Origin of the sequence: Burkholderia sp. MSMB1078WGS (genome assembly GCF_001528895.1) — a bacterium.
In the GTDB taxonomy this organism is placed as follows: Bacteria; Pseudomonadota; Gammaproteobacteria; order Burkholderiales; family Burkholderiaceae; genus Burkholderia.
In genome coordinates this window covers 1-56,912 of sequence record NZ_LPDI01000041.1, presented here as the reverse complement: position 1 = coordinate 56,912, position 56,912 = coordinate 1, and the positions used below count along the sequence as shown (strand labels likewise).

The window sequence follows — 56,912 nt, the reverse complement described above, 5'->3', positions numbered from 1 at the left end:
GCCGGCGCATGATCTGCCCGGTCAGCCAGGGCACCTTGTACGAGATCACCATCGGCTTCTTCAGCAGCGCGGCTTCCAGCGTGACGGTGCCGCTCTTCACGAGGATCGCGTCGGCGGCCGTCATCGCGACCTGCGAGCGGCCGTCGGTGATCGTCAGCGCGAGCTGCGGGTGCGCGTCGACGAGCGGCTGCAGCAGCTCGCGCAGCGCGGGCGTCGCCGCCGGCATCACGAACCGCACGCCGGGCTCGCGCTGCTGCATCAGCGCCATCGCCGCGAAGAACGTCGGGCCGATCAGCGCGATCTCCGAGCGCCGGCTACCCGGCAGCACCGCGATCACCGGGCCGTCGGCCGGCAGACCCAGCGCGATGCGCGCGCCGTGCGTATCGGGTTCGAGCGGAATTTCGTCGGCGAGCGGATGGCCGACGTAGGTCGATGCGACGCCGGCCTTGTCGAGAATCGCCGGTTCGAACGGGAACAGGCACAGCATGTGGTCGACGGACTTCGCGATCTTCTTGATCCGGCCGCCGCGCCACGCCCAGATCGACGGGCACACGAAGTGGATCGACGGGATGCCCGCGTCGCGCGCGGCCTGCTCGACGTTGAAGTTGAAATCGGGCGCGTCGACGCCGATGAACGCATCCGGCCGCTCGGCGAGCAACTGGCGCTTCAGTTCGCCGCGAATCCGCAGGATCTCGGGAATCTGGCCCAGCGCCTCGACATAGCCGCGCACGGTCAGCTTGTCCATCTGCCAGTGCGAGTCGAAGCCATGCGCGATCATGCGCTGCCCGCCGATCCCGTAATACTGGGCCGATTCGGGCAGCCGCTCGCGCAGCCCGCCGAGCAGCGATGCCGCGAGCAGGTCGCCCGACGGCTCGCCGGCCACCATCGCGAGCCGCAGCTGATTGGTCGGGAGCGGCATCGCTTAGCGGATGATGCCGCGTTGCGACGCGTCGATGAACTCGACGAGCGCCTTCACCGGTGCATCGCCGTCGCCGCCGGCTTGCGCGAGCTCGCGCAGTTGCACTTTCGCTTCCTCCAGCGACAGGCTGTTCTTGTACAGCACGCGGTACGCGCTGCGCAGCGCCGAGATCGCGTCGGCCGAGAAACCGCGCCGGCGCAGCCCTTCGACATTGATCCCGTGCGGCTCGGCCTTGTTGCCCGCCGCGATCACGAACGGCGGAATGTCCTGCACGAGCGCCGACGCGCCGCCCAGCATCGAATGCGCGCCGATACGCACGAACTGGTGCACGCCCGACATGCCGCCGACGATCGCGAAGTCGCCGATCTCGACGTGGCCGGCCATCTGCGCGTTGCTCGACAGGATCACGTTGTTGCCGACGCGGCAGTCGTGGCCGATGTGCACATAGGCCATGATCCAGTTGTCGTCGCCGAGCGTCGTCACGCCGACGTCCTGCACGGTGCCCGTGTGGATCGTCGTGAATTCGCGGATCGTGTTGCGGTTGCCGATCACGAGCTTCGTCGGCTCGTCCTTGTATTTCATGTCCTGCGGACGGCCACCGACCGACGCGTAATGGCCGATGCGGTTGTCCTCGCCGAGCGTCGTATGGCCTTCGATCACGCTGTGCGAGCCGATCGTCGTGCGCGCGCCGATCGTGACGTGCGGGCCGACGATCGCGTACGGGCCGATCTCGACCGACTCGTCGATCTGCGCGCCCGGCTCGACGATCGCGGTAGGATGAATCCTGGTCATGCGCCGTTGCCTCTCGATATGATGTGTCGCGTTGCTCGCGTTACGTTATCCATGCGTGCCGCGTCGCTCAGGGCGCCGCGTCGGCCGTCTTGACCGTGCACATCAGTTCGGCTTCCGCCGCCACCTTGCCGTCCACTTCCGCCACCGCCTTGAATTTCCAGATGCCGCGGATGTAGCGCTCGAACGTCACGTTCAGGATCAGTTGGTCGCCCGGTTCGACCACGCGCTTGAAGCGGGCACCGTCGATCCCGACGAAGTAGTACAGCGTGTTCTCCGGATCCTTCGGCTGCTCTTCCGCGAACGTCAGCAGCGCCGCGGCCTGGGCGAGCGCCTCGAGGATCAGCACGCCCGGCATCACCGGCCGCTTCGGGAAGTGCCCCTGGAAGAACGGCTCGTTGATCGACACGTTCTTCAGCGCTTTGATCCCTTTGTGCGGTTCGAGTTCGAGCACGCGGTCGACGAGCAGAATCGGGTAGCGATGCGGCAGCAGCGTGAGGATCTTGTGGATGTCGAGATTGATTTTTTCAGTGCTCATGATGGTTCGTCTCACGCAGAGGCTGCGCGGTGGTGATGCAAAGGCTGAAGCGGGCCGCCGTGCGACCCAGTCTGACGAACCGGGCCGGTTGCGCTGGCCGTGCCCGGTTCGTGGTCTCGCATGATGGGCTCAGGCGTGGGCGCCGCCCTGGGCGGCGAGCGCGGCTTCGAGCGCCTTGACGCGCTCGCGCAGCTTGTCGAGGTTGCGCACGAGCGCGGCGCTCTTGTTCCATTCGCCGTGGTCGACGGCCGGGAACGCGCTGGTATAGATGCCGGCCTTCGGCAGCGATTTCGATACGCCCGACTTCGCGGTGATGATGACATAGTCGCCGAGCGTCACGTGGCCGGCGATCCCCGCCGCGCCGCCGATCATGCAGTGGCGGCCGATCGTCGTGCTGCCCGCGATGCCGGCGCTGCCGGCGATCACCGTGTACGCGCCGATCCGGCAGTTGTGGCCGATCTGCACCTGGTTGTCGATCTTCACGCATTCCTCGATGACGGTATCCGCCATCGCACCGCGGTCGATCGTCGTGTTCGCGCCGATTTCGACGTCCGGGCCGATCGTCACGCCGCCAACCTGCGGGATCTTGACCCAGCTGCCGGTGCGCGCATCGCCGTCGCCGACGAAATCCGGCGCGAAGCCGAAGCCGTCCGAGCCGATCACGGCGCCCGCATGGATGATCGCGCGCGGGCCGATCTTGCAGCCGTGGTACACCGATGCGTTCGGATAGACATGCGAGCCGGCGCCGATCGTCGTGCCGCGGCCGATGAACACGTTCGCGTCGAGTTGCACGCCGTCTTCGATCACCGCGCCGGCCTCGACCGTCACGTGCGGGCCGATCACCGCGGTCGCGGCGACCTGCGCGGCCGGATCGATCGTCGCGCTCGGATGCACGCCGGCCGCACGCGGCGGCGTGGCGAGATCGATGAACATCTGCGCGACGCGCGCGAAGTACGCGTACGGATTCGGCGTCACGATGAAGTTGCGGGGGCCGGTGGCGGCCGCGCCCAGCTTCTCCAGATCCTTCGGCGCGATCAGCACCGCGCCGGCGCGGGTCGTCTCGACCTGCGACAGGTACTTCGGGTTCGCGAGAAACGCGAGTTGCTGAGGGCCTGCCTGATCGAGCGGCGCGAGGCCGCCGACCGTGCACTGTGCGTCGCCGGCGATCTCGCCGCCGAACCGCTTTACGAGTTCCTCGAGCGTCAATGCCATTCGTCGTCTGCTCCGTTCAGTTCGCCGAGCCGGACGCGAGCGCCTTGAGCACCTTGTCGGTGATGTCGATGCGCGGGCTGACGTACACGGCTTCCTGCACGATCAGGTCGTAATTCTGCTGCTCGGCGATCTGCTTGATGACCTTGTTCGCCTTTTCCAGCACGGCAGCCAGCTCTTCGTTGCGACGCTGGTTCAGGTCTTCGCGGAACTCGCGCTGCTTGCGCTGGAAGTCGGTGTCGAGTTGCGCGAGATCGCGCTGCTTCTGCGCGCGATCGGCCGCCGACAGCGACGTGCCGTTCTTGTCGAGCGAATCGGACATCGACTTCAGACGTGCCGCCAGATCCTGCAGATCCTTGTCACGCTTCGCGAACTCGGCTTCGAGCTTCGTCTGCGCCGCCTTTGCGGGCGCCGACTCGCGCAGGATCCGATCCGAATTGACCGCCGCGATGCGGGCGACGTCCTGTGCGTGCACCGTTGCCGCGCCCAGGGCCAGCGCAACGGTCAGCGCGCACATCACTCGTTTCGAAAACTTACCGGTTAGCAAAATTACCCTCTCGTTGCTGTTGTCATGCGTTCGATCAGAACGCCGTCCCGATCTGGAACTGGAATTTCTGGTACTGGTCGCCTTCATGCTTCTGCAGCGGGAAGCCGAGGCTCAGCTTCAGCGGGCCGATCGGCGAGATCCACGCGAGACCCACACCGTAGCCGTAGCGCAGGCCGTTCGCGCCCGTACTCGTGCCGCCCGGCGCATTGCCCCACACGTTACCGCCGTCGAGGAACGTGAACACGCGCAGCGTGCGGTCGTAACCCGTACCCGGCAGCGGGAACGTCAGCTCGATGTTGCCGACCAGCATCTTCGAACCGCCGATCGGGTCGTTCGTCTTCGTGTCGCGCGGGCCCAGCGAGCTCGGCTCGTAGCCGCGCACGGAGCCGATACCGCCCGCGTAGTAGTTCTTGAAGATCGGGTACGGGTTGCCGATACCGTTACCGTAACCGCCCTGCAGGTTCAGGCCCAGGATGAAGCCGCGCGAGAACGAATAGTAGTATTGCGCCTGCAGGTCGGCCTTGTAGTACTGGATCTTGCCGACCGGCACGCCGTACTCCATGTTCGCCTGCGTGAAGTAGCCGCGGCTCGGAATCAGCGCGCTGTCGCGCGCATCGCGCGACCATGCCACCGTCAGCGGCACCGTGTTCGACACGCGGCCGAACTCGTTCACGTAATCCTGGTAGCTCTGCGGCGTGTTCGAATCGACGTCGAGGCGGTTCTGCTCGAAGCCCGCGCCGAAGTACACGGTGTCGACTTCCGAGAACGGAATGCCGAACTTCAGGTTGCCGCCCGCGCTGATGATCCGGAAGCTCGAGCTCGTCGAATAGTAGAGCGGCTGGTACGTGCGGTAGAAGACGTCCGTGATCCGCTTGATGCCGTCGACCGTGAAGTACGGGTCGACCTGCGTGACGGTCAGCGTACGGTAGCTCTTCGCGGTGTTGACGTTTACCGACAGGCTCGTGCCCGAACCGAACACGTTGTCCTGCGACACGCCGGCCGACAGCACGACCTTGTCCGTCGACGAGAAGCCGGCGCCCAGCGTGATCGCGCCGGTCGGCTTTTCGTCGACCTTCACGTTCACGTCGACCTGGTCGTTCGTGCCTTCCACCGGCACCGTCGTCACGTCGACGTTGGTGAAGTAGCCGAGACGGTTCACGCGGTCCTTCGACAGCGCGAGGCGGTTCGAGTCGAACCACGAGCTTTCGAGCTGGCGCATTTCGCGGCGCACCACTTCGTCACGCGTGCGCGTGTTGCCGACCACGTTGATGCGGCGCACGTACACGCGGCGGCTCGGGTCGACGACGAGGTTCAGGTTCACCTTGTGGTTCGCCTGGTCGATGTCCGGCTGCGCATTGACGGTCGCGAACGCGTAGCCGTATTCGCCGAGCTTGTCGACGATCGACTTGGTGGTCTGCTGCAGCTTTTCGGCGGAGAAGCGGTCGCCCGGCTTGATCTTGATCAGCTTGTTGAGTTCGGCTTCGCGATCGAGCAGGTTGCCCGACAGCTTGATGCCCGACACCGTGTACGGCTCGCCTTCGTGCAGCGTGACCGTCAGGTACATGTCCTTCTTGTCCGGCGAGATCGACACCTGGGTCGACTCGATGTTGAACTCGAGGTAGCCGCGGTTCAGGTAGTACGAGCGCACGGCCTCGAGGTCGCCCGTGAGCTTTTCCTTCGAGTACAGGTCGTTCTTCGTGTACCAGGAGAACCAGTTCGGCGTGGACAGCTGCATCTCGTCGCGCAGCGTGCTGGTGCTGAACGCCTTGTTGCCGATGAAGTTGATCTGGCGGATCTTGGCGCTCGGGCCTTCGGCGACCGCGAACAGGATCGACACGCGGTTCGCGTCGACCGGCGTGATCGTCGTCTTGACCTCGGCCGCATAGAAGCCGCGCGTCAGGTACTGGCGCTTGAGCTCCTGCTCCGCCTTGTCGACGAGCGCCTTGTCGTAGTAGCGGCCATCGGCGAGGCCGACCGCGCGCAGCGCCTTCGTCAGGTTGTCCTTGTCGAATTCCTTCGTGCCGGTGAAGTCGATCGACGCGATGGCCGGACGCTCCTGCACCTGCACGATCACGACGTTGCCCTGCGTGGCGATGCGAACGTCGTTGAAAAAGCCCGTCGCGTACAACGCGCGGATTGCTTCGGATGCCTTGTCGTCCGTGAAGGTATCGCCCTGCTTGATCGGCAGATAGGCGAACACCGAACCCGCTTCGACGCGCTGCAGCCCCTCGATCTTGATGTCTTGCACCACGAACGGTGCCGCTGCATGCGCCGCGAGGCCGTGCGCGGCGAGCGCGGCCGCTGCAACTGTCTTAGGTACAAAGCGATGAGGTTTGAACAACATGCATCCCCAATATTTAGCTGCATCAAATCGGGCGGCTGACCAGCGGCCACCGCCTGACGCTTCAGAAATGGATTAACCGAGCCAAATCGTTGAACAGCGCGATCGCCGACAATGCGACGATGCAGATCAACCCGGCTCTTTGCAGAATCAGCTGCCAACGCTCCGAGACGGCTTTCCCGGTCGCGGCTTCAACCGCATAATATAACAGATGCCCCCCGTCCAAAACGGGAATCGGCAACAAGTTCAGGACGCCAAGGCTAATGCTGACAAGGGCGAGGAACGACAGGAACGCCGACGGGCCGAGCCGCGCACTCTTGCCTGCGTAGTCGGCGATCGTCACCGGGCCGGACAGGTTCTTCAGCGACGCGTTGCCCGTGATCATCCGCCCGAACATCTTCAGCGAATACACGGAAATGTCCCACGTGCGATGCGCGCCGAGCCGCAGGCTCTCGATCGGCCCGTAGCGCACGTCCACCGACGGCGCGTGCATCGACAGCGCCGCGCCGATCCGGCCGACCTGCTGCCCGGATTCGTCGTCGCGCTGCATCTGCGGCACGATCGACACCGTCTGCGCGGCGCCGTTGCGTTCGATCTGCAGGTCGAGCGGCTGGCCCGCGTGGTGCTTCACCGTATCGATGAAGCGCGCCGCGCCCCCGAGCGGCTTGCCGTCGAGCGCGACCAGCTTGTCGCCGACCTTCAGGCCGGCCTGCTCCGCCGCGCTGCCCGGCTGCACCGACGCGACCGACAACGTGCCGCCGCCGGCCTCGAAGCCCAGATGAGCCATGAAGTCGTCGTCGAGCTGGCTGTCGGGCACGTTGCGCAGGTCGACGCGGAAATCGAACGTCGCATTGCCGTCGCGCGCGCCGAGCACGACCTCGCGATGGTCGAACGCGGCCGACAGCAGCTTCCAGCGCAGGTCCGACCACGATCGCACCGGTTCGGACTCGCCGCCCTGCGCGTTGCGGATCGACACGACCGTCTCGCTGCCGTCGAAGCCCGCGCGGGCCGCCGCCGTACCGGCGGCCGGCGGCGCGACGATCGCGGCCGGCTCGGTCACGCCGGTGGCGAATACGGCGGAGAACAGCACGATTGCCAGCAGGAAGTTCGCAATCGGCCCGGCCGCGACGATCGCGATGCGCTTGTAGACCGACTGGCGATTGAATGCCTGCCCGAGCTCCTCGGGCGGAATGCCGGGGCCCGGATCGCGCTCGTCGAGCATCTTCACGTAGCCGCCGAGCGGCAGCGCGGACAGCGTCCACTCGGTGCCCGTCCTGCGGCTGACCCAGCGCGCGACGGGCTGGCCGAAGCCGATCGAGAAACGCAGCACCTTCACGCCGCACCAGCGCGCGACGCGATAATGTCCGTACTCATGCACGACGACCAGCACCCCGATCGCCACCGCAAACGCGACCAGTTCAACCAGCACGTTCATGAGCACCCCATTCAGACCGTACGCTCCACGCGTGGCGCAGGCGCTTTTGCAATGATCGCGGCCGCGAGGCGGCGAGCCTCGGCATCCGCCGCGAGGACGTCGTCGAGCCCGTCGGGCGCGCGGTTCGGCAGCGTGTTGAGCACCGCGTCGACCGTCGCCGCGATCGCCATGAAGCCGATCCGGCGCTCGAGAAATGCTTCGACCGCCACTTCGTTCGCCGCGTTCAATGCGGCGCTCGCGATACCGCCTTCCTCGAGTGCCTTCAGCGCGAGCGCGAGACACGGGAAGCGCGCGTAATCGGGCTTCTCGAACGACAGCTGGGCGATCTGCGCGAGGTCGAGCTGGTCGACGCCCGCGTCGACGCGCTCGGGGAATGCGAGTGCGTGTGCGATCGGCGTGCGCATGTCGGGGTTGCCGAGCTGCGCGAGCACCGAGCCGTCGCGGTACGACACGAGCGAATGGATCACGCTCTGCGGATGGATCAGCACGTCGATCCGGTCGCCCGGCAGCCCGAAGATCCAGTGCGCCTCGATCACCTCGAGGCCCTTGTTCATCATCGTCGCGGAATCGACCGAGATCTTGCGGCCCATCACCCAGTTCGGGTGCTTGCACGCCTCGTCCGGCGTCACGTCGACGAGCGTGGCCGGCTCGCGCGTGCGGAACGGGCCGCCCGACGCGGTCAGGATGATCTTCGAGATCCCGCCGTGTTCGGCCGCGTCGCGCGGCATGCACTGGAAGATCGCGTTGTGTTCGCTGTCGACCGGCAGCAGGATCGCGCCATGGTCGCGCACGGCGTCCATGAAGATCGCGCCCGACATCACGAGCGCTTCCTTGTTCGCGAGCAGGATCCGCTTGCCGGCGCGTGCGGCCGCCAGGCTCGGCGCGAGGCCGGCCGCGCCGACGATCGCCGCGACCACCGTGTCGCAGCCGTCGCTCTTCGACACGTCGACGAGCGCCTGCGGCCCGTGCAGCACGATCGTCTTGCTGCCCGCCGCGCGCAGTTTCGCGTCGACGTGCGCGGCCGTCGCGGCATCGCCGACCACCGCCACTTCAGGCGCGAAGCGCAGACACTGCTCGACGAGCTTGTCGCCGTTGCGGTGCGCGGTCAGCGCGTAGACCGAGAAGCGCTCGGGATGGCGCGCGACCACATCGAGCGTGCTGTCTCCGATCGAGCCCGTGGAACCGAGCAATGTCAGACGTTTTTGCATAACAGAAATAATGGTTTAACCAAGCAGCAGCATCGCGAGCGGCAGCACCGGCAGCAGCGCGTCGACACGATCGAGCACGCCGCCGTGGCCCGGCAGCAGTCCGCTCGAATCCTTCACGCCCGCCTGCCGCTTCAGCAGCGACTCGAACAGGTCGCCGATCACGCTGTACGCGACCAGCAGCGTCAGCGCGGCCCACGCGCCGGGCATTCCGTAGCGCGCGGCGAATGCAGAAAACAGGGTCGGCTCGAATGCGTGCACGGCCATCGCGACACCGGCGATGGCCATGACCGCGAACCAGCCGCCGATCGCACCTTCCCAGCTCTTGCCGGGGCTGATCGTGACGGCCAGTTTACGCTTTCCGAAGGCCTTGCCTGCGAAGTATGCGCCGATATCGGCCAGCCAGACGACCAGAAGCAGCGACAGCACGAACGGCACGCCCTGCGCGCGAGCTGCAACGAGCGCGTGCCAGCAGGCGGCGAATACGACGAGGCCGGCGGCGAGCAGGAACGGCCGCCAGACGCCGCCCGCGAGTTCGGGCTTGCGTCGCAGCGCGAACGGGCCGACCAGCAGCCAGAACACGCCGGCCGCCATGAAAAGGGGACGGGACGAAGCCGCATCGACGCCGAGCGGCGCGGTGGCCGCGAGCGCGAGCGCCGCGACGACGGCGTAGACGACGGGGCCGGCGCCGCCGAGTTTCAGCAGGCGCGCCCACTCCCACGCGGCGAACACGAGCACGACGCCGATCAGCGCGCCGAACCCGTCGAGCGGCGCGAACAGCGTCACCGGCAGCAGCACCGCCAGCATCACGATCGCCGTGATCACACGGGTTTTCAGCATGAAAGGGAGTCGGCGTTCTGCGATTGCGGTTCGAGCTGCGCACTCGTGCGCCCGAAACGGCGCTCGCGCTCGGTATACGACGCCATCGCGTCGGCCAGTGCCGCGCCGTCGAAATCCGGCCAGTACTTGTCGGTGAAATAGAATTCGGCGTACGCGAGCTGCCACAGCAGGAAGTTGCTGACGCGCTGCTCGCCGCCGGTGCGGATGAAGAGATCGGGCTCCGGCGCGTAAGCCATTGCCAGGTGCGGCGCGAATGCGTCCTCGGTCACTTCGACCTCGCGACCTTCGCGCACGGCCTGCTCGACGAGTTTCTTCGTCGCCTGCAGGATGTCCCACCGGCCGCCGTAGTTGGCCGCGATGGTGAGCGTCAGACGGGTATTGCGCGCCGTCTTGGTTTCGGCGCGGCGAATCAGTTCGCGGATGCGCGGCTCGAAACGCTCGAGATCGCCGACGACCCGCAGGCGGATCCCGTTCGCATGCAGCTTGCCCACTTCGCGCTCGAGCGCGGTGATGAACAGCCGCATCAGGAACGACACTTCGTCGTTCGGCCGGCGCCAGTTTTCCGAACTGAACGCGAACAGCGTCAGGTATTCGACGCCGGCGCGCGCGCAGCCTTCGACCACCGCCCGCACGGCATCGACGCCGCGGGTATGCCCCGCGACGCGCGGCAAGCGGCGTTCGGTCGCCCAACGGCCGTTGCCGTCCATGATGATCGCGATGTGACGCGGCACGACACCGACGTCAGGCACGCGAACGGTAGAGCTGGTATAGGTCATGGCCGTTGAGACAGTAAGGCGGGAAGAAGGCGGCGCGCGAGGACGGTCGTCAGACCGTCATGATCTCGGCTTCCTTGGTCTGCACGAGCTTGTCGACTTCGGCAACGTGCTTGTCGGTCAGCTTCTGCACGTCGTCGCTCGCGCGGCGCTCGTCGTCTTCCGAGATTTCCTTGTCCTTCACGAGCTTCTTCAGCGCTTCGTTCGCGTCGCGGCGCAGGTTGCGGATCGCGACCTTGGCCGTTTCGCCTTCGCTCTTCACGACCTTGGTCAGCTCGCGGCGGCGCTCTTCCGTCAGCGCGGGCATCGGCACGCGGATCAGGTCGCCGGCCGTCGCCGGATTCAGGCCCAGATCGGCTTCGCGGATGGCCTTCTCGACCTTCGCGACCATGTTCTTTTCCCACGGCTGCACGCCGATCGTGCGTGCATCGACGAGCGTCAGGTTCGCGACCTGCGAGATCGGCACCATCGAGCCGTAGTAGTCGACCTGCACGTGATCGAGCAGGCCGGTGTGTGCACGACCCGTACGGATCTTGGCCAGATCGTTCTTGAACGCTTCGATCGAGCGCTGCATCTTTTGCTCGACGCCCTTCTTGACATCAGCGACACTCATTTCAACCTCCGAACCTTCAAACCTTCAAAAGAACGCGAGCCCCGCCCGGCGCGTGTCGCGCCGCGGCCGGCAACCCGCGCCGATCGCCCGCATCCGCGGGAGTTTACACGTGGACGAGCGTACCTTCGTCCTCGCCCAGCACGATGCGCTTGAGTGCACCCGGCTTGTTGATCGAAAACACGCGAATCGGCAGCTTCTGGTCGCGGCACAGCGCAAACGCCGTCGCGTCCATCACCTGCAGGTTGCGGCTGATCGCCTCGTCGAAGCTGATCGTCGTATAGCGCGTGGCCGACGGGTCCTTCTTCGGATCGGCAGAATATACGCCATCGACCTTGGTCGCCTTCAGCACGACTTCGGCACCCACTTCCGAGCCGCGCAGCGCGGCGGCGGTATCGGTCGTGAAGAACGGGTTGCCGGTGCCGGCCGCGAAGATCACGACGCGGCCTTCCTCGAGCTGACGGATCGCGCGGGGCCGGATGTACGGCTCGACGACCTGGTCCATGCGCAGCGCGGACTGTACGCGCGCCTCGATGCCGGCGTGGCGCATCGCGTCCTGCAGCGCCAGCGCATTCATCATCGTCGCGAGCATCCCCATGTAGTCGGCCGTCGCGCGGTCCATGCCGGCCGCGCCGCCCGCGACGCCGCGGAAAATATTACCGCCACCGATCACGACCGCGAGCTGCGTACCGAGACGCACGACTTCCGCGATATCGGCCACCATCCGTTCGATCGTCGCGCGATTGATGCCGAAGGCATCGTCGCCCATCAGCGCTTCGCCGGAGAGTTTGAGGAGGACGCGTTTATAGGCATTGGACATAGGGGCTTCCGAGCGACGAGAGGATGACAACCACGAACTGTAGGGGCGAAATACTGATTCGGGCAAGCGCCGACGACCGGACCGGGGTTCCCGGCCGGCCGGCGGCGCCGCCGGCCGCGGCGGAGCGGACGCCCGCCGCGGATACTGCCTGACTGCTTACTGCTGCTTTGCTGCTGCGACTTGCGCGGCCACTTCGGCGGCGAAGTCGTCCTGGCGCTTCTCGATGCCTTCGCCGACGACGAACAGCGCGAACTTCTGCACTGCGGCATTCGCGGCCTTCAGCATCTGCTCGATCGTCTGCTTGTCGTTCTTCACGAACGTCTGGTTCAGCAGCGACACTTCCTTCAGGTACTTCTGGACGCTGCCATCGACCATCTTCGCGACGATTTCGGCCGGCTTGCCCGATTCGGCAGCCTTCTGCTCGGCCACGCGGCGCTCCGTCTCGATCAGTTCCGCCGGCACGTCGGCCGACGACAGCGCGACCGGCTTCATCGCGGCGATGTGCATCGCGACGTCCTTGCCGACCTGCTCTTCCGCGCCCGTGTACTCGACGATCACGCCGATACGCGCGCCGTGCAGGTACGTGGCGATCTTGTTCGCGGTTTCGAAACGGACGAAACGGCGGATCGAGATGTTCTCGCCGATCTTGCCGACCAGCGCCAGACGCACTTCGTCGACCGTCTTGCCGTCGAGCGGCAGCGCCGACAGTGCTGCCACGTCGGCCGGGTTCTTCGTCGCGACGAGTTCCGCGACCGTCTTCGAGAATGCGAGGAAGTCGTCGTTCTTCGCGACGAAGTCGGTTTCGCAGTTCAGTTCGACCAGCGCGCCCGCGTTGCCGCCGACGAACGATGCGACGACGCCTTCGGCCGTCACGCGCGATGCGGCCTTGCTCGCCTTGTTGCCGAGCTTGACGCGCAGCAGCTCTTCAGCCTTGGCCAGATCGCCGTCGGCTTCCGTCAGCGCCTTCTTGCACTCCATCATCGGTGCGTCGGTCTTTGCGCGCAGTTCTGCCACCATGCTTGCGGTAATTGCCGCCATCATTCGCTCCTTGAGTCTGTATTCACAACGCCGCCCGCTTGGATGCGAACGGCCGGGATTCGTTTCCGGACCCGCGCCGATTCGGCGCGATCAGGTCCGGCGCACAAGCTTAAAAAAAGGGGGCCTGTTGAGAGCCCCCTTTTTGCGCCGGCTCGGGGCCAGTTACGCGTTTTCCTCGACGTACTCGTCGTCGCCGCGCGCTGCCTGGACCACTTCGTTGACCGCATTCGCACGGCCTTCCAGGATCGCATCGGCCACGCCTTGAGCGTACAGCGCGACTGCCTTGCTCGAGTCGTCGTTACCCGGGATCACGTAGTCCACACCTTCCGGCGAGTGGTTCGTGTCGACCACGGCGATGACCGGCACGCCCAGCTTGTTCGCTTCCGTGACGGCGATCTTGTGGTAGCCGACGTCGATGACGAAGATCGCGTCCGGAATGCCGCCCATGTCCTTCACGCCGCCAATCGACTTCTGCAGCTTGGCGATTTCACGCTCGAACAGCAGCGCTTCCTTCTTGCTCATCTTCTCGGTTTCGCCCGCTTCGACGGCCGCTTCCATGTCCTTCAGGCGCTTGATCGACACCTTCAGCGTCTTGAAGTTGGTCATCATGCCGCCGAGCCAGCGTGCGTTGACGTACGGCATGCCCGCACGTTGCGCTTCCTGGGCGATCGTGTCACGCGACTGGCGCTTCGTGCCGACGAACAGGATCGTGCCGCGGTTCGCTGCCAGTTGGCGCACGTACTTCTGTGCGTCCGTGAACATCGGCAGCGTCTTTTCGAGGTTGATGATGTGAATCTTGTTGCGGTGACCGAAAATGAACGGAGCCATCTTCGGGTTCCAGAAGCGCGTCTGGTGACCGAAGTGGACACCCGCTTCCAGCATTTGGCGCATCGTAACTGCCATGTAAATTCTCCACGAGGGTTGGGTCTTAAGCCGGCTGCCGTACCGCCGCGCGAACCCGCCCGAAGGGCGCGGACTTCGCGCGGCCGGCACCCTGGTTGCGCCGGCTTGCGATTCGGCACGTGCAAAATGCCCGTGCCGCAAGTCTTTCACCGCGATACCGCCCCAAAATGGGGAAAGCTCGGCATTTGGATATCGACTTAGCCAAAGAGTATAGCACGCGGATTTGTCGGCTCTCAAGTCGCGCGGCACTTTCGCTTGCCGCGCGGCAGTGGGCCGGACAATCCGCGAAAACCCGCATCCGCGCGGCCGGCAGGGGCTGCGAGGCCCGCCATAAGGTGCGATAATCCGTCAATTCACCGCATTCCAGGCATACCTCGATGGCTATTACGCTCAAAAACGAACACGATATCGCGGAGATGCGCGTTGCCTGCCGTCTCGCGAGCGAAGTGCTCGACTTCATCACGCCGCACGTCGTCGCGGGCATCACGACCGCCGAGCTCGACCGGCTCTGTCACGAATTCATGCTCAATGAACAGGGCACGATCCCCGCACCGCTGAATTACCAGCCGCCCGGCTACCCGCCGTACCCGAAAGCTACCTGCATCTCGGTCAACGACGTGATCTGCCACGGCATTCCGGGCGAGAAGGTACTGAAGAACGGCGACGCGCTGAACATCGACATCACCGTGATCAAGAACGGCTATTTCGGCGACACCAGCCGGATGTTCATCGTCGGCGAGGGTTCGATCCTCGCGAAGCGCCTCGTGCAGACCACCTACGAATGCATGTGGCTGGGCATCGACCAGGTCAAGCCCGGCGCGCACCTCGGCGACATCGGCTACGCGATCCAGAAGCACGCGGAAGCGCAGGGCTACAGCGTCGTGCGCGAATACTGCGGCCACGGCATCGGCACGGTGTTCCACGAGGATCCGCAGGTCGTCCACTACGGCCGCCCGGGCACCGGCATCGAGCTGAAGGCCGGGATGATCTTCACGATCGAGCCGATGATCAACGCCGGCAAGCGCGACATCCGCACGATGCCCGACCAGTGGACGGTCAAGACGCGCGACCGCAGCCTGTCCGCGCAGTGGGAGCACACGGTGCTCGTCACCGACACCGGCTACGAAGTGCTGACCGTGTCGGCCGGCACGCCGGCACGCCCCGTGTTCGCGCAACCGGCCGCCGCCGTCTGAGCGCCGTCGCACCCGCCCCACTCCCGCACCCGAACGGCCGCCCATGAGCGCTCACGCTGCCCCCTCGCCCGAAGCGCTGTCGCGGCGCGCCGAATTCAAGGCCGCCAAGACGGAGATGCTCGAGCGCTTTCGCCGCGCGGCGAACGTCGCGTCACTGATGCACGCGCTGTCGAAACTCACCGACGACGCATTGAAGCGCGTGTGGGACGAATGCGCGCTGCCCGCGACGCTCGCGCTCGTCGCCGTCGGCGGCTACGGGCGCGGCGAGCTCGCACCCTATTCCGACGTCGACATCCTCGTGCTGCTGCCCGATGCGCACGACCCGGCGCTCGACGCGCGCATCGAGCGCTTCATCGGGATGGCGTGGGATCTCGGCCTCGAGATCGGCAGCAGCGTACGGACGGTCGCGCAGTGCATCGAGGAGGCGTCGCAGGACGTCACGGTGCAGACCTCGCTGCTGGAAGCGCGCCGCATCGTCGGCAGCACCGCGCTGTTCGAGCGCTTCACCGTGCGCTATCACGAAGCGCTCGACGCTCGCGCGTTCTTCACCGCGAAGGTGCTCGAGATGCGTCAGCGCCACGCGAAGTTCCAGGACACGCCGTACAGCCTCGAACCGAACGTGAAGGAAAGCCCCGGCGGGCTGCGCGACCTGCAGACCATCCTGTGGATCGCGCGCGCGGCCGGCTTCGGCAGCAGCTGGCGCGAGCTCGACACGCGCGGCCTCATCACCGACCGCGAAGCGCGCGAGCTGCGCCGCAACGAAGGCTTCCTGAAGACGCTGCGCGCGCGGCTGCACGTGATCGCCGGGCGCCGTCAGGACATGCTCGTGTTCGACCTGCAGACGCAAGCCGCCGAAAGCTTCGGCTACCAGCCGACGCAGGCCAAGCGCGCGAGCGAGCAGCTGATGCGCCGCTATTACTGGTCCGCGAAAGCGGTCACGCAGCTCGCGACGATCCTGATCCAGAACATCGAGGCGCAGCTCTTTCCCGCGACGAGCGGCATCACGCGCGTGCTGTCGGCCGATCGCTTCGTCGAGAAACAGGGGATGCTCGAGATCGTCGACGACGGCGTGTTCGAACGCCATCCCGATGCGATCCTCGAAGCGTTCCTGCTGTACGAAACGACGCGCGGCGTGAAGGGCCTGTCCGCCCGCACGCTGCGTGCGCTGTACAACTCGCGCGAAATCATGAACAACGCGTGGCGTCGCGATCCGCGGAACCGCGACACGTTCATGCGGATCCTGCAGCAACCCGAAGGGATCACGCACGCGTTCCGGCTGATGAACCAGACGAGCGTGCTCGGCCGCTACCTGCTGAATTTCCGCCGCATCGTCGGGCAGATGCAGCACGACCTGTACCACGTGTACACGGTCGACCAGCACATCCTGATGGTGCTGCGCAACATCCGCCGCTTCGCGGTGGCCGAGCATGCGCACGAATATCCGTTCTGCAGCCAGTTGATCGGCAACTTCGAGCGCCCGTGGGTGCTGTATGTCGCGGCGCTGTTCCACGACATCGCGAAGGGCCGCGGCGGCGATCACTCGACGCTCGGCATGGCCGACGCGCGGCGCTTCTGCCGCGAGCACGGCATCGCCGGCGACGATGCCGCGCTGATCGTGTGGCTCGTCCAGCATCACCTGACGATGAGCCAGGTCGCGCAAAAGCAGGACACGAGCGACCCCGACGTCATCAAGCGCTTCGCCGAGGTCGTCGGCAACGAACGGTATCTCACCGCGCTCTACCTGCTGACCGTCGCCGATATCCGCGGCACGAGCCCGAAGGTGTGGAACACGTGGAAGGGCAAGCTGCTCGAGGATCTCTACCGCATCACGCTCGCGGTACTCGGCGGCGCGAACCCCGACGCGCATTCGGAGCTGAAGTCGCGGCAGGAGCAGGCGCTCGCGCTGCTGCGCCTGGAAACCGTGCCCGACGATGCGCACCGCGCATTGTGGGATCAGCTCGACGTCGGCTTCTTCCTGCGTCACGACGCGGCCGACATCGCATGGCAGACGCGCGTGCTGTACCGGCATGTGAACGCCGAAACCGCGATCGTCCGCGCGCGGCCGTCGCCGATCGGCGACGCGCTGCAGGTGCTCGTGTACGTGAAGGACCGCCCCGACCTGTTCGCGGGCATTTGCGCGTATTTCGACCGCAACGGGCTGTCGGTGCTCGATGCGCGCGTCAGCACGACGCGGCACGGCTATGCGCTCGACAACTTCATCGTCACGCAGACCGAACGCGACGTGCGCTACCGCGACATCGCCAATCTCGTCGAACAGCAGCTCGCGACGAGGCTCGCCGAAACCGCACCGCTGCCGGAGCCGTCGAAGGGCCGCCTGTCGAGGCTGTCCCGGACGTTTCCGATCACGCCGCGCGTCGACCTGCGGGCCGACGAGCGCGGTCAGTACTACATCCTGTCCGTGTCGGCCAACGACCGGCCGGGCCTTCTCTATTCGATCGCGCGCGTACTCGCCGAACATCGGATCGGCGTCCATGCGGCGCGGATCAATACGCTCGGCGAGCGCGTCGAAGACATCTTCCTGCTCGCGGGCGCCGGCCTGTCCGACAATCGCCTGCAGATCCAGCTCGAAACCGAATTGCTGCGCGCGATCGCAGTCTGAATGAATCCCAGCGTTTATGCGCACCAAATTAACCGTCAAGAATCCGAAGCCGGCGTCGCCGACTCGCGCCCCTGTCCGCTCCGGCAGCCTCGTCGCCCGCAAGGCGGTGCGCCCCGCTGCGCCGCCCGCCGCAGACAAGCCGGCCCGCCCGAAGAAGGCGTCTGCGGCAGCCGCCGGCGAACGCCCGTTCAAGCCGCGCGGCGCCGCAGGCGTCGAGCGCGCGGGTGCGGATCGCGCACCGGCCCAGCGTGCGCCGCGTGACGGCGGTGCCGAACGCGGCCCGCGCGCCCCGTATCGCGACAACGCGACCGGCGAAGGCGCGAAGCGCAGCTTCGGCGACCGTCGCACATCGTCGGATCGCCCACCGCGCCGCAGCGACGACGATGCGCGCCCGCGTCGTGCTGCCGACGAAGGCAAGCGTCCGTCCTACCGCGACAACGCAGCCGGCGAAGGCGCGAAGCGCGGCTTCGGCGACCGTCGCACGTCGTCCGATCGCCCGCCGCGCCGCAGCGACGACGCTGCACGGCCGCGTCGTGCGGGTGCCGACGAAGGCAAGCGCCCGTCCTATCGCGACAACGCAGCCGGCGAAGGCGCGAAGCGCAGCTTCGGTGATCGCCGCACGTCGTCCGATCGCCCGCCGCGCCGCAGCGACGACGATGCACGGCCGCGTCGTGCGGGTGCCGACGAAGGCAAGCGCCCGTCCTATCGCGACAAGACAGCCGGCGAAGGCACGAAGCGCAGCTATGGCGATCGCCGCACGTCGTCCGATCGCCCGCCGCGCCGCAGCGACGACGATGCGCGTCCCCGTCGCACAGCAGGTACTGACGACAGCAAGCGTCCGTCCTATCGCGACAAGACAGCCGGCGAAGGCGCGAAGCGCAGCTTCGGCGACCGCCCGACCCGCCCCGCGCGCGACGGCGAGCGCCGTTCGTTCGGCGCGGTGAAGACCGCGCAACCCGTCAAGCGCGCGGCGGCCGACGTCGGCTACGGCGACGAAACGGGCTTGATGCGCCTGTCGAAGCGGATGTCCGAACTCGGCATGTGCTCGCGCCGCGAAGCCGACGAATGGATCGAAAAGGGCTGGGTGCTCGTCGACGGCGAACGCATCGACACGCTCGGCACCAAGGTGCGCGCCGACCAGAAGATCGAGATCGACGAGCGCGCGAGCGCGGCACAGGCCGCGCAAGTGACGATCCTGCTGCACAAGCCGGTCGGCTACGTGTCGGGCCAGGCGGAAGACGGCTACGAGCCGGCCGCCGTGCTGATCACGCGCGCGAACCGCTGGAGCGGCGATCATTCGCCGGTGCGGTTCTCGCCGCAGCACCTGCATGCGCTCGCACCGGCCGGCCGTCTCGACATCGACTCCACCGGCCTGCTCGTGCTGACGCAGAACGGCGTGATCGCGAAGCAGCTGATCGGCGAGCAGTCGGACATCGACAAGGAATACCTGGTGCGCGTGCGCTTCGGCGAACGACTGATCGACATCGACCAGCACTTCCCCGCGGAATCGCTCGCGAAGCTGCGCCACGGCCTCGAGCTCGACGGCGTGGCGCTGAAGCCCGCGCTGGTGAGCTGGCAGAACGGCGAGCAGTTGCGGTTCGTGCTGCGCGAAGGCAAGAAGCGCCAGATTCGCCGCATGTGCGAACTGGTCGGCCTCGACGTGATCGGCCTGAAGCGTGTGCGGATGGGCCGCGTGATGCTCGGCGCACTGCCGCAAGGCCAATGGCGCTACCTGTCCGCCGACGAGACGTTCTAAGCTCGCGCACGTAACGTGCGCCCGCCATGAAAAAAACCCGCGCAAGCGGGTTTTTTCTTTTCCGCGGGAGCACGGCCGATCAGTCGTCGTCGGCCGGATCGAGCCCCGGGAACAACACCTCGGTAAAGCCGAAGCGCGTGAAGTCGGTAATCCGCATCGGATACAGCTTGCCGATCAGGTGATCGTATTCGTGCTGGACCACGCGCGCGTGGAACCCCTCGGCGACACGATCGATCTTCTCGCCGAACTGGTCGAAGCCGCTGTAGCGCACCTTCGCGTAGCGACTGACGACGCCGCGCATGCCCGGCACCGACAGGCAGCCTTCCCAGCCCTCTTCCATGTCCGGCGGCATGTACTCGATCTTCGGGTTGATCAGCACGGTCTCGGGCACCGGCGGCGCATCCGGGTAGCGGTTGTTGTTGCCGAAGCCGAAGATGATGATCTGCAGCCCGATGCCGATCTGCGGCGCGGCCAGCCCGGCGCCGTTCGCATGGTGCATCGTCTCGAACATGTCCGCGACGATCTCGTGCAGCTCGGCCGTATCGAACCGCTCGACCGGCTGGGCGATTTCGAGCAGGCGCGGATCGCCCATCTTCAGGATCTCGCGAATCATGGCGTATTGCCCTCCAGGAGTTGGTGCAGACCGTCTTCGTCCAGCACGGGGATGCCGAGTTCCTCGGCTTTCGCGAGCTTGCTGCCGGCTTCGGCGCCCGCGACCACGTAGTCCGTCTTCTTCGATACCGAACCGGCCACCTTGGCGCCCGCCGCTTCGAGCATCTCCTTCGCCGCATCGCGCGTGAGATTCGGCAGCGTGCCCGTCAGCACGACGGTCTTGCCGGCGAGCACGCCCTGCGGCGCCTTCGGCGCGGGCGGCCCTTCCGGCCACGTGACCTTGCCCGGTGCGCGCAACTGCTCGATCACGGTCCGGTTGTGCTCCTCCGCGAAGAACTGGTGGAGCGACTCGGCGACGATCGGCCCGACGTCGTTGACTTCGAGCAGTTCCTCGATCGAGGCGTCCATGATCGGCGTCAGCGAGCCGAAATGCTTCGCGAGATCCTTCGCGGTCGATTCGCCGACATGGCGGATGCCGAGCCCGTAGATGAAGCGCGCGAGCGTCGTATGCTTCGCCTTCTCGAGCGAGTCGAGCAGATTCTGCGCGGACTTCTCCGCGAACCGGTCGAGTTCGGCCAGCGTCGCGAAGCCGAGATTGAACAGGTCTGCCGGCGTACGTACCAGATTCAGCTCGACGAGCTGGTCGATGATCTTCTCGCCGAGGCCGTCGATATCGAGCGCGCGGCGCTGCGCGAAATGCCACAGCGCCTGCTTGCGCTGCGCCGGGCAGAACAGCCCGCCCGTGCAGCGCGCGATCGCCTCGTCCGGCAGGCGCTCGATCTTCGAGCCGCACACCGGGCATTCGGTCGGCATCACGAATTCGGCCGCATCCGCCGGGCGCCGGTCGAGCAGCGCGCCGACGACTTCCGGAATCACGTCGCCCGCGCGGCGCACGATCACAGTGTCGCCGATCCGGATGTCCTTGCGGCGCACTTCGTCCTCGTTGTGCAGCGTCGCGTTGGTCACGGTCGCGCCGCCGACGAACACCGGCTCGAGACGCGCGACCGGCGTGATCGCGCCGGTACGGCCGACCTGCACGTCGATCGCGACGAGCTTCGTCAGCGCTTCCTGCGCAGGAAACTTGTGTGCGAGCGCGAAGCGCGGCGCACGCGACACGAAGCCGAGCCGCTCCTGCTCGTCGCGCCGGTTGACCTTGTAGACGACGCCGTCGATGTCGTACGGCAGCGCATCGCGCTTCTCGCCGACCTTGCGGAAGAACCCGAGCAGGCCGTCGGCGCCGTGCACGACCGCGCGCTCGCGGTTCACCGGCAGGCCGAACGCCTCGTACCAGTCGAGCAGCGCGCTGTGCGTGTCGGGCATCGGCATGCCGTCGAGCACGCCGATCCCATATGCGAAGAACGACAGCGGACGCTGCGCGGTGATCTTCGGGTCGAGCTGGCGCAGGCTGCCCGCCGCCGCGTTGCGCGGGTTCGCGAATTCGCGCTGCCCGGCCGCGCGTTGACGTTCGTTCAGGCGTGCGAAATCGCGCTTGAACATCAGCACCTCGCCGCGCACGTCGAGCACGGCCGGCACGTGCTTGCCCTTCAGTTTCAGCGGAATCGAGCGGATCGTGCGCACGTTCTCGGTCACGTCCTCGCCCGTCGTCCCGTCGCCGCGCGTCGATGCCTGCACGAACACGCCGCGCTCGTAGCGCAGCGAAATCGCGAGGCCGTCGAACTTCAGTTCGCACGCGTATTCGACGGGGTCCGTCACCGAGCCGGCGAGATCGGTCGTCTTGGCCAGCGCGTCGGCGACGCGCTTGTCGAACGCGACGATGTCCTCGTCGGCGAAGCCGTTGTTCAGCGACAGCATCGGCGCATCGTGGACGACCGGCGTGAAGCCGCCGGCCGCTTCGCCGCCGACGCGCTGCGTCGGCGAATCGGGCGTCACGAGTTCGGGATGGTCGGTTTCGAGCTGCTGCAGCTCACGGAACAGCCGGTCGTATTCGGCGTCCGGCAGATCCGGCTGGTCGAGCACGTAATAGGCGTAGTTCGCCCGCTCGAGTTGGTCGCGCAGCCACGCGGCGCGCGCGTCGGGCTGGCTGGCTGGCGGTTCGGCTTGGGTTCGGGCCATGCTGGCGGCAGATTCGTTCTGAAAAAATCGGATACCCGATTATCTCAGTTTGACGCCGCGGCGGGGCGCGCAATGCGGGCCTGATGACGTGCTGCGGCGCACACGAAACGGTGTGCGCCGCAGCGGCGAACGACGGCGCCGCCGACCGCCGTCCGCGCCGTCGCGTTACTGGCTGAAGAGGCGCCGCGTGACCGGCGAACCGGCCGGGATGCCGGCTTCCTCGAGCTTCGCGTACAGCTTCATCAGTTGCTGCTCGATCGCGAGCAGCGTCGACTCCGGCAGCGGCCGGCGCGAATCGTCGACGACGCGTGCGCCGATCCGCTCGGACAGCGATTTCGCGTAATCGCACATCAGCCGGAACGGCAGGATGTCCTCTTCGGCCACCGGCACGTCGAGCACCAGCGTGATCATGTTGCCGCCCTTGTACGTCAGGTCGTCGCGCAGGAAGTTCGTATCGCCGAACTGCAGCATGAACACCGGGTTCTGCTTCGCGTCGAGCTTCACGAAGCGCGTGCCGTCGCGCGACAGCAGCAGCCCGTCCTGGGAAGCGACCGCCTGCACGTAGTTCGCGGACCACGGCGCGCCGTCCGACATCACGTTGATCGACAGCTGTGCATCGCATTGCGCGGCAAACGCGTCGAGCTCGCGCGCCATCGCGACCGTTTCCATCATGTCCGGGAATTCCGGCGCGCCGTCGATCGCGTCGGCGAACTGCTGGACGCCCGTCACGAATTCGGAGAATTCGAGCTCGTTCAGCGCGCCGCTGCGGTTCGCGAGCTGCGCGGCCGCGCGCAGCTCTTCATAGCGCACGCCGTTCTGCAACAGCTCCCACTGGCCGCCTTCCGGCTTGCCTTCGATATGCACGGGCTTGCTGCCCGCACGGCGCAGCCGCTGCGCGGCCGGCAGGATCTTATCGCCCGGCAGCGGACCGGTGAGGCGGATCGGTACGATGCAGTCGATCCGGCGGTCGACGATCGCGGGCGGCGCCGACGAGACCGTCGTCGCGGCCGGCATCACCGGTTCGGTCGGCTCGGCCGATTCGGCCGCCGCTTCGCGTGCGGCGGCGGGCACGGCTTCTTCACCGGCAGCCGGTTCGGTCGATTCGGACGACGTGTCGACGCCCGTCGCCTCGGCCTGCAGGTCGGCCGGCATATCGGCCGGCGCCGCACCGCCGGCGGCCCCGCCGAACGTCGGCTCGACGCGCGCGGCGTCGGCCGCAGTCGCCGTCGCGGTCGGTGCCGCGGGCTCGCGGCGCACCGGCTGACGCACCGGCTCGATGAACGGCAACTCTTCGTCGCGCTCCGGGCGGTTCATCGCCTCGGTCGCTTCCTCCGGCATCGGACGCGGCATCCTGCGCCGCACCTTCGCGCCCTGCCATGCGTTGTAGACCACGACGCCGCCCACCACGACGGCGCCCGCGCCGATCAAACCGAGTGTCAACTCGTCCATGCACGCTCCATCAGCAATTCTTTTTCGTCGGGACCGCGAACGGGCGCCCATGCGCCGCGCGAACGCGGTCCGGTTTCGTCAAACGTCAATTCTGGGCAAAACCCGCGGCGGTTTCCATGTCCACCGCAACGATCCGCGACACGCCCTGCTCCTGCATCGTCACGCCGATCAGTTGCTGCGCCATTTCCATCGCGATCTTGTTGTGCGAGATGAACAGGAACTGCGTCTTGTCGGACATCGCGCGCACGAGATTCGCGAAACGCTCGGTGTTCGCGTCGTCCAGCGGCGCGTCGACCTCGTCGAGCAGACAGAACGGTGCCGGGTTCAACTGGAACATCGCGAACACCAGCGCGGTCGCGGTCAGCGCCTTCTCGCCGCCCGACAGCAGGTGAATCGTCGCGTTCTTCTTGCCGGGCGGCTGCGCCATCACCTGCACGCCGGCATCGAGAATTTCGTCGCCCGTCATGATCAGCTTCGCCTGGCCGCCACCGAACAGGCGCGGGAACAGGTCGCTGAAATGACGGTTGACCTCGTCGAAGGTGCCCTGCAGCAGCGTGCGGGTTTCCTGGTCGATCTTGTGGATCGCATCCTCGAGCGTCGTGATCGCGTCGATCAGGTCGGCCGATTGCGCATCGAGGAACACCTTGCGCTCGCTCGCGGCCTTCAGCTCGTCGAGCGCGGCCATGTTGACCGGGCCGAGCGCATTGATCGCGTTGTTCAGGCGCGTGACTTCGCCCTGCAGGTACGACGGCTTCAGATCCGGCGTCAGCTTCGCGGCCAGCGCGGCCTCGTCGACCTCGGCGGCCGCGAGCTGCTCGGCGAATTGCTCGACGGACAGGCGCGCGGCCTGCTCCTTCAGCTGCAGCTCGGTGATGCGGTCGCGCAGCGGCTGCAGCGAACGCTCGGCGACGAGCCGCTGCTCGTCCGACGCGCGCAGCTTCGCGGTCAGGTCGTCGAGCTCGATCCGCGCGGCCTGCAGCGCCTCTTCCTTCACCGCGCGAATCTCGAGCGCGTCCTGCAGGCCGGTGTGCGCGGTCTGCTCGTTGATCGTCTCGAGTTCGGCGCGCGCGTCTTCCAGCGACGCGGCGACGCGCTCGCTCTGCTCATGCGCCACCTGGATCGTGCGCTTGAGTTCGTCGATCCGCGTCACCGCGTTGCGTGCGGCGAAGCGCGCGTCGTTGGCGCCGCGCTCCAGGTCGCGCGCTTCCTGACGCGCCTGCGTCAGCGATTCGTCGAGCGACTCGAACGCGAGCTGATTGTCCTCGAAGCGGGCCTGCAGTTCCGCGAGCTCGCCGTCGAAGCGCTCGAAATTCGCTTCCGACTCCGCGCGCAGCGCACGCTGCTCCTCGATCTGCGCGCCGATTTCCTCGAGTTCCTCGCGGATCTGCGTGCTGCGCTGCGTATAGCGTTCGTGCGCCTGTGCGAGCTTCAGCACGTCCATCTGCAGCGCATGCACGCGCTGCGTCGCGCGTTCGGCCTGCGCGCGCACGTCGCCGAGCGCCTGCGTGGCCTGGGTGTGCGCGGCTTCCGCACGCACGGCAGCCGTGCGCGCCTCGTCGGCGAGCAGCGCCTGCGCACGCACCTGGCGCGCCAGGTTTTCGATTTCCTGCTGGCGGGCCAGCATCCCGGCCTGCTCCGAATCGGCGGCGTACAACTGCACGCCGACGCGCGTGACGATATGGCCGGCCTTGACGACGAACGCGCCGCCTGCCGGCAGCTGCGTGCGCGTCGCGAGCGCCTGCGCGACGTCGTCGGCGACATAGACGTTGCCGAGCCAGTCGTTCAGCACCGCGCGGATGCCCGCGTCGTCGATGCGCACGAGCGACAGCACCGGCCGCAGCCCGGCCATGGCGGCGGGCGGCTCGCCGGCCGCGGGCGGCGCGTAGAACGCGAGCTTCGCGGGCGGCGCATCGGTCGCGAATGCCTTCACCCAGTCGAGATTCGATACTTCGAGCGCGGCGAGACGCTCGCGCAGCACGGCCTCGAGCGCCGCTTCCCAGCCGGCCTCGACGTGCAGCTTCTTCCACAGACGCGGCAGCGCGCCGAGCTCGTGCTTGTCGAGCCACGGCTGGATCTTGCCTTCGGTCTGCACGTTCTCCTGCAGTTGCTTGAGTGCGGCGAGCCGCGCCTCGAGCTGGTGGATCTGCGCGCTTTCGGCCTGCACGCGCTCCTGCGCGGCACGGCGCTCGCCGTCGAGGCGCGGCAGCGCCTCCTGCGCATCGCTCAGACGTGCCTGCGCTTGCGCGAGGATCTCTTCCTGCTCGGCGAGCTGCATGCGCAACTCCTCGAGCTGCGCTTCATCGGGCGCATCCAGCCCGCCCGCCTCCGCCTTCAGGCGCTCGTGGCGCTGCTGAAGCTGCTGGAGCTGCTGGTCGGCGTTGCGCTGGTGCGCGGCTTCGAGCTTCAGCGACTGCTCGGTCTGCGCGATCCGCGCGCGCTCGTCGTTGAGCTGCGCCTGCGCGTCGCGCCACTTCGCTTCGAGCGCCGGCAGCGCATCGTGCTTCGCGGCCGCGTTGTCTTCGGCGAGCGCGGCCTTCTCGTCAGCCATCGCGCGCGCCTCTTCGGCCTCCTCGAGCTCGTCCTGCGACTTCTCGGCCTGCGCGCGCCACTGCTCGCGCTGTGCGTTCAGCGCGGCGATCTGCGCCTGCACGCGATTGCGCGATTCGACGATGAACTTGATCTCGGCTTCGAGGCGGCTCACCTCGGCGTTCGCCTCGTAGAGCGCGCCCTGCGCGCCCTGCATCGCGTCGCTCGCCGAGTAGTGCGCGACGCGCAGCGTCTCGAGCTGCGCCTCGACTTCGCGCAGCTTCGCCGTCTGCGCTTCGAGGTCGATCTGCGCCTGCTCGATCGCACGCTGCTGCTTCTGCTGCTCGCCGGCGGCCTCATTCTTGCGCAGCAGCCACAGCAGGCGCTGCTTCTCCTCGCCGTCGGCGACGAGTTCCTTGTACTTGGTCGCGACCACAGCCTGCGCCTCGAGCTTCTCGAGGTTCGCGCCGAGTTCGCGCACGATGTCCTCGACGCGCGTCAGGTTCTCGCGCGTGTCGTGCAGACGGTTCTCGGTTTCGCGGCGGCGTTCCTTGTACTTCGACACGCCCGCGGCTTCCTCGAGGAACACGCGCAGCTCTTCCGGCTTCGCCTCGATGATCCGCGCGATCATGCCCTGCCCGATGATCGCGTACGCACGCGGCCCGAGGCCGGTGCCGAGGAAGATGTCCTGGATGTCGCGGCGGCGCGCCGGCAGGTTGTTGATGTAGTAGCTCGACGTGCCGTCGCGCGTCAGCACGCGCTTGACGGCGATCTCGCCGTACTGGCCCCACTGCCCGGCCGCGCGGCCGTCGGAGTTGTCGAAGATCAGTTCGACGCTGGCCCGGCTGCCGGGCTTGCGGGCGGTCGAACCGTTGAAGATCACGTCCTGCATCGATTCGCCGCGCAGCTCGGACGCGCGCGACTCACCGAGCACCCAGCGCACGGCATCGATGATGTTGGATTTGCCGCATCCGTTCGGGCCGACCACGCCGACGAGCTGGCCCGGAACCTGGAAATGCGTGGGATCGACGAAGGATTTGAAGCCAGCGAGTTTGATCGAGCTCAGACGCACGGCGGTATCGGATGTGAAGAAGGTGTGAAACGGACGGGGCCGCACGGCGCGGGGCCGGAGAGCCCCTGCGCGCCACGCGCCCCGGAATTCAAAAACGGGGCCGCGCGCATCCAGCGTTGGGCCCCGCAAACGGCTTCCATCATACCATCGCGCGTGCGCCGTCCCGACCGTCGCCGGGTTTGTCCGGTGCCGGCGCGGCACGATGGACCCGGCTCGACAGCAGCGTCGCCAGCACGACGCACATGCCGCCCGCCCACTCGCGCGCGCTCGGCAGCTCGTTCGCGAACACCCACGCCGACAGCGCGGTGATCACGATCTCGAACAGCATGATGATCGACGCACGGTTCGCCGGCACGCGCGCGAGGCCGTACTGGACGAGCAGGTTGTTCGACGCCATCGTCACGCCGATCGCCGCGACGATCAGCGCGGCGACGCCCAACTGACCGCTCGCCGGCGCGGCCGGCAACCCTTCGAACAGCGACGCGATCGCGCCGAACACGGCCGCGCCGCCGAACAGCGTCGCGGTGCGCATTTCGGCGCGCATGTCGGGCAGCTCGCGGCTCGCCTTGATCACCAGCACGTTGCTCATCGCGAAGCTCAGCCCGGCCGCGAGGCCCGCCCATTCGGCCGGGTTGGCCGGCAGCGGCAAGCCGAGCGCCGGCGACCACAGCATCAGCATCGCACCGCCGATCGACAGCGCGGCCAGCCCTGCGCCCGCCCAGGTCAGCCGCTCGCGCAGCAGGAAGTGCGCGTAGATCGCGGTCCAGGCCGGCGTCAGGTAGAACAGCAGCATCACGCGCAGCACCTCGCCGTGGATCGTGCCCCATACGAACCCGAGGTTCGTCACGCCGGCCGTCACCGCGATGCCCGGCAGCACCCAGTGCCAGCGCAGCGTCGCGATCGTGCGGTGCCGCGCGACGATCACGAACAGGAACGCGACGAGGCTCGTCAGCGCGCTCGCGAGCGTGCCCGTCACGCCGAGCGATGCGAGGATCCGCAGCGGATACCAGATCAGGCCCCATACCGACGCGCCGATCAGGATGGCCAGCGTCGGCAGGCTGCCGCGTACCGCGTTGTTCATTTGGTTCGATACCCTTTATTCGACCGGCACGGCCGCCGCGCCGGCAGGCCGTGACCGCATTTCGTCACGTTATAATCGTCCGCTGCGACCCGCGCGCCCGCCGCGCCCGTTCGCAGCCGCGCGGCGCGCCCGCCGCTTCTTTCGCTCCAACCGGCCGCGATGGCCGCTTCGCCCGTGAACCCTCGACTCGACTCGCTTCAGCCCTATCCCTTCGAAAAGCTGCGCGCCCTGTTCAAGGACGTGACGCCTTCCGGCGACCTCAAACCGATCAGCTTCGGCATCGGCGAGCCCAAACACGCGACGCCGGCACTGATCCACGACGCCGTGGTGGCCGCGCTCGACGGCCTCGCGTCGTACCCGGCCACGGCCGGCTCGGATGCGCTGCGCACGTCGATCGCGCACTGGCTCGAGCGCCGCTACGGGCTGCCGGCGATCGATCCGGCCACGCAGGTGCTGCCGGTGTCGGGCTCGCGCGAGGCGCTGTTCTCGCTCGCGCAGACCGTGATCGACGCACGGCCGTCCGCGCACGGCGAGAAGGCGATCGTACTCTGTCCGAATCCCTTCTATCAAATTTACGAAGGCGCGGCCCTCCTGGCCGGTGCCGAACCCTATTTCGCGAACAGCGACCCGGCGCGCAACTTCGCGTGCGACTATGCGGCCGTGCCCGACGAAGTGTGGGCGCGTACGCAGCTCCTGTATGTGTGCTCGCCCGGCAACCCGACGGGCGCCGTGCTGACGCTCGACGACTGGCGCGAGCTGTTCGCGCTGTCGGACCGCCACGGTTTCGTGATCGCGTCCGACGAGTGCTATTCGGAAATCTATTTCGACGAAGCGGCGCCGCCGCTCGGCGGCCTCGAGGCCGCGCACCGACTCGGCCGCGGCTTCGAGCGGCTCGTGATGCTGTCGAGCCTGTCGAAGCGCTCGAACGTGCCGGGCATGCGCTCGGGCTTCGTCGCAGGCGACGCCGCGCTGCTGAAGAAATTCCTGCTGTACCGCACGTACCACGGCGCCGCGCTGTCGCCGGTCTGGCAGCACGCGAGCATCGCCGCGTGGAACGACGAGGCGCACGTGCGCGAGAATCGCGCGATGTACGTGCAGAAGTTCGATACGGTCACGCCGATGCTCGCCGACGTGATCGACGTGAAACTGCCCGACGCCGCGTTCTACCTGTGGGCCGACGTGTCGCGCACCGGCCTGTCGGACACCGAGTTCGCCCGCCGCCTGTACGCCGACTATAATGTGACGGTTCTGCCCGGCTCGTACCTGGCGCGCGATGCGCACGGCACCAACCCGGGCCGCGATTTCATCCGGATCGCGCTCGTCGCGGGCACCCCCGAATGTGTCGAGGGCGCGCAACGCATCGTCGATTTCTGCCGCGCTCTCGCGCGGTAATCGTCCATCCCGATCAATTCCATCCATCTCCTGCGAAAACGAACATGTCGCAACAACTTCAGCAAATCATCGATACCGCCTGGGAAAACCGCGCCGAGCTGTCGCCGAAGGCCGCGCCCGCCGACGTCCGCGAAGCCGTCGCTCACGCGATCGAGCAGCTCGACCGCGGCGCACTGCGCGTCGCCGAGAAAATCGACGGCAACTGGACCGTGCACCAGTGGCTGAAGAAGGCCGTGCTGCTGTCGTTCCGCCTGGAGGACAACGCGCCGATGCCGGCCGGCGGTTACTCGCAGTTCTACGACAAGGTGCCGTCGAAGTTCGCGAACTACACGGCCGAAGACTTCGCCGCGGGCGGCTTCCGCGTCGTCCCGCCGGCCATCGCGCGCCGCGGCTCGTTCATCGCGAAGAACGTCGTGCTGATGCCGTCGTACACCAACATCGGCGCCTACGTCGACGAAGGCACGATGGTCGACACGTGGGCGACGGTCGGTTCGTGCGCGCAGATCGGCAAGAACGTGCACCTGTCGGGCGGCGTCGGCATCGGCGGCGTGCTCGAACCGCTGCAGGCGAACCCGGTCATCATCGAAGACAACTGCTTCATCGGCGCGCGCTCGGAAGTCGTCGAAGGCGTGATCGTCGAGGAAAACTCGGTGATCTCGATGGGCGTGTATCTCGGCCAGAGCACGAAGATCTACGACCGCGAGACGGGCGAAGTGAGCTACGGCCGCATCCCGGCCGGCTCGGTCGTCGTCGCAGGCAACCTGCCGTCGAAAGACGGCTCGCACAGCCTGTACTGCGCGGTGATCGTGAAGAAGGTCGACGCGAAGACGCGTGCGAAGGTCGGCCTGAACGAGCTGCTGCGAGGCGACTGATGGCGAAGCCGCACACCGTGGTCGTCTACGGCATCCCGAACTGCGACACCGTGAAGAAGGCCCGTGTGTGGCTCGACGATCACGGCGTCGAATTCGAGTTCCACGATTTCAAGAAGCTCGGCGTCAGCGCGCCGCTGATCGAAGACTGGCTGAAGGACGTGTCGCTCGACGCGCTCGTGAACAAGCGCGGCACCACGTGGCGCGGCCTGGACGACGCGATGAAGGCCGCCGCCGAAACGAAGACCGGCGCGGTCGCGCTGATGATCCACAAGCCGTCGGTCATCAAACGCCCCGTGCTCGTCGTCAACGGTCGCGTGAAATCGCTCGGCTTCGTGGCCGATCAATACGCGGCGCTGTTTGCCGCATAAGGCCGCCCGCGCGGCGCCTGCAGGCGCCGCCCGACGCCCTGTCGCTGCCGGCCACCGCGCCGGCATTTTTTATCGAAAGTGGTCCGAACCATGTCCGCCACCCTAGCCCTTACCGAACAACTGATCGCCCGCGCGTCCGTGACGCCCGACGACCAGCATTGCCAGCAGATCATGACCGAGCGCCTCGCCGCGCTCGGCTTCGAATGCGAGACCATCGCGTCGCACGGCGTGACCAACCTGTGGGCCGTCAAGCGCGGCACCGACGGCCGCGACGGCAAGCTGCTCGCATTCGCGGGCCACACCGACGTCGTGCCGACCGGCCCGCTCGAACAGTGGACCTCGCCGCCGTTCATCCCCGCCCATCGCGACGGCAAGCTGTACGGCCGCGGCGCGGCCGACATGAAGACGTCGCTCGCGGCGTTCGTCGTCGCATCCGAGGAATTCGTCGCGGCCCATCCCGGCCACCGCGGCGCGATCGCGTTCCTGATCACGAGCGACGAGGAAGGCCCGGCCACCGACGGCACCGTGAAGGTCGTCGAACTGCTGCAGGCACGCGGCGAGCGGCTCGACTACTGCATCGTCGGCGAGCCGACGTCGAGCGCCGAGCTCGGCGACGTCGTCAAGAACGGCCGCCGCGGATCGATGTCCGGCGAACTCGTCGTCAAGGGCGTGCAAGGCCACATCGCATATCCGCACCTCGCGAAGAACCCGATCCACCTGCTCGCGCCGGCACTCGCCGAGCTCGCGGCCGAACAGTGGGACGAAGGCAACGAATACTTCCCGCCGACCACCTGGCAGGTGTCGAACCTGCATGCCGGCACCGGCGCGACCAACGTGATCCCCGGCCACGCCGACCTGCTGTTCAACTTCCGCTTCTCGACCGCGAGCACGGTCGAGGGCCTGCAGGCCCGCGTGCACGCGATCCTCGACAAGCACGGCCTCGAATACACGCTGAAGTGGTCGGTGAGCGGCCTGCCGTTCCTCACGCCGCGCGGCGAACTGTCGGGCGCGCTGGAAAACGCGATCCGCGCCGAGACCGGCATCACGACCGAGCTGTCGACGACGGGCGGCACGTCGGACGGCCGCTTCATCGCGCGCATCTGCCCGCAGGTGATCGAGTTCGGCCCGCCGAACGGCAGCATCCACAAGATCGACGAGCATATCGAGGTGCGCTTCGTCGACCCGCTGAAGAACGTGTACCGACGCGTGCTCGAACAACTGATCGCCTGACGGAGCCTCGCATGACGACACCTTTCGCCACAATCCGCGACCTGCTGCGCTACGCGGTCACGCGCTTCTCGAAAGCGAAGCTCGCGTTCGGCCACGGCTCCGACAACGCGTACGACGAAGCGGCCTACCTCGTGCTGCATACGCTCGACCTGCCGCTCGACACGCTCGAGCCGTTCCTCGACGCGCGCCTGCTGCCCGACGAAATCGCGGCCGTGCTCGCGGTGATCGAACGACGCGCGACCGACCGCGTGCCGGCCGCCTATCTCACGCATGAAGCGTGGATGCACGGCCACCGTTTCTACGTCGACGAACGCGTGATCGTGCCGCGCTCGTTCATCGGCGAGCTGCTCGACGACGGACTGCAGCCGTACGTCGCCGATCCCGAGCAGGTCGGCGCGGTGCTCGAACTGTGCACCGGCTCCGGCTGCCTCGCGATCCTCGCGGCGAGCGCGTTCCCGAACGCCGAGATCGACGCGGTCGACCTGTCGGACAAGGCGCTCGAAGTCGCGGAGATCAACGTGCGCGACTACGGTCTGGAAGACCGCATCGGGCTGCACCGCGGCGACCTCTACGCCCCGCTGCCCGCGTTCCGCACCGATCCCGACTCGCGCTACGACGTGATCCTGACGAATCCGCCGTACGTGAACGCCGCGTCGATGGCCGCGCTACCGCCCGAATACCGGCACGAGCCGGAGATGGCGCTCGCCGGCGGCGACGACGGGATGGACATCGTGCGGCGCATCGTCGCCGAAGCGCACCGCTGGCTGCATGACGACGGCGTGCTCGTCGTCGAGATCGGCAACGAGCGCGAGCACGTCGAAGCGGCGTTCGGCGGCCTCGAGCTCACGTGGCTGCCCACCAGCGCGGGCGACGACGCCGTGTTCCTGATCCAGGCGTCGGACCTGCCGCGCAAGGCCTGAGCGTTTCCGGACCGCCCGCCGTGCGGCGCACCGTTGCGCCGCACGGTTGGGTAAGATGCGCGGAGGCGGCCACCCGGCCGCACGACCTCCGGAATCTCCTCCGGAGTCCCCTTCGGGAGTCCTTGACGCGCCCATGACCCTCGACTGGCTACATCTCGGCACCCTGATCCTGACCATCCACGTGCTCGGGATCGTCGCGGCGTGCCACGCAATCATGAACACGCGCACGTCGCAAGGCGCGATCGCATGGGCCGTCTCGCTCACGGCCATGCCGTACCTGACGCTCGTTCCGTACCTGTTCCTCGGCCGCAGCAAATTCTCCGGCTACGTCGACGCCCGGCGCCACGAGCTGGACATGTTGCGCACGCACACACCGCGCGCGCCGTGGCGCACCGCCGACGCGACCGACGGGCCGGCCGCCGACGCGCTGGGCCAGGCCGCCGTGCTCGCGCTCACGCGGCTCGGCGGCATGCCGTTCCTCGGCGGCAATTCGGTGCGCACGCTCGTGAACGGCGACGCGACGTTCTCGGCCATCCTGTCGGCGATCGACGCCGCGCGCGACTACGTGCTCGTCCAGTTCTTCATCGTGCGCGACGATGCGCTCGGCCGGATGCTGCGCGACTCGCTGCTCGCGCGCGCGGCCGCCGGCGTACGCTGCTGCCTGCTGTACGACAGCATCGGCAGCTTCGACCTGCCGCACGGCTACGTCGACGCATTGCGCCGGGGCGGCGTCGAGGTCCATCCGTTCGCGACCAACCGGAAATTCGTCAACCGCTTCCAGCTGAACTTCCGCAACCATCGCAAGATCGTCGTCGTCGACGGCAATCGCGCGTTCGTCGGCGGCCACAACGTCGGCGTCGAATATCTCGGCGCGAAGCCACGCCTGTCGCCATGGCGCGACACCCACATCGAGATACGCGGCCCCGTGGTGGCGAGCATCCAGTACGTGTTCGCCGAAGACTGGCACTGGGCGACGCAGAAGCTGCCGCCCATCGCGTTGCCGCCGCCCGCGCAGCCCGGCGACGCCATGCATTGCCTCGCGGTGCCGATGGGGCCGGCCGACAAGCAGGAAACCGGCTCGCTGTTCTTCGTCGAATCGATCAATGCCGCGCGCGAGCGGGTCTGGATCACCACGCCGTACCTGGTTCCTGACGAAGCCGTGCTGTGCGCGCTGAAGCTCGCCGTGATGCGCGGCGTCGACGTACGCATCCTGATCCCGAGCCGGCGCGACCACTACGTCGTGTTCGAAGCGTCGAAGCTTTACGCGCGCGACCTCGTCGATGCGGGCGTGAAGGTGTTCCGCTACCGGCCCGGCTTCCTGCACCAGAAGGTCGTGCTGATCGACCGCATCGCGGCGGCGATCGGCAGCGCGAATCTCGACAACCGCTCGTTCCGCCTCAATTTCGAGGTCATGGTGCTGACCGTCGACCCGGCGTTCGCCGACGAGGTCGAGACGATGCTCGATGCCGACTTCGCGCTGGCGTACCAGGTCGATGCGGACGAATACCGGCAGTCGCCCGCTTGGCGGCGCATCGCGATGCACGTCGCGCGGCTGTTCGCGCCGATCCTGTAGCGGCCCTGACGAGCGCCGCGCCCGCGCCAGCCGCACCGGCGCGGCGCACGCCGCGCTGCGCCGTCACAGCAGCTTGTCGATGTCCGCGGCGATTTCGTCGGGCTTGGTGGACGGCGCGTAGCGCTTGACGATGCGCCCTTCGCGGTCGATCAGGAATTTCGTGAAATTCCACTTGATCGCCTTGAGGCCGAGAATGCCGGGCGCCTCGTCGGTCAGGTAGCGATACAGCGGATGCGCATGGTCGCCCTTCACGTCGATTTTCGCGAACATCGGGAACGTGACGCCGTAGTTGCGCTCGCAGAACGCACCGATCTGCGCGGCGTCGCCCGGCTCCTGCTTGCCGAACTGGTTGCACGGGAAGCCGAGCACGAAGAAGCCGCGCGCCGCGTACTGGTCGTACAGCTTCTGCAGACCCGCGTACTGCGGCGTGAAACCGCACTCGCTCGCGGTATTGACGATCAACAGCACCTTGCCGCGATACGCATCGAGCGATACCGGCGCACCGGCGAGCGTCTCTGCGCTGAACGAATACAGGGTGGACATCGGGTACTCCTTATACGAAACCGGATCGACGTGGAGTCTAGGCGAAATTGCGCCGTTGCGGCATCGGCCGAGCGGCCGATGCCCGGCACGACCGGTGCGCGGTCTAGAATAGCGGTTTTGGCCAGTCATTTCCGCCGTGATCCGTTTCAATCAGTTCAGCCTTGCGCGCGGCACCAAGCCGCTGTTCGAGTCGACCTCGTTCGTGCTCAATCCCGGCGAGAAAGCCGGCCTGATCGGCGCGAACGGCGCCGGCAAGTCGACGCTGTTTTCCGTCCTGCGCGGCGAGCTGCATTCCGACGGAGGCGATTTCTCGATGCCGCCGTCGTGGCGGATCGCCCACGTGTCGCAGGAAACGCCCGCAGTCGACCGCTCGGCACTCGACTACACGCTCGACGGCGATGCCGCGCTGCGCGAGATCGAGGCCCGCATCGCCGCCGCTTCGGCCGCGCATGACGGCGCCGCCGAAGCCGACGCGCACGCGGCGTTCGCCGATGCCGACGGGTACACCGCGCCGGCCCGCGCCGAAGCGCTGCTGCTCGGCCTCGGCTTCACGCTCGCGCAAACCCGCGAATCCGTCGCGAGCTTCTCCGGCGGCTGGCGCATGCGGCTGAACCTCGCGCAGGCGCTGATGTGCCGCTCCGACCTGCTGCTGCTCGACGAACCGACGAACCACCTCGACCTCGATGCGATCGTGTGGCTCGAAGACTGGTTGCACCGCTACCCCGGCACGCTCGTCGTGATCTCGCACGACCGCGAATTCCTCGATTCGATCTGCAACGTCACGCTGCATCTGGAAAACCGCCAGGTGAAGCGCTACGGCGGCAACTACTCGCAGTTCGAAGTGCTGCGCGCGCAGCAACTGGCGCTGCAGCAAAGCGCATACGAAAAGCAGCAGAAGACGATCGAGCACCTGCAGAGCTTCGTCGACCGCTTCAAGGCCAAGGCGACGAAGGCCAAGCAGGCGCAAAGCCGAATGAAGGCGCTCGAGAAGATGGAACTGATCGCGCCCGCGCACATCGCGTCGCCGTTCACGTTCGAATTCCGCACGCCCGATGCCGCACCGAACCCGATGATGGTGATGGAGGACGTCCGTTGCGGCTACCACGCCGACGACGGAGCGGACATCCCGATCGTCGAGCGCGTCGCACTGTCGATCCAGAACGGCCAGCGCATCGGCCTGTTGGGCGCTAACGGTCAGGGCAAGTCGACGCTGATCAAGACACTGGCCGGCACGCTCGCGCCGCTGTCGGGGCACGTGCGCGACGGCAAGGGGCTGACGATCGGCTATTTCGCGCAGCACCAGCTCGAAACGCTGCGCGAAGACGATTCGCCGCTCGCGCACCTGGCGCGGCTCGCGCCCGACACGCGCGAGCAGGAATTGCGCGACTTCCTCGGCGGCTTCAATTTCTCGGGCGACATGGCGACCAGCCCGGTCGGGCCGTTCTCGGGCGGCGAAAAAGCGCGCCTCGCACTGGCCCTGATCATCTGGCAGAAGCCGAACCTGCTGCTGCTCGACGAACCGACGAACCACCTCGACCTCGAGACGCGCCACGCGCTGACGATGGCGCTCGCGCAGTTCGAAGGCACGCTGATCCTCGTGTCGCACGACCGTCACCTGCTGCGCGCGACGACCGACCAGTTCATGCTGGTCGCGAAGCACCGGCTGCAGCCGTTCGACGGCGACCTCGACGACTACCGCGACTGGCTGCTGCAGCATGCGGCCGAGCAGCGCGCGGCCGCAAAGGCCGACAGCGCGGCCGCCGCGGGCGCCGATCCGGGCGTCAACCGCAAGGATCAGAAGCGCCAGGCGGCCGAGGAACGCCAGCGGCTGTCGCAGTTGAAGAAGCCGCTGCAGAACCGCATCACGAAGCTCGAAAAGGAAATGGAAGCGCTGCACGCGGAGAAGGCTCGCCTCGATGCGTTCGTCGCCGATCCGGCGAGCTACGAGGCCGCGCGCAAGACGGAACTGACCGACGCGATCCGCAAGCTAGGCGAGGTCAACACGCGGCTCGAGACGATCGAGGCCGACTGGCTCGCCGCGCAGGAAGAACTCGAGCAGATCGGCTGACCGCAGCCGCCGGGCCGTCAGCCGACGATCGCGTCATCGGCGGCGCGGTGCGTCGGAGCGTCCATGCCCGACGAAACGGCCCGGCCGCGAAAACGACGAAGCCGGGCACCTGGCCCGGCCTCGTCGGTCACTGCCGCGTCGGCCCGCCGCGCGATCCGCTCAGCGGCGCGGCAGCGTGTCGCGCGGCATCTGCTCGTCGTCGCCCATCAGGTATCGGCGCCCTTTGGTCGGCCGGCGAATCGCCGCGACGACTTCCGCTTCCGTCACATCCTCGGACACGACCTTGCGCGCCAGGCGCCCTTCTTCGTCGATCCATTCGACGATCCGGCATCCGCCGCCCCACGGCTGGCGAATCGGCTCCGACACGCGGCAGCCGCGCAGGTTGTAAAGGCGTCCGCCAGGCGCTTCCCCATACGATTTCAACATAGGTTCCCTTCGCATTGCGCGGTTCGACAATCCGGCAAAGGATAGGGAAAAGCGATGTCCGGCGGGTTACAGCAGCCTACATATTCTTTACAGTGAATTACGCGACAGATCGTCCGGCGACGCCCGGCCCGCACGCGCCGGCTCGCTCATTCGAGATCGCGCACGCGGTCGATCGCCTGCTCGAGCCGCTCGACGGCCATCACGTTCAGCCCTTCGATCGCCTGTTTCGGCGCATTCGCCTTCGGAATCAGCGCGGACGTGAAGCCGAGCTTCGCCGCTTCGCGCAGTCGTTCCTGCCCGCGCGGAGACGGCCGGATCTCGCCTGCCAACCCCACCTCGCCGAACACGATCAGCCCTTTCGGCAGCGCCTTGTTGCGCATCGACGAGTGAATCGCGAGCAGCACCGCGAGGTCGGCGGCCGGTTCGGTGATCTTCACGCCGCCCACCGCATTCAGGAACACGTCCTGGTCGAAGCACGCGATGCCCGCGTGCCGGTGCAGCACCGCGAGCAGCATCGCGAGCCGGTTTTGCTCGAGGCCGACCGCGAGCCGGCGCGGGTTCGGCACGTGCGCCGTATCGACGAGCGCCTGGATTTCGACGAGCAGCGGCCGCGTGCCTTCCTGCGTGACGAGCACGCACGAACCGGGCACGACCTGTTCGTGCTGCGACAGGAACAGCGCGGACGGGTTGGCTACGCCGCGCAGCCCGCGCTCGGTCATCGCGAACACACCGAGCTCGTTGACTGCGCCGAAGCGGTTCTTGAACGCACGCACGAGCCGGAACGACGAATGCGTGTCGCCCTCGAAATACAGCACCGTGTCGACGATGTGCTCGAGCACGCGCGGCCCGGCCAGGTTGCCTTCTTTCGTCACGTGCCCGACCATGATGATCGCGGTGCCCGACTGTTTCGCGATGCGCGTGAGCTGCGCCGCGCATTCGCGCACCTGCGCGACCGAGCCGGGCGCCGACGTGAGCGCGTCCGAATAGACGGTCTGGATCGAGTCGATGACGGCCACGTCCGGCCGCTCCGCATCGATCGCGGCCTGGATCTTCTCGAGCTGGATCTCGGCGAGCAGCTTCAGTTCGGCCGCCGGCGCGCCGCCGTCCAGCAGCGCGAGCCGTTGCGCACGCAACGCGATCTGCGCGGCCGATTCCTCGCCGCTGATATAGAGCGCGCGCCGCTCGCTCGCGATATCCGCGAGCGACTGCAGCAGCAGCGTCGACTTGCCGATGCCCGGATCGCCGCCGATCAGCACGACGCCGCCGGGGACCAGCCCGCCGCCCAGCACGCGGTCGAATTCGCCGATGCCGGTCGAGAAGCGCGGTACGTCGGCGGCCTCGATGTCGACGAGACGCTGCACCGGCGCCCGCTTCGCGAGCGACTGGAAACGATGGGCCGCCGGCGATTCGGCGACCGATTCGACGAGAGTGTTCCAGGCCTGGCACGACGGGCACTGGCCCTGCCACTTGGGGGTCTGTCCGCCGCACTCGCTGCAGACGTAAACGGTTTTCTGTTTGGCCACGCGCGACGCCCTTATTCCGCTCGCACCGGCACGCGCGCGGCGACCGCGCACATCAGCTCGTAGCCGATCGTGCCGCAATGGCGCGCGACGTCGTCGATCGGCAGCGCGTTGCCCCACAGCTCGACGCGCGCGCCGACGCCGGCCTGCGGGCACGGCGTCAGGTCGACGGTGATCATGTCCATCGACACGCGACCGACGATCCGCGTGCGGATGCCGTCGACGATCACCGGCGTGCCTTCCGGCGCGACGCGCGGATAGCCGTCCGCGTAGCCGCACGCGACGACGCCGATCCGCATCCGCGCCTGCGCGGAGAACGTCGAGCCATAGCCGATCGCCTGGCCCTTCTCGATCGTCTGCACCGCGATCAGCTCGGACGCGAGCGTCATCGCGGGCTTCAACCCCGTGTCGGCGATATCGGACGACAGCCCGGACGGCGACGCCCCGTACAGCACGATCCCCGGCCGCACCCAGTCGAAGTGCGTGTCCGGATGCCACAGCACGGCCGCCGAATTCGCGAGACTGCGCGCGCCGGCGATGTTTTCCGCACCGCGCTCGAACGTCGCGAGCTGCTCGGCGACGCCGCGCTCGTTGTCCGCGTCCGAAAAATGGGTCATCAACGTGATCTGGCCGATGCCCGGGCACGCGCGGGCGCGCTCCCACGCGGCACGGTACTTCTCCGGCACGTAACCGAGCCGGTTCATCCCGCTGTTCATCTTGAGCTGCACGTTGACGGGCTTCGACAGCCGCGCCGTCTCCAGCATCCGCATCTGCTCGTCGTTGTGGACGGTCGTCGTCAGGCTGTAGCGGTCGATCACGTCGATGTCGGTCGAGCGGAAGAAGCCTTCGAGCAGCAGGATCGGGCCGGCCCAGCCGAGCTCGCGCAGCTTGACGGCTTCGTCGAGGTCGAGCAGCCCGAACCCGTCGGTGCCGCGCAGGCCGGGGAACACGCGCGCGAGCCCGTGGCCGTATGCGTTCGCCTTGACGACCGCCCAGACCTTGGACGGGCCGGCATAGCGGCGGACGACGGAGAGATTGTTCGCCAGAGCGGCGGTGTGGATGGTGGCGGAGATCGGGCGCGGCATGGGAAATTTACGTAAAGACGCTTGCGAATCATCAGCTTACCGCGCCTTTTGAGCACCGAAGCCGACAATTGGCGGAACGATCGGGGAATCTTGCTAGTCCGAATTGCCGTATTTTCGTGTTATAAAGCCGTGCGCACAACCCATTTCGAACGGAATAAGCCGATCGCATACCAGGCGGCCTACGCGGCCCTGCCGCAGCGACGAAAGCATCGCATCAGATGAAAAAAGGTTTTTACACCATCATGGCCGCGCAGTTTTTCTCGTCGCTGGCCGACAATGCGCTTCTCATCGCCGCCATCGCCCTGCTGAAAGACCTCCACGCCCCCAACTGGATGACACCGCTGCTGAAGCTGTTCTTCGTGTTGTCGTATGTGGTGTTGGCGGCGTATGTCGGTGCGTTCGCGGATTCGCGCCCGAAGGGCCGCGTGATGTTCATCACCAACTCGATCAAGGTGGTCGGCTGCATGATCATGCTGTTCGGCGCCCACCCGCTGATTGCGTACGGGATCGTCGGTTTCGGCGCGGCGGCCTACTCGCCCGCCAAGTACGGGATTCTCACCGAACTGCTGCCGGCCGACCGGCTGGTCGCCGCGAACGGCTGGATCGAAGGCACGACCGTCAGCTCGATCATCCTCGGCACCGTGCTCGGCGGCGCGCTGATCAGCCCGCACATCGCGTCGCACGTGATCGCGCACACGCCCGCCTGGATCGGCACGCCCGCCGAAGCCGCGATGGCGATCATCATGGCGATCTACGTGGTCGCCGCGCTGTTCAACCTGCGCATTCCCGACACGGGCGCCCGCTATCCGAAGCAGGAACGCGGCCCGGTCAAGCTGCTCACCGATTTCGCCGACTGCTTCATGGTGCTCTGGCGCGACAAGCTCGGCCAGATTTCGCTCGCGGTCACCACGCTGTTCTGGGGGGCCGGCGCGACGCTGCAGTTCATCGTGCTGAAATGGGCCGAGGTATCGCTCAACATGTCGCTGTCCGAAGGCGCGATCCTGCAGGCTGTGGTCGCGGTCGGCGTCGCAGCCGGCGCGATCGCCGCCGCCGCCCGGATTCCGCTGAAGAAGTCGCTGACCGTGCTGCCCGTCGGCATCGTCATGGGCATCGCGGTGATGCTGATGGCGTTCTACACGCGCGACCTGTTCCCGTCGCACTGGGCCGTGCACTTCGGCCATCTGCGCCTGCCGTTCTACCTGATCGTCGCCTACATCTTCCTGATCGGCGTCGGCGCGCTGTCCGGCTACTTCGTCGTGCCGATGAACGCGCTGCTGCAGCATCGCGGCCACGTGCTGCTGTCGGCCGGCCATTCGATCGCGGTGCAGAACTTCAACGAGAACCTGTCGGTGCTCGTGATGCTGTGCCTGTATGCGGTGCTCGTGTGGCTCGACGTGCCGGTCGGCGTCGTGATCGTGCTGTTCGGCACGTTCGTCTGCCTGACGATGTGGCTCGTGATGCGCCGCCACCAGGCGAACCAGCGTCAGTTCGACTCGGTTGCGCTGATCGGCGAATCGCGGCACTGACGCTACACTTTCCGTTTTCGTCCGCCGGCGCCGGTCGTCGAACCGGCACGTTGCCCTCATGACGCACCCGATACCCAACATCCTGACGATCGCCGGCTCCGATTCGGGCGGCGGCGCAGGTATCCAGGCCGACCTGAAGACGTTTTCCGCGCTCGGCGCGTATGGCGCGAGTGTGATCACCGCGCTGACCGCGCAGAACACGCGCGGCGTGACGGGCGTGCATGCGCCGGACGCCGCATTCGTCACCGCGCAACTCGACGCGGTGTTCGACGACATCCGCATCGATGCGGTCAAGATCGGGATGCTCGCCAACGCGGCGATCGTGCACGCGGTCGCCGACGCGCTGCGCCGTCACGCGCCGCGCTTCGTCGTGCTCGACACGGTGATGATCTCGAAGAGCGCCCACGCGCTGCTCGCGCCCGATGCCGTCGACGCGCTGCGCGACACGCTGCTGCCGCTCGCGACGGTCGTCACGCCGAACCTGCCCGAAGCGGCCGCCCTGCTGAACGATGCGCCCGCGTCCACCGAAGACGACATGGTCCGGCAAGGCCAGACCTTGCTGCAGACGGGTGCGCGCGCCGTGTTGATGAAGGGCGGCCACCTGCCCGACGCGTCCGCGAGCCCCGACTGGCTCGTCGACGCGACACGCACCGTGCGGCTCGACGGCGCGCGCCTGCCGGTCGGCAACACGCACGGCACCGGCTGCACGCTGTCGTCGGCGATCGCCGCGCTGCTGCCGCAGCGGCCCGACCTGGAAAGCGCGGTACGCGACGCCAAGACCTACCTGACCGGCGCGATCGCCGCGAGCGGCCAGCTCGACGTCGGCCACGGCGTCGGCCCGGTCCATCACTTTCATCGCTGGTGGTGAGCGCCGGCTGACGCAGCGTCAGCGATCCTGCGCCGCGAACGCCTGCGCGCGCGCCGGCCAGTCGTCGGGCACGACGAAACCGCGCGCCGTCTCGTGCCACGTGCCGTCGCGGCCCTTTTCATGGATGCCGATCAGGTCGGGCGCCTGGCGCATCGCCAGCACGGGCGGCAGTTCCGGTGCGCTCGCCAGCGGCTCGGGCTCGACACCTGCGCCGGCGGCGGCTCGCCGCGGCGCCAGCCACGCCAGCCTCGGCAACACGCTCCATGCCGCGCCGTCACGCTGCGCGGCCGCCCACGCCGGCCACTGCGCGTGCGTCAACCAGAAACCGCGCGGGTGGTCCGGCGCGATTTCGGCGGACACCGGCGATACCGGTGTGCCGTACGGATGGAACAGCCAGCCCTTGATGAACATCTGCGCGTCGGACGGCGCGCCGTAGCCGAGCCGGGCAAAGCCGTCGTGTTCGCCCAGCCGCAACTGGTGGTCGAGCAGCCGGCTGCGCTTGCGATCGAACCGGTCGACGAGATTGGGGCCGACGAAGTCGGCGAGCGACGCGCCGTCGCGGACCGGCGCGCACAGATAGCACTTCACCGCGAGTTCCCAATGCAGGCGCCGGCCGTCCGGCGCATCGACGAGAAAATCGACTTCGCCGAGCGTGCGGCCGTTGCTGCGCAGCGGCAGATTGGCCGCGACGAGCCGCAGCGACGGCCCGTGCGTCAGAAAATACTCGAGCAGGCATTCGGCGTAGCGTCCGAGCCGGGTGGGCCGAAATCCGTCGAGCGCGCGATGCAGCGGCTCGGGCCGTGCATCGAGCGCGGCGAGCCACGCTTGCCCGGCCGCTTGCCCGGCCGCGTCCGGCCAGGGGCGTGCGAGCGGTGCGCCCGGCACCGCGGTGAGCAGGCTCGGGCTGGCCAGTAGCCAGCCCAGGTCGCGCACCGCGACGTCATGCAGCGTATCGACGAACGCGCACGCCGCGCCAGTCGTCATTGCCCGGTCGGGCCGTTCGCGTCGGCGCCTTCCGCACGCCGGAACGTGTCGCGCGCGAGGCACAGGTCGGCCCACGCCTTCGACTTGTCCTGCAGGCTGCGCAGCAGGTAGGCCGGGTGGTAAGTGACGATCACCGGCACGCCCTCGTACGCATGCACGCGGCCGCGCAGCGACGCGATGCTCGCGTCCGTCTTCAGCAGCGTCTGCGCGGCAAAACGGCCGAGCGCGACGATCAGCTTCGGCTTCACGAGCGCGACCTGGCGCTGCAGATAAGGCTCGCAGCTCGCGACCTCGTCCGGCTCCGGGTTGCGGTTGCCGGGCGGACGGCACTTGATCACGTTCGCGATGTACACGTTGTCGCCGCGCTTGAGCGACAGCGACTGCAGCATGTTGTCGAGCAGCTTGCCGGCCTGGCCGACGAACGGCTCGCCCTGCTTGTCCTCGTTCTCGCCCGGCGCTTCGCCGATCAGCATCCAGTCCGCTTCGCGGTCGCCTACCCCGAACACGGTGTTGGTCCGCTTCTCGCACAGACGGCACAGCGTGCAGTCCGCCACGCGCGCGGCCAGCGCATCCCAGTCGAGCGCGGCGACCGGTGTGCCGGCGGGACGCAATGCGGCGGCCGGTACGGAATCGTCCTGCGGCGCCGCGTCGAACCATGCGAAATCGTCGTCCGCAGCGGGCGACGCATCAGCCCTCGGCGGCATCGTATCGGGCGATGCGGCCGACGCGGACGATACGGCCTGCGCGGGCGGGCGATCGCCATCGACGACACCGTGCGCCGGCGCCCGCGACTCGCGAGCCGGCAAGCCGCCGGCAGCGCCACGCGCGACGGCCGCTGGCGCGTCGTCCTGCCCCGGAGCACGCGCCGCACGCGTCGGCCGATCGGCCGCGACGACGGGACCGTCGTCGGCCGCCGCGGTTGGCGCGACGGCACGCGCGTCGGCTGCCGCGCCCTCGCCCGCGCGTTGCCCGCGCCGTACCCAGATCTGCGCGAGGCCCAGTTCCTCGAGCGCCGCTTCAGCCCACGCCATGCGCATCCCCCTCGTCCTTGTTCAGCGTCAGACGCATCACGATCGCGTCCTCCCGGCTGCGATGCTTCGCCGGATAGTAGTTCTTGCGCCGGCCGATCGTCACGAAGCCAAAGCGCTCGTACAGACGAATCGCGCGCGGATTGGACGGCCGCACCTCGAGCAGCACGCCGTCGAGCCGCTCCGCGCGCGAAATGCGCACCGCCTCGCGCAGCAGCGCGAGGCCCGCGCCCGCATGCTGCGCGGCCGGCGCGACGCACAGGTTCAGCAAATGCATCTCGTCGATCACGGGCATCAGCACGCAATAGCCGACGAGCGACCCGGTCACGTGCCGCAGGCACACGCCCAGATAGCCGTTGCGCAACGAATCCTCGAAGTTGCCGCGGCTCCACGGGAATTCGTACGCGACCTGCTCGATCGCGACGACCTCGTCGAGATCGGCATCCGTCATCGGCGCCAGATAGCGGTCGCTCAGCAGGACACCCGTCATCCTTTCGCTCCGCCCGTCTGCGCGGCCCGTGCCGCGATGCGCTCGGCCGTGGTCTGCGCGACCTTGTCGCGCACGTATTCGGGCGCGGCCCGGTCGGCCGGCACCGCACGCCCCGCGCGGAACGCGCGCAGCGCGGCATGCGCGACCGCCAGCGCATGCGGCAGCGCGTCGCCGTCGATCGCGGCGGCCCGCGCGGCGGCCGGCAATTGCGCGCCGAATGCCGCGGCCGCATTGCCGGCGAGCGTGAACGGCGCGTCGGGTACGCCGACCGCACCCGGTGCGTCGAGCGACGCCGGATGCACCGTGCGCCAGTCGCCGGCGCCGTCGTCCCACGCGAAATCCGCCCAGTAGGCTTCGTCCATCCGCGCGTCGAGCGCGGCGAGCACACGGGCCGTGCCGGGTGCGCGCAGCCGCGCGTGCTCGGCGCATGCGAGCAGCGTGCCGATCGGCACGACCGGCAGCCCGCCCCCGAACGCGAGGCCCTGGGTAATGCCCGTCGCGGTACGCAGGCCCGTGAACGAGCCGGGGCCCGCGCCGAACGCGATCGCGTCGCAATCGGCGAGCGTCAGCCCCGATTCGGCGAAGAGTTCCTGGATCGCCGGCAGCACGCGCGTGCTCGACACGGCGCCCGTCGGCTCGTGACGAACCCAGGTTTGCGGGGTGGAAACGGCGTCATCGGCCTGGGCCGAGCGCAGCAGCGCGACCGAGCAGTATTCGGTCGACGTATCGATGGCGAGGAGCACTGTTTGCGTCATGGCCGACATTGTAATGCGCCGCCCCGCTCCCACGGGCGATCGGGTCCGATCTGTGCGCACGCGCGGCGCCGGCCGCGGTTTGGAAGGATCGCTCGACCCCGCGCGACGGCTCGCTTGTTAAGATCGGCCGATCTGAAACCCTTACGGAGACACCCGATGAGCGACCTCACCGCCCGATTCGACCAGGCCCAGATCGACGTCAAGCAACTGACTGAGCGGCCGGGCAACCTGACCCTGCTGCGCCTGTACGCGCTCTTCAAGCAGGCGACCGACGGCGATGCGCACGGCGACAAGCCCGGCTTCACCGACATCGTGGGCAAATACAAGTACGATGCGTGGGACGCACTGAAGGGCACGTCGCAGGATGCGGCGAAGCAGCAGTACATCGAACTCGTCGAATCGCTGAAAAACGGCACGGCGTCCTGACCGGATCGCCCTCGCCGCAATCGGCAATCAAATCAGTGGCGCAGCGCAGCAAATTTCTCTATAATGCGGCCTGCGTCACCTCCCGCGCTCGGCTCGCAAGCCGTTCCGGCCCGACGCCTCGTAGCGTTAAGCTCCAATCCGGTTTAGAACCTGTCCCCTCCTGCTTCGACCCTCGCGGTCGTCAACTAGGCTGGCGGTCCCGCTCCTGAAGCGCGCCGCACCCAAAACAGCTTCTAATGCCTCATCCGCCGACGGTTCGGCGGATTGCACCCGTTTCCCGATTTGCTCGCTGAATCCGACGACTTGGGTATGCGCGATTGGCGCCGACGTTTCACCCACTGTGTTGTTTCAAGGATTGTTATGACTTCGAGCATCAACTCCAGCCCGCTCAACGCGATCGCCGACCAGGCGCTCGGTCTCGACGACGCCGCCGCACCGGCCGCAGTCGAACCGGCGTCGGACGAGCCGAGCTTCGCGTCGCTCGGGTTGTCGCCGGAGATCGTCTCCGCGCTGCAGGCCGCCGGCTACGTGAAGCCGACGCCGGTCCAGCAGCGCGCGATTCCGGCCGGCATCGCCGGCCGCGACCTGCTGGTGTCGAGCCCGACCGGTTCGGGCAAGACGGCCGCATTCATGCTGCCCGCGATCGAACGTTTCGCGCAGCTCCAGAAGACGCAGGCGCAGCAGCCGCGCGCGCCGCGTGAACCGAACCAGGGCGACCGCCGCGTGCGCCGCCCGCAACCCGTCGCGCGCCCGGGCCTGCTCGTGCTGACGCCGACCCGCGAACTCGCGATGCAGGTCACGACGGCCGCATCGACGTACGGCAAGCATCTGAAGCGCCTGCGCACGGTCAGCATTCTCGGCGGCGTCGCCTACGGCCAGCAGCTGATGCTGCTCGCGAAGAACCCGGAAATCCTGGTCGCCACGCCGGGCCGCCTGCTCGATCACCTCGAGCGCGGCCGCATCGACCTGTCGGAACTGAAGATGCTCGTGCTCGACGAAGCCGACCGCATGCTCGACATGGGCTTCATCGAAGACATCGAAACGATCGTCGCCGCCACGCCGGAATCGCGCCAGACGATGCTGTTCTCGGCCACGCTCGACGGCAAGATCGGTTCGCTGACGAGCCGCCTGCTGAAGGACCCGGAGCGCATCGAGATCCAGCAGCGCCTCGAGTCGCGCGCAAATATCGCGCAGACCGTCCATTACGTCGACGATCGCGACCACAAGGATCGCCTGCTCGATCACCTGCTGCGCGACGACGCGCTCGACCAGGCGATCATCTTCACGGCGACCAAGATCGACGCCGATCAGCTCGCCGGCCGTCTCGCCGACGCAGGCTTCGAATCGGCCGCGCTGCACGGCGACCTGCCGCAAGGCGCGCGTAACCGCACGATTCGTGCGCTGCGCGAGCGCCGCGTGCGCGTGCTGGTGGCCACCGACGTCGCGGCCCGCGGCATCGACATCCCGGGCATCACGCACGTGTTCAACTACGATCTGCCGAAGTTCGCGGAAGACTACGTGCACCGTATCGGCCGTACCGGTCGCGCAGGCCGTTCGGGTATCGCGGTGAGCCTCGTGCATCATGCCGAGCAAGGCGCGCTCAAGCGCATCGAGCGCTTCGTGCGCTCGCCGCTGCCGGTCAACGTGATCGAAGGTTTCGAGCCGCGCAAGGCTCCCCCGCGCAACGGCGGCAACGGCGGCCGCGGCCGCCCGGGTGGCGGTAACGGCGGTCGTCGTTTCGGCGGCAAGCCGGGCGGCGGTTATGCGGGCAACGGCAACGGCGCCGGCCGCAGCTACGGCGGCGGCAATGGTGGCGGCTGGAGCGGCAAGCCCGGCGGCAGCCGTGACGGCGGCCCGCGTCGCGACGGTCAGCGCAGCGGCGGCCCGCGCCGTGGCAATTCGGCATCGTAAGGTAAGCACACACGGGCGGCCCGCGGCCGCCCTGCGGATCGGCCGCCCCGGCCATCCAGCCAACCGGCGCATCCGCGCCGGTTTTTTTTCGCCTCGCCGTCAATTTCACGATGCGAAAAATTTTTTTGCGTCGTAAAAAATCATGCTGCAAGGCACAAGCCGGGCGATTGCGGGATAGGAAAACGCATTTCTTATCTCGAAATTAATTCGGCAAACCATTGATTCAAAACAACTAAAAAATTCTCCGCCTCCCGAAATAGCCCCTGTTTCGCTCCCGCCGATTTGCCTAGACTCTTATACAAGACTTCGCGAAACGGAATGCACCGCTTCCCCGCTTCGCGAACGGCATCACCACCGTCAGATTCGGCCGTCACGCCTACACCGCATCAAGGAGCTCATCATGTCGCGTCAGCAACAGGCACAGGAACTGCAGCAGCAATGGGAAACCGATCCGCGCTGGAAGGGCATCAAGCGCAACTACTTGGCTGAGGACGTGGTCCGCCTGCGCGGCTCGATCCCGATCGAGCACACGCTGGCCAAGCGCGGCGCGGAAAAACTGTGGAGCCTCATCAACAACGAGCCGTTCGTTAACGCACTCGGCGCACTGACCGGCAACCAGGCGATGCAGCAGGTGAAGGCCGGCCTGAAGGCCATCTACCTGTCCGGCTGGCAAGTGGCCGGCGACGCGAACGTCGCGGGCGAAATGTACCCGGACCAGTCGCTGTACCCGGCCAACTCGGTGCCGCTCGTCGTGAAGCGCATCAACAACACGCTGACGCGCGCCGACCAGATCCAGTGGTCGGAAGGCAAGAACCCGGGCGACGAAGGCTACGTCGATTTCTTCGCGCCGATCGTCGCCGATGCGGAAGCCGGTTTCGGCGGCGTGCTGAATGCATTCGAACTGATGAAGGCGATGATCGAGGCCGGCGCATCGGGCGTTCACTTCGAAGACCAGCTCGCATCGGTGAAGAAATGCGGCCACATGGGCGGCAAGGTGCTCGTGCCGACACGCGAAGCCGTCGCGAAGCTGTCGGCCGCGCGTCTCGCGGCCGACGTGATGGGCACGCCGACCGTGCTGGTGGCCCGCACCGACGCGGAAGCGGCCGACCTGATCACGTCCGACATCGACGACAACGACAAGCCGTTCCTGACGGGCGAGCGCACGGTGGAAGGCTTCTTCCGCACGAAGCCGGGCCTCGAACAGGCCATCTCGCGCGGCCTCGCGTACGCGCCGTACGCGGACCTGATCTGGTGCGAAACCGGCAAGCCCGATCTCGAGTACGCGAAGAAGTTCGCGGAAGCGATTCACAAGCAGTTCCCGGGCAAGCTGCTGTCGTACAACTGCTCGCCGTCGTTCAACTGGAAGAAGAACCTCGACGACGCGACGATCGCGAAGTTCCAGAAGGAGCTCGGCGCGATGGGCTACAAGTTCCAGTTCATCACGCTGGCCGGCTTCCATGCGCTGAACTACTCGATGTTCAACCTCGCGCACGGCTATGCACGCACACAGATGAGCGCGTTCGTCGAATTGCAGCAGGCGGAGTTCGCGGCAGCCGACAAGGGCTTCACGGCCGTCAAGCACCAGCGCGAGGTCGGCACCGGCTACTTCGACGCGGTGACGCAGACGGTCGAACGCGAAGCGTCGACGACCGCGCTGCATGGCTCGACCGAGGACGAACAGTTCTTCGACGGCAAGAAGGTCGCGTAACACGCGCGAGCGTGACGCCGATGCCGCCGCGTCTCGCGACGCCGCGGCATCGGCCACCGGACAACAATCAGGGAGGAGACGGCAGGCGCGCGAGTCCCATTGCGCGACCGGCCGCGCGGCCTGCGGGCCGCCAGCAACGATGCGCGCCGGCTTCGTCCGGCGCGCCCTTTTTCGACGGCGCATCCGGCCCGGCCACGGCCGGCGCCGCCCTAACGATAGACGATCACCGGAATTTTCGTATGGGTCAGCACGCGCTGCGTCTCGCTGCCGATCAGCAGGCTGCCGAGCCCGCGGCGTCCGTGGGACGCCATGAAGATCACGTCGCAGCCGCCGCGCTCGGCCGCCTCGATGATGCCGAGATACGGCGACGGATGCACGCTCGTCCACGTGTCGCACGCGACCCCGGCCGCCTTCGCGGCCGCTTCCACCTCGTCGAGATGCGCACGCGCCTCGCGCTCGCTGCGTGCGCGGAAATCGGCGGGCGGCTCGATGATCACTTCGGAAAACGGCGAGTACGGGTATTGCGGCAAGCACGCGTAGGCCGTCACGCGCGCGCCGACCGCACGAGCCAGGTCGATCGCACCGTCGATCGCCTTCTTCGACAGTTCGGAACCGTCGGTTGGAACGAGGATGTGCCGGAACATCGCGCCCTCCTTCGTCAATCGCACGCGCGCCGCGAATCCAGCCGAGCCGGCCGCGACACGGCGCGCATGCCTCTTACGATTGTAGTGTGCGAAATCGCGCTCACCGCCTCGCCAGCGGGTTCGCCCTCATATCGGAAACACGCGGACGGGTGTCGCCTACTCGCCCCAATAGCCGGGCCGCTCGTACGTGTGCTTCAGGTAATCGAGAAACAGGCGCACCCGCAGCGGCAGATGCCGGCGCTGCGGAAACACCGCATGGATGCCGATCGGCGGCGCGGCGAACGCGTCGAGCACGCTGACGAGCCGGCCGGCCGCGATGTCCTCGCCGACTTCCCACCACGAGCGCCACGCGAGCCCGTGGCCTTCGAGGCACCACTCGTGCAGCACCGCGCCGTCCGAGCATTCCATCGTGCCGTTCACGCGGATCGACACGACCTTGCCGTCCTCCTGGAACGACCAGCCGCGCTGCTGGTTCGCATTCGCCGCGAGCGCGAGGCAGTTGTGACGAGCGAGTTCCGCGAGCGTGGCGGGCGTGCCGCGCCGCGCGAGATACGCAGGGGACGCGACGCACACGCGGCGGTTCTCGCCGAGCTTGAGCGACACCAGCGACGAATCGGGCAGCTCGCCGAGCCGCACCGCGCAATCGAACCCTTCGTTGACGAGGTCGACCATCCGGTCGGACAGGTCGAGCGTGACCGACACGTCCGGGTGCCCGACGCTGAATTCGGGCACGAGCGGCGCGACGTGCCGCCGGCCGAAGCCGGCCGGCGCGGAAATCCGCAGGTGGCCGCTCGCCTTGACGCCGCCGGCGGACACGCTCGCCTCCGCGTTCTGCATGTCGTTGATGATGCGCTGGCAGTCCTCCAGGAACGCCGAACCCTCGAACGTCAGCGTGAGTTTGCGCGTCGTGCGCACCAGGAGCTTCACGCCGAGCCGCTCCTCGAGCGCGTCGAGGCGGCGGCCGATGATCGCCGGCGCGACGCCTTCCGCGTGCGCAGCCGCCGACAGGCTGCCTTTCGCCGCGACCGCGGCGAACGTTTCGATCTGTTTGAACCGGTCCATGACTCTCGCAAGAACGGCGTCGCCGCCCTTCAAATGGCTTGAGCCGCCAAGATTAGGTATATGAAAGTAAAAGATCAAGTGATGATTAGCGTCTTTTTTAGCACCTTCGATCACGAATAGAATCGATCCGACCTCTGAAACTGGAGCGCAAGGCTATGTCGGCCACAACGACACTCTCCTCTCCCGACGCCATCCTCTTCGACGCATTCGGCACGTTGTTCGACGTGCGCGCCGTGCTGGCCGCGGCAGAGCAGATGTTTCCCGGTCACGGGGAACGGCTGTCGCAGCTGTGGCGCCGCAAGCAGATCGAATACTCGCAGTTGCGCACGCTCGCCGACCCGGCCGGCGCCCGCTATCGCCCGTTCCGGGACATCACGCTCGATGCGCTGCGGTTCGCCGCGCGCCGGCTCGGGCTCGCGCTGAACAGCGCGGCCGAGAAGCGGCTGATGGACGAATACGCGTGCCTGTCCACCTATCCCGACACGGTGCCCGCGCTGCGCAAGCTGCGCGCGCTCGACCCGCGCCCGCCGCTCGCGATCCTGTCGAACGGCACCCCGCAAATGCTCGACATCGCGATCAAGAGCGCCGGCATGTCCGGACTGTTCGATCGCGTGCTGTCGGCCGACACCGTACGCGCGTACAAGCCGAGCCCGGCCGCCTACGCGCTCGGCACCGCCGCGTTCGGGCCGAACCCGCGCGACATCGTGTTCGTGTCGTCGAACGCGTGGGACGTCGCCGGCGCCACCTGGTTCGGCTATACGACGTTCTGGCTCAACCGCACGGGCGCGCCCGCCGAGGAACTCGGCGCGCCGCCCGACGGCACGGGCACCGGCATGGCCGACCTGCTCGCCTTCCTCGCCACCCCGGCTCCGTCCGGCAGACCCGCAAGCCGCACGCGCCCCGGCCCGGGTGCATGACGTTCGCCGCTGCCGCCTTCCCTCTTCACCGAAACCGCAACTGACCGACCAAGGAGATGAGACTCATGAGCACCCCGATCACGCTGCCGCAAGGCATGACGATCACCGGCGAAATCAAGCCGGGTTACGAAGCCATCCTGACGCCCGACGCGCTGGCACTCGTCGCGGCGCTGCACCGCACGTTCGAATCGCGCCGCCAGGCGCTGCTGCAGGCGCGCGTCGAGCGCACGAAACGCCTCGACGCGGGCGAGCGCCCGGACTTCCTGGCCGAGACGAAGGCGATTCGCGAAGGCGACTGGACGGTCGCGCCGCTGCCGGCCGACCTGCAATGCCGGCGGGTCGAGATCACGGGCCCCGTCGAGCGCAAGATGATCATCAACGCGCTGAACTCGGGCGCCGATTCGTACATGACGGACTTCGAGGATTCGAACGCGCCGAGCTGGACGAACCAGATCGACGGCCAGATCAACCTGAAGGACGCGGTGCGCCGCACGATCTCGCTCGAGCAGAACGGCAAGTCGTACAAGCTGAACGACAAGGTCGCGACGCTGATCGTGCGCCCGCGCGGCTGGCACCTCGACGAGAAACACGTGACGGTCGACGGCCAGCGCGTGTCCGGCGGCATCTTCGATTTCGCGCTGTTCCTGTTCCACAACGCGAAGGAACTGATCGCGCGTGGCTCGGGCCCGTACTTCTACCTGCCGAAGATGGAAAGCCATCTCGAGGCGCGCCTCTGGAACGACATCTTCGTCGCCGCGCAGGAAGCGATCGGCGTGCCGCGCGGCACGATCCGCGCGACGGTGCTGATCGAGACGATCCTCGCCGCGTTCGAGATGGACGAGATCCTGTACGAACTGCGCGAACACAGCTCGGGCCTGAACGCCGGCCGCTGGGACTACATCTTCTCGGCGATCAAGAAGTTCAAGAACGATCGCGACTTCTGCCTGGCCGACCGTTCGAAGATCACGATGACGGTGCCGTTCATGCGTGCGTATGCGCTGCTGCTGCTGAAGACCTGCCACAAGCGCAACGCGCCGGCGATCGGCGGGATGAGTGCGCTGATCCCGATCAAGAACGATCCGGAAGCGAACGACAAGGCGATGGGCGGCGTGCGCTCGGACAAGCAGCGCGACGCGACCGACGGCTACGACGGCGGCTGGGTCGCGCACCCGGGCCTCGTGCCGATCGCGATGGAAGAGTTCGTCAAGGTGCTCGGCGACAAGCCGAACCAGATCGCGAAGCAGCGCGACGACGTGCAGGTCGAAGGCAGGAACCTGCTCGACTTCCAGCCGGAAGCGCCGATCACCGAAGCCGGCCTGCGCAACAACATCAACGTCGGGATCCACTACCTCGGCGCGTGGCTCGACGGCAACGGCTGCGTGCCGATCCACAACCTGATGGAAGACGCGGCCACGGCCGAGATTTCCCGCTCGCAGGTATGGCAATGGATCCGCTCGCCGAAGGGCGTGCTCGACGACGGCCGCAAGGTCACGGCCGAACTCGTGCGTGAATTCGCGAAAATCGAGCTCGACAACGTGAAGCGCTCGGTCGGCGGCAACACGCAGCCGTACGAACGCGCAGCGGCGATCTTCGAGCAGATGTCGACGTCGGAAGGCTTCACCGAATTCCTGACGCTGCCGCTGTACGAGGAAATCTGACGACGACGCCGTTGCGTCGCCGGCCGGCCACGCCGTACCGGCGGTCGCATGCGACGGCAGCACGAAAAAGCGCCCCGCGGGGCGCTTTCTTTTTTACGGCGATTCCAGCCGCCGTCCGCAAGCAAGCTCAGGCGGTTTCCTGCTCGCGCCGGTACTGAACCCAGTCGCCGGACGGGATGCGCGGGCGCCCCGCCGCCGCATGCGCGGCAACCGGATAATACAGGCACGCGTACTGCCGGCCGCCGAGTTCGACGGTCACCTCTTCCGGTTTGAACAGCGAGTCGACGCCCGGATAGACGCGCTCGATCTCGTCGAGTACCGGGATGAGCCGCTCGTCGATCTCGTAGACGTCGCCCCAGACCAGCGACTTGCCGGCCGGCCCGGCGAGCATGCCCGGGTACGTGCCGAAATCGTACAGCTCGCCCGGCAGCGCGGCCGCACCCAGCAGCGTCGGCGCGGCGATTCCGTGACGGGCGGCCGCCTCGCCGATGTCGTTGGCCTGTCCGGCTCTCAAGGTGCCATAGACGAATACGTGGCGCATCGTGGTTCTCCTCTTCGATTCGTATGTTGCCGTGTTCGCGGGCGATCGGCGTGCGATCGGCGTGCAATTGCGCACGCATCGATAGACCGCGATACCGCCCCGATGGTTCGAACCGCCGGGGGCGGGCGACCGCGGGCGGTCGCCCCGGATTCGCCGATGCCCACACAAAGTTCATTTGAACCCGGCATGATGGCCCGAAAAACCGCCGCATGCGCTTATGCGGCGCCTTCTAAAATAACGGCATCGCCGCCGCGCTGCCCGAACCGTTCATGAATCCGCCCGCCCAAGCCGACGTATCGAACCCGTACGACGTCATCGACATTCCGCCGGAATTCGCGCCGACGGCCGTCCATCCGATGCGGGTACGGGCACGGCAGGTCGATGCCGGCCGCCGCATTCCGCTGCACACGCATGCATGGGCGCAGCTCGCGTACGCGTCGCGCGGCGTGCTGCGCGTCGCGACGACCGGCACGACCTGGATGGTGCCGCCGTCCCGTGCGATCTGGGTGCCGCCGCGCGTGACGCACGAGGTCGTGATCGTCGAAGAGGCCTATTTGCGCACGCTGTATATCGACGAGTCGATCGTGCCGGGCGGGCTCGATGCATGCCGCGTCGTCGAGGTGACGGGGCTGCTGCGCGAACTGATCGTCGCACTCGATGCGCGCGACCTGAGCGCCGCGCGCGAGCGCCTGCTGTGCGGGCTCGTGCTCGACGAGCTGAGTCATGCCGAACCGTTGCCGCTCGCGGTGCCGATGCCCGACGAGAAACGGCTGCGCCTGCTGTGCGAATCGGTACTCGCGCACCCCGCGCACGCGGAGTCGCTCGAGCACTGGGCGAGCGAGGTCGGCGCGAGCACGCGCACGATATCGCGGCTCTTCAAGCAGGAACTGGGCGTGAGCTTTTCGCAGTGGCGCCAGCAGGCGCTGCTCGCGCGGGCGATCCCGCTGCTGAACCAGGGGCGCCCGCTGTCGCATATCGCGCGTGAGCTCGGCTACCAGAGCCAGAGTGCGTTCTCGGCCATGTTCCGTCGCGCGTTCGGCGAAAGCCCGCGCGCGTTCATGCTGCGCGGCTACGAGCATCGAGGCCCGGACGGTGCCGCCGCGGACAGCGAAACGCCAGACGACGACGCGATCGACACGGCCCGCTGATCACTCGCTCCGGCGCGCCGGACCGTCAGACCGGCCGCACCATGTGGCGGATCGAGCCGAGTTGCGCGAGTCGCGGGCCGGTGACCCGGTAGCCCATGCGCAGGTACAAATGCGCGGCGGGATTGTCGACGAACACGCGCAACTGCAGTTCGTGCAGCCCGCGCGCACGCGCCCAACGATGCGACATCTCGAGCAGGTAGGTGCCGGCGCCCTGGCCGCGATGGCCGGCCGCGATCTGCACGTCGCGGATATGCAGCGAATCGCCCTCCTCGGTCACGCGCAGCACGCCGATGCGCTCGCCGTCGGCCTCGAGGATGAAGTTCTCGGATTCGCGCCAGCTCGCATAGAACAGATCGCTGCGCCACACGAGCCCATGGCGCTTGTAGTAGCCGCCCATGTTGCCGTGCGTCAACGCTTCGGCATACGGAAAATCGCCGGGCTCCGCGGGCCGGAGCTGATACAGGAGTCGCAGGTCGGTCGGATCGAGCATCGCGCAGGAGTCGAAAACACATCCCGCCACGATAGCGCAGTCGCATGCGGATGCAATCGCGAATTTCTCGTAGGGTCGCGACGTCCGATGCAGCACGCGGTATGGATGGCACGCGCACCCGGAAGTGCAAACGAAAAAGCCCGCACGAGGCGGGCTTCTTCATTTTCTGGCGGAGCGGACGGGACTCGAACCCGCGACCCCCGGCGTGACAGGCCGGTATTCTAACCGACTGAACTACCGCTCCAGTCTTGCTGCTTGCCTGGCAGGCGTCGGTTACTTCCTGCCGGCGCGTCGTTTGTTCGAACGACGCCGAAATCTGGCGTCCCCTAGGGGATTCGAACCCCTGTACTCACCGTGAAAGGGTGATGTCCTAGGCCTCTAGACGAAGGGGACTACGTACTGCTTACATC

49 protein-coding genes and 2 tRNA genes (1 of these 51 running past the window's edge) are annotated in these 56,912 nt (G+C 67.4%); 18 read left to right on the top strand and 33 right to left on the bottom strand.

The annotated features are described in order from the left end of the window. From lpxB to rpsB, 14 genes are all read right to left on the bottom strand, one after another. Nucleotides 1–919: the 5' portion of a lipid-A-disaccharide synthase gene (lpxB, locus tag WT24_RS12535; protein ID WP_059505911.1), read on the bottom strand. Its footprint begins 251 nt before the window's first position; 919 of the gene's 1,170 nt are visible here — the first part of the coding sequence; its start codon is at nt 917–919; its stop codon lies off the left edge, out of view. A 3-nt stretch (nt 920–922) separates the two neighbouring features. Further along, nucleotides 923–1,711, bottom strand: coding sequence for an acyl-ACP--UDP-N-acetylglucosamine O-acyltransferase (gene lpxA, locus WT24_RS12530; protein WP_034207656.1), 789 nt, complete (start codon nt 1,709–1,711; stop codon nt 923–925). 67 nt (nt 1,712–1,778) lie between these two features. Beyond that, the gene (gene fabZ, locus WT24_RS12525) at nt 1,779–2,246 is read right to left on the bottom strand and encodes a 3-hydroxyacyl-ACP dehydratase FabZ (protein ID WP_006495559.1); all 468 of its coding nucleotides are present in this window, start codon (nt 2,244–2,246) and stop codon (nt 1,779–1,781) included. A gap of 129 nt (nt 2,247–2,375) precedes the next feature. Continuing rightward, a complete protein-coding gene (lpxD, locus tag WT24_RS12520; RefSeq protein ID WP_060033738.1) occupies nt 2,376–3,458 on the bottom strand; it encodes a UDP-3-O-(3-hydroxymyristoyl)glucosamine N-acyltransferase in 1,083 nt (360 codons plus the stop codon). A 16-nt stretch (nt 3,459–3,474) separates the two neighbouring features. Continuing rightward, a complete protein-coding gene (locus WT24_RS12515; RefSeq protein ID WP_034207658.1) occupies nt 3,475–3,972 on the bottom strand; it encodes an OmpH family outer membrane protein in 498 nt (165 codons plus the stop codon). A 64-nt stretch (nt 3,973–4,036) separates the two neighbouring features. Then, the gene (bamA, locus tag WT24_RS12510) at nt 4,037–6,346 is read right to left on the bottom strand and encodes an outer membrane protein assembly factor BamA (protein WP_006478499.1); all 2,310 of its coding nucleotides are present in this window, start codon (nt 6,344–6,346) and stop codon (nt 4,037–4,039) included. 61 nt (nt 6,347–6,407) lie between these two features. Next, on the bottom strand, nt 6,408–7,778 hold the full coding sequence (gene rseP, locus WT24_RS12505; RefSeq protein WP_060033734.1) for an RIP metalloprotease RseP: 1,371 nt from the start codon (nt 7,776–7,778) through the stop codon (nt 6,408–6,410). Nucleotides 7,779–7,789: 11 nt separating this feature from the next. Next, complete coding sequence (locus WT24_RS12500) at nt 7,790–8,986, bottom strand: 1-deoxy-D-xylulose-5-phosphate reductoisomerase (RefSeq protein ID WP_059505904.1); 1,197 nt, start codon at nt 8,984–8,986, stop codon at nt 7,790–7,792. Nucleotides 8,987–9,001: 15 nt separating this feature from the next. Continuing rightward, nucleotides 9,002–9,823: a phosphatidate cytidylyltransferase gene (locus WT24_RS12495; protein WP_060033732.1), complete on the bottom strand. Its 822-nt coding sequence runs from the start codon at nt 9,821–9,823 to the stop codon at nt 9,002–9,004. Beyond that, entirely contained in the window at nt 9,817–10,599 is a 783-nt protein-coding gene (uppS, locus tag WT24_RS12490; protein WP_034207662.1) for a polyprenyl diphosphate synthase, read from the bottom strand. The genes WT24_RS12495 and uppS overlap by 7 nt, the downstream gene beginning before the upstream one ends. A gap of 49 nt (nt 10,600–10,648) precedes the next feature. Then, complete coding sequence (frr, locus tag WT24_RS12485) at nt 10,649–11,209, bottom strand: ribosome recycling factor (RefSeq protein ID WP_006483822.1); 561 nt, start codon at nt 11,207–11,209, stop codon at nt 10,649–10,651. A gap of 103 nt (nt 11,210–11,312) precedes the next feature. Beyond that, a complete protein-coding gene (gene pyrH, locus WT24_RS12480) occupies nt 11,313–12,026 on the bottom strand; it encodes a UMP kinase (protein ID WP_006402648.1) in 714 nt (237 codons plus the stop codon). 156 nt (nt 12,027–12,182) lie between these two features. Continuing rightward, nucleotides 12,183–13,064: a translation elongation factor Ts gene (gene tsf / locus WT24_RS12475; RefSeq protein WP_034207664.1), complete on the bottom strand. Its 882-nt coding sequence runs from the start codon at nt 13,062–13,064 to the stop codon at nt 12,183–12,185. 162 nt (nt 13,065–13,226) lie between these two features. Next, nucleotides 13,227–13,967 (bottom strand): 30S ribosomal protein S2, encoded by a 741-nt coding sequence (gene rpsB, locus WT24_RS12470; protein WP_034207665.1) that lies wholly within the window; start codon nt 13,965–13,967, stop codon nt 13,227–13,229. 377 nt (nt 13,968–14,344) lie between these two features. Here rpsB and map point away from each other — a divergent pair, with 377 nt between their 5' ends. The 3 genes from map to WT24_RS32650 are packed head-to-tail and all read left to right on the top strand — an operon-like array spanning nt 14,345 to nt 19,536. After that, the gene (gene map, locus WT24_RS12465; protein WP_059505900.1) at nt 14,345–15,160 is read left to right on the top strand and encodes a type I methionyl aminopeptidase; all 816 of its coding nucleotides are present in this window, start codon (nt 14,345–14,347) and stop codon (nt 15,158–15,160) included. Nucleotides 15,161–15,203: 43 nt separating this feature from the next. Further along, nucleotides 15,204–17,780: a [protein-PII] uridylyltransferase gene (locus tag WT24_RS12460; RefSeq protein WP_059505898.1), complete on the top strand. Its 2,577-nt coding sequence runs from the start codon at nt 15,204–15,206 to the stop codon at nt 17,778–17,780. 16 nt (nt 17,781–17,796) lie between these two features. After that, on the top strand, nt 17,797–19,536 hold the full coding sequence (locus WT24_RS32650; protein WP_082742160.1) for a pseudouridine synthase: 1,740 nt from the start codon (nt 17,797–17,799) through the stop codon (nt 19,534–19,536). Between the two features lie 79 nt (nt 19,537–19,615). Here the strand turns inward: WT24_RS32650 and def are convergent, their stop codons facing one another. From def to WT24_RS12430, 5 genes are all read right to left on the bottom strand, one after another. Next, complete coding sequence (gene def / locus WT24_RS12450) at nt 19,616–20,149, bottom strand: peptide deformylase (protein WP_034207668.1); 534 nt, start codon at nt 20,147–20,149, stop codon at nt 19,616–19,618. Continuing rightward, on the bottom strand, nt 20,146–22,221 hold the full coding sequence (ligA, locus tag WT24_RS12445; RefSeq protein WP_059505897.1) for an NAD-dependent DNA ligase LigA: 2,076 nt from the start codon (nt 22,219–22,221) through the stop codon (nt 20,146–20,148). The genes def and ligA overlap by 4 nt, the downstream gene beginning before the upstream one ends. A 165-nt stretch (nt 22,222–22,386) precedes the next feature. Continuing rightward, nucleotides 22,387–23,670, bottom strand: coding sequence for a cell division protein ZipA C-terminal FtsZ-binding domain-containing protein (locus WT24_RS12440; protein WP_060033730.1), 1,284 nt, complete (start codon nt 23,668–23,670; stop codon nt 22,387–22,389). An 85-nt stretch (nt 23,671–23,755) separates the two neighbouring features. Further along, nucleotides 23,756–27,268 (bottom strand): chromosome segregation protein SMC, encoded by a 3,513-nt coding sequence (gene smc / locus WT24_RS12435; RefSeq protein WP_060033728.1) that lies wholly within the window; start codon nt 27,266–27,268, stop codon nt 23,756–23,758. Nucleotides 27,269–27,407: 139 nt separating this feature from the next. Then, nucleotides 27,408–28,349, bottom strand: coding sequence for a DMT family transporter (locus tag WT24_RS12430; RefSeq protein WP_060033726.1), 942 nt, complete (start codon nt 28,347–28,349; stop codon nt 27,408–27,410). 159 nt (nt 28,350–28,508) lie between these two features. Between WT24_RS12430 and dapC the strand changes: the two genes are divergently transcribed. The 6 genes from dapC (at nt 28,509) to cls (ending at nt 34,704) form a co-directional block, all read left to right on the top strand. Then, nucleotides 28,509–29,741, top strand: coding sequence for a succinyldiaminopimelate transaminase (gene dapC, locus WT24_RS12425; protein ID WP_060033724.1), 1,233 nt, complete (start codon nt 28,509–28,511; stop codon nt 29,739–29,741). 44 nt (nt 29,742–29,785) lie between these two features. Then, nucleotides 29,786–30,613, top strand: a complete 828-nt coding sequence (dapD, locus tag WT24_RS12420; protein ID WP_006759623.1) for a 2,3,4,5-tetrahydropyridine-2,6-dicarboxylate N-succinyltransferase — start codon at nt 29,786–29,788, stop codon at nt 30,611–30,613. Continuing rightward, nucleotides 30,613–30,981: an ArsC family reductase gene (locus WT24_RS12415; RefSeq protein ID WP_006478478.1), complete on the top strand. Its 369-nt coding sequence runs from the start codon at nt 30,613–30,615 to the stop codon at nt 30,979–30,981. The genes dapD and WT24_RS12415 overlap by 1 nt, the downstream gene beginning before the upstream one ends. A 90-nt stretch (nt 30,982–31,071) precedes the next feature. Then, nucleotides 31,072–32,211 (top strand): succinyl-diaminopimelate desuccinylase, encoded by a 1,140-nt coding sequence (gene dapE / locus WT24_RS12410; protein ID WP_060033721.1) that lies wholly within the window; start codon nt 31,072–31,074, stop codon nt 32,209–32,211. A gap of 11 nt (nt 32,212–32,222) precedes the next feature. Beyond that, complete coding sequence (prmB, locus tag WT24_RS12405; protein WP_059780841.1) at nt 32,223–33,131, top strand: 50S ribosomal protein L3 N(5)-glutamine methyltransferase; 909 nt, start codon at nt 32,223–32,225, stop codon at nt 33,129–33,131. Nucleotides 33,132–33,264: 133 nt separating this feature from the next. Beyond that, nucleotides 33,265–34,704, top strand: coding sequence for a cardiolipin synthase (cls, locus tag WT24_RS12400; protein ID WP_059505880.1), 1,440 nt, complete (start codon nt 33,265–33,267; stop codon nt 34,702–34,704). Between the two features lie 63 nt (nt 34,705–34,767). Here cls and WT24_RS12395 read toward each other — a convergent pair whose 3' ends face one another. Continuing rightward, nucleotides 34,768–35,247 carry a glutathione peroxidase gene (locus WT24_RS12395; RefSeq protein WP_011549528.1) on the bottom strand — a complete coding sequence of 160 codons (480 nt, stop codon included), beginning with the start codon at nt 35,245–35,247 and terminating at the stop codon, nt 34,768–34,770. Between the two features lie 136 nt (nt 35,248–35,383). Here WT24_RS12395 and WT24_RS12390 point away from each other — a divergent pair, with 136 nt between their 5' ends. Beyond that, the gene (locus tag WT24_RS12390; protein ID WP_060033719.1) at nt 35,384–37,315 is read left to right on the top strand and encodes an ATP-binding cassette domain-containing protein; all 1,932 of its coding nucleotides are present in this window, start codon (nt 35,384–35,386) and stop codon (nt 37,313–37,315) included. A gap of 159 nt (nt 37,316–37,474) precedes the next feature. On the opposite strand, the gene WT24_RS12385 is transcribed toward WT24_RS12390, so the two are convergent. The 3 genes from WT24_RS12385 to alr all read right to left on the bottom strand — a co-directional run bounded on the left by WT24_RS12385 (nt 37,475) and on the right by alr (nt 40,346). Beyond that, entirely contained in the window at nt 37,475–37,741 is a 267-nt protein-coding gene (locus tag WT24_RS12385) for a DUF2866 domain-containing protein (RefSeq protein WP_059505876.1), read from the bottom strand. A gap of 146 nt (nt 37,742–37,887) precedes the next feature. Beyond that, nucleotides 37,888–39,264, bottom strand: coding sequence for a DNA repair protein RadA (gene radA / locus WT24_RS12380; RefSeq protein ID WP_034207679.1), 1,377 nt, complete (start codon nt 39,262–39,264; stop codon nt 37,888–37,890). A gap of 11 nt (nt 39,265–39,275) precedes the next feature. Continuing rightward, nucleotides 39,276–40,346, bottom strand: coding sequence for an alanine racemase (alr, locus tag WT24_RS12375; RefSeq protein WP_059505874.1), 1,071 nt, complete (start codon nt 40,344–40,346; stop codon nt 39,276–39,278). Nucleotides 40,347–40,564: 218 nt separating this feature from the next. Between alr and lplT the strand changes: the two genes are divergently transcribed. Next, nucleotides 40,565–41,872, top strand: a complete 1,308-nt coding sequence (gene lplT, locus WT24_RS12370) for a lysophospholipid transporter LplT (RefSeq protein WP_059505873.1) — start codon at nt 40,565–40,567, stop codon at nt 41,870–41,872. A 58-nt stretch (nt 41,873–41,930) separates the two neighbouring features. Then, nucleotides 41,931–42,740 (top strand): bifunctional hydroxymethylpyrimidine kinase/phosphomethylpyrimidine kinase, encoded by an 810-nt coding sequence (gene thiD, locus WT24_RS12365; protein ID WP_059505871.1) that lies wholly within the window; start codon nt 41,931–41,933, stop codon nt 42,738–42,740. An 18-nt stretch (nt 42,741–42,758) separates the two neighbouring features. Here thiD and WT24_RS12360 read toward each other — a convergent pair whose 3' ends face one another. Genes WT24_RS12360 through tsaB form a run of 4 tightly spaced genes read right to left on the bottom strand, consistent with a single transcriptional unit; the run spans nt 42,759 to nt 46,006 of the window. Next, nucleotides 42,759–43,724 (bottom strand): DUF1853 family protein, encoded by a 966-nt coding sequence (locus WT24_RS12360; RefSeq protein ID WP_060033717.1) that lies wholly within the window; start codon nt 43,722–43,724, stop codon nt 42,759–42,761. Then, nucleotides 43,721–44,755 carry a uracil-DNA glycosylase gene (locus WT24_RS12355; RefSeq protein WP_060033989.1) on the bottom strand — a complete coding sequence of 345 codons (1,035 nt, stop codon included), beginning with the start codon at nt 44,753–44,755 and terminating at the stop codon, nt 43,721–43,723. The genes WT24_RS12360 and WT24_RS12355 overlap by 4 nt, the downstream gene beginning before the upstream one ends. Continuing rightward, a complete protein-coding gene (gene rimI / locus WT24_RS12350) occupies nt 44,742–45,242 on the bottom strand; it encodes a ribosomal protein S18-alanine N-acetyltransferase (protein WP_059790550.1) in 501 nt (166 codons plus the stop codon). The genes WT24_RS12355 and rimI overlap by 14 nt, the downstream gene beginning before the upstream one ends. Beyond that, on the bottom strand, nt 45,239–46,006 hold the full coding sequence (tsaB, locus tag WT24_RS12345; RefSeq protein ID WP_059790548.1) for a tRNA (adenosine(37)-N6)-threonylcarbamoyltransferase complex dimerization subunit type 1 TsaB: 768 nt from the start codon (nt 46,004–46,006) through the stop codon (nt 45,239–45,241). Before tsaB ends, rimI begins: the two co-directional genes overlap by 4 nt. Before the next feature lie 147 nt (nt 46,007–46,153). Between tsaB and WT24_RS12340 the strand changes: the two genes are divergently transcribed. From WT24_RS12340 to aceA, 3 genes are all read left to right on the top strand, one after another. Continuing rightward, entirely contained in the window at nt 46,154–46,423 is a 270-nt protein-coding gene (locus tag WT24_RS12340; RefSeq protein ID WP_059505862.1) for an acyl-CoA-binding protein, read from the top strand. Between the two features lie 360 nt (nt 46,424–46,783). Beyond that, nucleotides 46,784–48,334: a DEAD/DEAH box helicase gene (locus WT24_RS12335; protein WP_060033715.1), complete on the top strand. Its 1,551-nt coding sequence runs from the start codon at nt 46,784–46,786 to the stop codon at nt 48,332–48,334. Nucleotides 48,335–48,734: 400 nt separating this feature from the next. Then, nucleotides 48,735–50,042 (top strand): isocitrate lyase, encoded by a 1,308-nt coding sequence (gene aceA, locus WT24_RS12330; protein ID WP_059505858.1) that lies wholly within the window; start codon nt 48,735–48,737, stop codon nt 50,040–50,042. Between the two features lie 209 nt (nt 50,043–50,251). Here the strand turns inward: aceA and WT24_RS12325 are convergent, their stop codons facing one another. Both WT24_RS12325 and WT24_RS12320 read right to left on the bottom strand, forming a co-directional pair. Then, entirely contained in the window at nt 50,252–50,686 is a 435-nt protein-coding gene (locus WT24_RS12325; protein WP_059506097.1) for a universal stress protein, read from the bottom strand. 156 nt (nt 50,687–50,842) lie between these two features. Beyond that, on the bottom strand, nt 50,843–51,748 hold the full coding sequence (locus tag WT24_RS12320) for a LysR family transcriptional regulator (RefSeq protein WP_059790546.1): 906 nt from the start codon (nt 51,746–51,748) through the stop codon (nt 50,843–50,845). A gap of 155 nt (nt 51,749–51,903) precedes the next feature. Here WT24_RS12320 and WT24_RS12315 point away from each other — a divergent pair, with 155 nt between their 5' ends. Both WT24_RS12315 and aceB read left to right on the top strand, forming a co-directional pair. Continuing rightward, nucleotides 51,904–52,665, top strand: coding sequence for a haloacid dehalogenase type II (locus WT24_RS12315; RefSeq protein WP_060033712.1), 762 nt, complete (start codon nt 51,904–51,906; stop codon nt 52,663–52,665). A 65-nt stretch (nt 52,666–52,730) separates the two neighbouring features. Beyond that, complete coding sequence (gene aceB, locus WT24_RS12310) at nt 52,731–54,323, top strand: malate synthase A (protein ID WP_034207691.1); 1,593 nt, start codon at nt 52,731–52,733, stop codon at nt 54,321–54,323. Between the two features lie 127 nt (nt 54,324–54,450). Here the strand turns inward: aceB and WT24_RS12305 are convergent, their stop codons facing one another. Beyond that, nucleotides 54,451–54,864, bottom strand: coding sequence for a gamma-glutamylcyclotransferase (locus WT24_RS12305; RefSeq protein ID WP_060033709.1), 414 nt, complete (start codon nt 54,862–54,864; stop codon nt 54,451–54,453). Between the two features lie 269 nt (nt 54,865–55,133). Between WT24_RS12305 and WT24_RS12300 the strand changes: the two genes are divergently transcribed. After that, complete coding sequence (locus WT24_RS12300) at nt 55,134–56,012, top strand: helix-turn-helix domain-containing protein (protein ID WP_059505850.1); 879 nt, start codon at nt 55,134–55,136, stop codon at nt 56,010–56,012. A 25-nt stretch (nt 56,013–56,037) separates the two neighbouring features. Here WT24_RS12300 and WT24_RS12295 read toward each other — a convergent pair whose 3' ends face one another. From WT24_RS12295 to WT24_RS12285, 3 genes are all read right to left on the bottom strand, one after another. Next, on the bottom strand, nt 56,038–56,502 hold the full coding sequence (locus WT24_RS12295) for a GNAT family N-acetyltransferase (RefSeq protein WP_034207694.1): 465 nt from the start codon (nt 56,500–56,502) through the stop codon (nt 56,038–56,040). Nucleotides 56,503–56,669: 167 nt separating this feature from the next. Continuing rightward, nucleotides 56,670–56,746: transfer RNA gene (locus WT24_RS12290), tRNA-Asp, on the bottom strand. A 73-nt stretch (nt 56,747–56,819) separates the two neighbouring features. Further along, a tRNA-Glu gene (locus WT24_RS12285) sits at nt 56,820–56,895 on the bottom strand. Nucleotides 56,896–56,912 lie beyond the last annotated feature (17 nt).

Coding starts and splice junctions, on each gene's coding strand:
- WT24_RS12300 (WP_059505850.1), top strand. CDS start 55,134: ATGAATCCGCCCGCCCAAGCCGACGTATCGAACCCGTACGACGTCATC.
- WT24_RS12515 (WP_034207658.1), bottom strand. CDS start 3,972: ATGTGCGCGCTGACCGTTGCGCTGGCCCTGGGCGCGGCAACGGTGCAC.
- dapE (WP_060033721.1), top strand. CDS start 31,072: ATGTCCGCCACCCTAGCCCTTACCGAACAACTGATCGCCCGCGCGTCC.
- WT24_RS12415 (WP_006478478.1), top strand. CDS start 30,613: ATGGCGAAGCCGCACACCGTGGTCGTCTACGGCATCCCGAACTGCGAC.
- WT24_RS12460 (WP_059505898.1), top strand. CDS start 15,204: ATGAGCGCTCACGCTGCCCCCTCGCCCGAAGCGCTGTCGCGGCGCGCC.
- cls (WP_059505880.1), top strand. CDS start 33,265: ATGACCCTCGACTGGCTACATCTCGGCACCCTGATCCTGACCATCCAC.
- aceB (WP_034207691.1), top strand. CDS start 52,731: ATGAGCACCCCGATCACGCTGCCGCAAGGCATGACGATCACCGGCGAA.
- uppS (WP_034207662.1), bottom strand. CDS start 10,599: ATGACCTATACCAGCTCTACCGTTCGCGTGCCTGACGTCGGTGTCGTG.
- tsaB (WP_059790548.1), bottom strand. CDS start 46,006: ATGTCGGCCATGACGCAAACAGTGCTCCTCGCCATCGATACGTCGACC.
- lpxD (WP_060033738.1), bottom strand. CDS start 3,458: ATGGCATTGACGCTCGAGGAACTCGTAAAGCGGTTCGGCGGCGAGATC.
- frr (WP_006483822.1), bottom strand. CDS start 11,209: ATGAGTGTCGCTGATGTCAAGAAGGGCGTCGAGCAAAAGATGCAGCGC.
- lpxA (WP_034207656.1), bottom strand. CDS start 1,711: ATGACCAGGATTCATCCTACCGCGATCGTCGAGCCGGGCGCGCAGATC.
- WT24_RS32650 (WP_082742160.1), top strand. CDS start 17,797: ATGCGCACCAAATTAACCGTCAAGAATCCGAAGCCGGCGTCGCCGACT.
- WT24_RS12385 (WP_059505876.1), bottom strand. CDS start 37,741: ATGTTGAAATCGTATGGGGAAGCGCCTGGCGGACGCCTTTACAACCTG.
- WT24_RS12495 (WP_060033732.1), bottom strand. CDS start 9,823: ATGCTGAAAACCCGTGTGATCACGGCGATCGTGATGCTGGCGGTGCTG.
- ligA (WP_059505897.1), bottom strand. CDS start 22,221: ATGGCCCGAACCCAAGCCGAACCGCCAGCCAGCCAGCCCGACGCGCGC.
- rpsB (WP_034207665.1), bottom strand. CDS start 13,967: ATGGCAGTTACGATGCGCCAAATGCTGGAAGCGGGTGTCCACTTCGGT.
- prmB (WP_059780841.1), top strand. CDS start 32,223: ATGACGACACCTTTCGCCACAATCCGCGACCTGCTGCGCTACGCGGTC.
- map (WP_059505900.1), top strand. CDS start 14,345: ATGGCTATTACGCTCAAAAACGAACACGATATCGCGGAGATGCGCGTT.
- WT24_RS12500 (WP_059505904.1), bottom strand. CDS start 8,986: ATGCAAAAACGTCTGACATTGCTCGGTTCCACGGGCTCGATCGGAGAC.
- WT24_RS12430 (WP_060033726.1), bottom strand. CDS start 28,349: ATGAACAACGCGGTACGCGGCAGCCTGCCGACGCTGGCCATCCTGATC.
- WT24_RS12355 (WP_060033989.1), bottom strand. CDS start 44,755: ATGGCGTGGGCTGAAGCGGCGCTCGAGGAACTGGGCCTCGCGCAGATC.
- WT24_RS12315 (WP_060033712.1), top strand. CDS start 51,904: ATGTCGGCCACAACGACACTCTCCTCTCCCGACGCCATCCTCTTCGAC.
- def (WP_034207668.1), bottom strand. CDS start 20,149: ATGATTCGCGAGATCCTGAAGATGGGCGATCCGCGCCTGCTCGAAATC.
- WT24_RS12295 (WP_034207694.1), bottom strand. CDS start 56,502: ATGCTCGATCCGACCGACCTGCGACTCCTGTATCAGCTCCGGCCCGCG.
- dapD (WP_006759623.1), top strand. CDS start 29,786: ATGTCGCAACAACTTCAGCAAATCATCGATACCGCCTGGGAAAACCGC.
- alr (WP_059505874.1), bottom strand. CDS start 40,346: ATGCCGCGCCCGATCTCCGCCACCATCCACACCGCCGCTCTGGCGAAC.
- WT24_RS12305 (WP_060033709.1), bottom strand. CDS start 54,864: ATGCGCCACGTATTCGTCTATGGCACCTTGAGAGCCGGACAGGCCAAC.
- WT24_RS12335 (WP_060033715.1), top strand. CDS start 46,784: ATGACTTCGAGCATCAACTCCAGCCCGCTCAACGCGATCGCCGACCAG.
- rimI (WP_059790550.1), bottom strand. CDS start 45,242: ATGACGGGTGTCCTGCTGAGCGACCGCTATCTGGCGCCGATGACGGAT.
- rseP (WP_060033734.1), bottom strand. CDS start 7,778: ATGAACGTGCTGGTTGAACTGGTCGCGTTTGCGGTGGCGATCGGGGTG.
- thiD (WP_059505871.1), top strand. CDS start 41,931: ATGACGCACCCGATACCCAACATCCTGACGATCGCCGGCTCCGATTCG.
- WT24_RS12325 (WP_059506097.1), bottom strand. CDS start 50,686: ATGTTCCGGCACATCCTCGTTCCAACCGACGGTTCCGAACTGTCGAAG.
- WT24_RS12320 (WP_059790546.1), bottom strand. CDS start 51,748: ATGGACCGGTTCAAACAGATCGAAACGTTCGCCGCGGTCGCGGCGAAA.
- WT24_RS12440 (WP_060033730.1), bottom strand. CDS start 23,670: ATGGACGAGTTGACACTCGGTTTGATCGGCGCGGGCGCCGTCGTGGTG.
- WT24_RS12360 (WP_060033717.1), bottom strand. CDS start 43,724: ATGACGACTGGCGCGGCGTGCGCGTTCGTCGATACGCTGCATGACGTC.
- bamA (WP_006478499.1), bottom strand. CDS start 6,346: ATGTTGTTCAAACCTCATCGCTTTGTACCTAAGACAGTTGCAGCGGCC.
- fabZ (WP_006495559.1), bottom strand. CDS start 2,246: ATGAGCACTGAAAAAATCAATCTCGACATCCACAAGATCCTCACGCTG.
- pyrH (WP_006402648.1), bottom strand. CDS start 12,026: ATGTCCAATGCCTATAAACGCGTCCTCCTCAAACTCTCCGGCGAAGCG.
- WT24_RS12395 (WP_011549528.1), bottom strand. CDS start 35,247: ATGTCCACCCTGTATTCGTTCAGCGCAGAGACGCTCGCCGGTGCGCCG.
- lplT (WP_059505873.1), top strand. CDS start 40,565: ATGAAAAAAGGTTTTTACACCATCATGGCCGCGCAGTTTTTCTCGTCG.
- dapC (WP_060033724.1), top strand. CDS start 28,509: ATGGCCGCTTCGCCCGTGAACCCTCGACTCGACTCGCTTCAGCCCTAT.
- aceA (WP_059505858.1), top strand. CDS start 48,735: ATGTCGCGTCAGCAACAGGCACAGGAACTGCAGCAGCAATGGGAAACC.
- tsf (WP_034207664.1), bottom strand. CDS start 13,064: ATGGCGGCAATTACCGCAAGCATGGTGGCAGAACTGCGCGCAAAGACC.
- WT24_RS12340 (WP_059505862.1), top strand. CDS start 46,154: ATGAGCGACCTCACCGCCCGATTCGACCAGGCCCAGATCGACGTCAAG.